Annotated in this window: 47 protein-coding genes, 3 rRNA genes and 1 other RNA gene (1 of these 51 only partly in view); 24 read left to right on the forward strand and 27 right to left on the reverse strand. The window is 62.5% G+C overall.

The features are described 5' to 3' along the window. From RN346_RS16630 to RN346_RS16660, 7 genes are all read left to right on the forward strand, one after another. Window positions 1-472 carry the end of a glyceraldehyde 3-phosphate dehydrogenase NAD-binding domain-containing protein gene (locus RN346_RS16630; protein ID WP_311958968.1) on the forward strand. Its footprint begins 572 nt before the window's first position, so 472 of the gene's 1,044 nt are visible here — the last part of the coding sequence; the start codon falls outside the window, past its left edge; it ends in the stop codon at window positions 470-472. Window positions 473-506: 34 nt separating this feature from the next. Next, window positions 507-1,676 (forward strand): phosphoglycerate kinase, encoded by a 1,170-nt coding sequence (locus tag RN346_RS16635; protein ID WP_311961735.1) that lies wholly within the window; start codon window positions 507-509, stop codon window positions 1,674-1,676. 49 nt (window positions 1,677-1,725) lie between these two features. Further along, complete coding sequence (fba, locus tag RN346_RS16640; RefSeq protein WP_263585734.1) at window positions 1,726-2,790, forward strand: class II fructose-bisphosphate aldolase; 1,065 nt, start codon at window positions 1,726-1,728, stop codon at window positions 2,788-2,790. Between the two features lie 148 nt (window positions 2,791-2,938). Then, entirely contained in the window at window positions 2,939-3,283 is a 345-nt protein-coding gene (locus RN346_RS16645; protein ID WP_263585733.1) for a hypothetical protein, read from the forward strand. A 269-nt stretch (window positions 3,284-3,552) separates the two neighbouring features. Next, window positions 3,553-4,266: an HAD family phosphatase gene (locus tag RN346_RS16650; protein WP_263585732.1), complete on the forward strand. Its 714-nt coding sequence runs from the start codon at window positions 3,553-3,555 to the stop codon at window positions 4,264-4,266. Continuing rightward, entirely contained in the window at window positions 4,250-4,624 is a 375-nt protein-coding gene (locus RN346_RS16655; protein ID WP_263585731.1) for a translation initiation factor Sui1, read from the forward strand. Before RN346_RS16650 ends, RN346_RS16655 begins: the two co-directional genes overlap by 17 nt. A gap of 51 nt (window positions 4,625-4,675) precedes the next feature. Continuing rightward, entirely contained in the window at window positions 4,676-5,584 is a 909-nt protein-coding gene (locus RN346_RS16660; RefSeq protein ID WP_263585730.1) for a nuclease-related domain-containing protein, read from the forward strand. On the opposite strand, the gene RN346_RS16665 is transcribed toward RN346_RS16660, so the two are convergent. The 4 genes from RN346_RS16665 to RN346_RS16680 all read right to left on the reverse strand — a co-directional run bounded on the left by RN346_RS16665 (window position 5,581) and on the right by RN346_RS16680 (window position 12,194). Beyond that, complete coding sequence (locus RN346_RS16665; protein ID WP_263585729.1) at window positions 5,581-6,912, reverse strand: deoxyguanosinetriphosphate triphosphohydrolase; 1,332 nt, start codon at window positions 6,910-6,912, stop codon at window positions 5,581-5,583. The genes RN346_RS16660 and RN346_RS16665 overlap by 4 nt on opposite strands. 329 nt (window positions 6,913-7,241) lie before the next feature. Next, window positions 7,242-7,357: ribosomal RNA gene (gene rrf / locus RN346_RS16670) — 5S ribosomal RNA — on the reverse strand. A 130-nt stretch (window positions 7,358-7,487) separates the two neighbouring features. Then, window positions 7,488-10,377, reverse strand: a 23S ribosomal RNA gene (locus RN346_RS16675). 282 nt (window positions 10,378-10,659) lie between these two features. Then, window positions 10,660-12,194 (reverse strand): 16S ribosomal RNA (locus RN346_RS16680). The 16S, 23S and 5S rRNA genes sit together here, the layout of an rRNA operon. Window positions 12,195-12,739: 545 nt before the next feature. On the opposite strand from RN346_RS16680, the gene pyrB reads away from it, so the two are divergent. Next, window positions 12,740-13,765 (forward strand): aspartate carbamoyltransferase, encoded by a 1,026-nt coding sequence (gene pyrB / locus RN346_RS16685; protein ID WP_311961736.1) that lies wholly within the window; start codon window positions 12,740-12,742, stop codon window positions 13,763-13,765. 37 nt (window positions 13,766-13,802) lie between these two features. Here pyrB and ruvX read toward each other — a convergent pair whose 3' ends face one another. The 4 genes from ruvX to RN346_RS16705 all read right to left on the reverse strand — a co-directional run bounded on the left by ruvX (window position 13,803) and on the right by RN346_RS16705 (window position 16,622). Next, window positions 13,803-14,258 carry a Holliday junction resolvase RuvX gene (gene ruvX / locus RN346_RS16690; protein WP_263585727.1) on the reverse strand — a complete coding sequence of 152 codons (456 nt, stop codon included), beginning with the start codon at window positions 14,256-14,258 and terminating at the stop codon, window positions 13,803-13,805. Then, window positions 14,258-14,815, reverse strand: a complete 558-nt coding sequence (locus tag RN346_RS16695) for a YqgE/AlgH family protein (protein WP_263585726.1) — start codon at window positions 14,813-14,815, stop codon at window positions 14,258-14,260. The genes ruvX and RN346_RS16695 overlap by 1 nt, the downstream gene beginning before the upstream one ends. Before the next feature lie 70 nt (window positions 14,816-14,885). Beyond that, complete coding sequence (gene gshB, locus RN346_RS16700) at window positions 14,886-15,845, reverse strand: glutathione synthase (protein WP_311961737.1); 960 nt, start codon at window positions 15,843-15,845, stop codon at window positions 14,886-14,888. Window positions 15,846-15,929: 84 nt separating this feature from the next. Beyond that, a complete protein-coding gene (locus RN346_RS16705) occupies window positions 15,930-16,622 on the reverse strand; it encodes a S1-like domain-containing RNA-binding protein (RefSeq protein ID WP_311961738.1) in 693 nt (230 codons plus the stop codon). A gap of 189 nt (window positions 16,623-16,811) precedes the next feature. On the opposite strand from RN346_RS16705, the gene RN346_RS16710 reads away from it, so the two are divergent. Then, entirely contained in the window at window positions 16,812-18,440 is a 1,629-nt protein-coding gene (locus RN346_RS16710) for a sodium:solute symporter (RefSeq protein WP_311961739.1), read from the forward strand. Continuing rightward, window positions 18,433-18,966 (forward strand): hypothetical protein, encoded by a 534-nt coding sequence (locus RN346_RS16715; protein WP_311961740.1) that lies wholly within the window; start codon window positions 18,433-18,435, stop codon window positions 18,964-18,966. Before RN346_RS16710 ends, RN346_RS16715 begins: the two co-directional genes overlap by 8 nt. Before the next feature lie 35 nt (window positions 18,967-19,001). Here the strand turns inward: RN346_RS16715 and RN346_RS16720 are convergent, their stop codons facing one another. The 3 genes from RN346_RS16720 to RN346_RS16730 all read right to left on the reverse strand — a co-directional run bounded on the left by RN346_RS16720 (window position 19,002) and on the right by RN346_RS16730 (window position 20,775). Beyond that, entirely contained in the window at window positions 19,002-19,754 is a 753-nt protein-coding gene (locus tag RN346_RS16720) for a 16S rRNA (uracil(1498)-N(3))-methyltransferase (RefSeq protein ID WP_263585721.1), read from the reverse strand. 19 nt (window positions 19,755-19,773) lie between these two features. Next, a complete protein-coding gene (gene secB / locus RN346_RS16725; RefSeq protein WP_263585720.1) occupies window positions 19,774-20,289 on the reverse strand; it encodes a protein-export chaperone SecB in 516 nt (171 codons plus the stop codon). 66 nt (window positions 20,290-20,355) lie between these two features. After that, window positions 20,356-20,775 carry a rhodanese-like domain-containing protein gene (locus RN346_RS16730; protein WP_263585719.1) on the reverse strand — a complete coding sequence of 140 codons (420 nt, stop codon included), beginning with the start codon at window positions 20,773-20,775 and terminating at the stop codon, window positions 20,356-20,358. A gap of 266 nt (window positions 20,776-21,041) precedes the next feature. Here RN346_RS16730 and gpmI point away from each other — a divergent pair, with 266 nt between their 5' ends. The 3 genes from gpmI to RN346_RS16745 all read left to right on the forward strand — a co-directional run bounded on the left by gpmI (window position 21,042) and on the right by RN346_RS16745 (window position 25,134). Then, window positions 21,042-22,607: a 2,3-bisphosphoglycerate-independent phosphoglycerate mutase gene (gene gpmI, locus RN346_RS16735; protein ID WP_311961741.1), complete on the forward strand. Its 1,566-nt coding sequence runs from the start codon at window positions 21,042-21,044 to the stop codon at window positions 22,605-22,607. Continuing rightward, window positions 22,604-23,755, forward strand: coding sequence for a peptidoglycan DD-metalloendopeptidase family protein (locus RN346_RS16740; RefSeq protein WP_311961742.1), 1,152 nt, complete (start codon window positions 22,604-22,606; stop codon window positions 23,753-23,755). The genes gpmI and RN346_RS16740 overlap by 4 nt, the downstream gene beginning before the upstream one ends. Before the next feature lie 80 nt (window positions 23,756-23,835). Further along, window positions 23,836-25,134, forward strand: a complete 1,299-nt coding sequence (locus tag RN346_RS16745; protein WP_263585716.1) for a S41 family peptidase — start codon at window positions 23,836-23,838, stop codon at window positions 25,132-25,134. 10 nt (window positions 25,135-25,144) lie between these two features. On the opposite strand, the gene RN346_RS16750 is transcribed toward RN346_RS16745, so the two are convergent. The 4 genes from RN346_RS16750 to RN346_RS16765 form a co-directional block, all read right to left on the reverse strand. After that, on the reverse strand, window positions 25,145-26,401 hold the full coding sequence (locus tag RN346_RS16750; RefSeq protein WP_311958987.1) for a UbiH/UbiF/VisC/COQ6 family ubiquinone biosynthesis hydroxylase: 1,257 nt from the start codon (window positions 26,399-26,401) through the stop codon (window positions 25,145-25,147). Window positions 26,402-26,462: 61 nt separating this feature from the next. After that, on the reverse strand, window positions 26,463-27,692 hold the full coding sequence (gene ubiH, locus RN346_RS16755) for a 2-octaprenyl-6-methoxyphenyl hydroxylase (RefSeq protein ID WP_311961743.1): 1,230 nt from the start codon (window positions 27,690-27,692) through the stop codon (window positions 26,463-26,465). A 71-nt stretch (window positions 27,693-27,763) separates the two neighbouring features. Then, window positions 27,764-29,104, reverse strand: a complete 1,341-nt coding sequence (gene pepP / locus RN346_RS16760; RefSeq protein WP_311961744.1) for a Xaa-Pro aminopeptidase — start codon at window positions 29,102-29,104, stop codon at window positions 27,764-27,766. Window positions 29,105-29,132: 28 nt separating this feature from the next. Further along, entirely contained in the window at window positions 29,133-29,711 is a 579-nt protein-coding gene (locus RN346_RS16765; protein WP_263585712.1) for a YecA family protein, read from the reverse strand. A gap of 188 nt (window positions 29,712-29,899) precedes the next feature. Between RN346_RS16765 and RN346_RS16770 the strand changes: the two genes are divergently transcribed. From RN346_RS16770 to RN346_RS16780, 3 genes are all read left to right on the forward strand, one after another. After that, window positions 29,900-30,208, forward strand: coding sequence for a cell division protein ZapA (locus RN346_RS16770; RefSeq protein ID WP_263585711.1), 309 nt, complete (start codon window positions 29,900-29,902; stop codon window positions 30,206-30,208). Window positions 30,209-30,269: 61 nt separating this feature from the next. Beyond that, a non-coding RNA gene (gene ssrS, locus RN346_RS16775) (6S RNA) lies at window positions 30,270-30,453 on the forward strand. 1 nt (window position 30,454) lies between these two features. Further along, on the forward strand, window positions 30,455-31,087 hold the full coding sequence (locus RN346_RS16780; RefSeq protein ID WP_311958998.1) for a 5-formyltetrahydrofolate cyclo-ligase: 633 nt from the start codon (window positions 30,455-30,457) through the stop codon (window positions 31,085-31,087). Between the two features lie 413 nt (window positions 31,088-31,500). On the opposite strand, the gene ilvA is transcribed toward RN346_RS16780, so the two are convergent. Further along, window positions 31,501-33,015 (reverse strand): threonine ammonia-lyase, biosynthetic, encoded by a 1,515-nt coding sequence (gene ilvA / locus RN346_RS16785; protein ID WP_263585709.1) that lies wholly within the window; start codon window positions 33,013-33,015, stop codon window positions 31,501-31,503. 155 nt (window positions 33,016-33,170) lie between these two features. On the opposite strand from ilvA, the gene rpiA reads away from it, so the two are divergent. Beyond that, window positions 33,171-33,842: a ribose-5-phosphate isomerase RpiA gene (gene rpiA, locus RN346_RS16790; protein WP_263585708.1), complete on the forward strand. Its 672-nt coding sequence runs from the start codon at window positions 33,171-33,173 to the stop codon at window positions 33,840-33,842. On the opposite strand, the gene waaA is transcribed toward rpiA, so the two are convergent. From waaA to RN346_RS16805, 3 genes are read right to left on the reverse strand one after another with little or no spacing between them, the layout of a single operon-like run. Continuing rightward, complete coding sequence (waaA, locus tag RN346_RS16795) at window positions 33,839-35,173, reverse strand: lipid IV(A) 3-deoxy-D-manno-octulosonic acid transferase (RefSeq protein ID WP_311961745.1); 1,335 nt, start codon at window positions 35,171-35,173, stop codon at window positions 33,839-33,841. The genes rpiA and waaA overlap by 4 nt on opposite strands. Further along, window positions 35,173-36,603 (reverse strand): bifunctional D-glycero-beta-D-manno-heptose-7-phosphate kinase/D-glycero-beta-D-manno-heptose 1-phosphate adenylyltransferase HldE, encoded by a 1,431-nt coding sequence (gene hldE / locus RN346_RS16800; RefSeq protein ID WP_311961746.1) that lies wholly within the window; start codon window positions 36,601-36,603, stop codon window positions 35,173-35,175. The genes waaA and hldE overlap by 1 nt, the downstream gene beginning before the upstream one ends. After that, the gene (locus RN346_RS16805; RefSeq protein WP_311961747.1) at window positions 36,593-37,687 is read right to left on the reverse strand and encodes a glycosyltransferase family 9 protein; all 1,095 of its coding nucleotides are present in this window, start codon (window positions 37,685-37,687) and stop codon (window positions 36,593-36,595) included. The genes hldE and RN346_RS16805 overlap by 11 nt, the downstream gene beginning before the upstream one ends. On the opposite strand from RN346_RS16805, the gene RN346_RS16810 reads away from it, so the two are divergent. Next, window positions 37,686-38,402, forward strand: a complete 717-nt coding sequence (locus RN346_RS16810) for a 3-deoxy-D-manno-octulosonic acid kinase (RefSeq protein ID WP_311961748.1) — start codon at window positions 37,686-37,688, stop codon at window positions 38,400-38,402. The genes RN346_RS16805 and RN346_RS16810 overlap by 2 nt on opposite strands. Here RN346_RS16810 and RN346_RS16815 read toward each other — a convergent pair. After that, a complete protein-coding gene (locus RN346_RS16815; RefSeq protein ID WP_311961749.1) occupies window positions 38,384-39,577 on the reverse strand; it encodes a glycosyltransferase family 4 protein in 1,194 nt (397 codons plus the stop codon). The two genes, RN346_RS16810 and RN346_RS16815, sit on opposite strands and share 19 nt — an antisense overlap. An 81-nt stretch (window positions 39,578-39,658) precedes the next feature. On the opposite strand from RN346_RS16815, the gene RN346_RS16820 reads away from it, so the two are divergent. Next, on the forward strand, window positions 39,659-40,750 hold the full coding sequence (locus RN346_RS16820; RefSeq protein ID WP_311961750.1) for a glycosyltransferase family 9 protein: 1,092 nt from the start codon (window positions 39,659-39,661) through the stop codon (window positions 40,748-40,750). Here RN346_RS16820 and RN346_RS16825 read toward each other — a convergent pair. Beyond that, a complete protein-coding gene (locus RN346_RS16825) occupies window positions 40,661-41,422 on the reverse strand; it encodes a glycosyltransferase family 2 protein (protein ID WP_311961751.1) in 762 nt (253 codons plus the stop codon). The two genes, RN346_RS16820 and RN346_RS16825, sit on opposite strands and share 90 nt — an antisense overlap. 146 nt (window positions 41,423-41,568) lie before the next feature. Between RN346_RS16825 and RN346_RS16830 the strand changes: the two genes are divergently transcribed. Next, window positions 41,569-43,227, forward strand: coding sequence for a sulfatase-like hydrolase/transferase (locus RN346_RS16830; protein WP_311961752.1), 1,659 nt, complete (start codon window positions 41,569-41,571; stop codon window positions 43,225-43,227). On the opposite strand, the gene waaF is transcribed toward RN346_RS16830, so the two are convergent. After that, complete coding sequence (gene waaF / locus RN346_RS16835) at window positions 43,217-44,263, reverse strand: lipopolysaccharide heptosyltransferase II (RefSeq protein WP_311961753.1); 1,047 nt, start codon at window positions 44,261-44,263, stop codon at window positions 43,217-43,219. The genes RN346_RS16830 and waaF overlap by 11 nt on opposite strands. Further along, window positions 44,256-45,212 carry an ADP-glyceromanno-heptose 6-epimerase gene (gene rfaD, locus RN346_RS16840; RefSeq protein WP_311961754.1) on the reverse strand — a complete coding sequence of 319 codons (957 nt, stop codon included), beginning with the start codon at window positions 45,210-45,212 and terminating at the stop codon, window positions 44,256-44,258. The genes waaF and rfaD overlap by 8 nt, the downstream gene beginning before the upstream one ends. Before the next feature lie 107 nt (window positions 45,213-45,319). On the opposite strand from rfaD, the gene glyQ reads away from it, so the two are divergent. From glyQ to gmhB, 4 genes are all read left to right on the forward strand, one after another. Continuing rightward, entirely contained in the window at window positions 45,320-46,279 is a 960-nt protein-coding gene (glyQ, locus tag RN346_RS16845; protein ID WP_263585697.1) for a glycine--tRNA ligase subunit alpha, read from the forward strand. Then, a complete protein-coding gene (gene glyS / locus RN346_RS16850) occupies window positions 46,280-48,343 on the forward strand; it encodes a glycine--tRNA ligase subunit beta (protein WP_311961755.1) in 2,064 nt (687 codons plus the stop codon). A 196-nt stretch (window positions 48,344-48,539) separates the two neighbouring features. Continuing rightward, window positions 48,540-49,334: a hypothetical protein gene (locus RN346_RS16855; RefSeq protein WP_311959026.1), complete on the forward strand. Its 795-nt coding sequence runs from the start codon at window positions 48,540-48,542 to the stop codon at window positions 49,332-49,334. An 11-nt stretch (window positions 49,335-49,345) separates the two neighbouring features. Next, window positions 49,346-49,909, forward strand: a complete 564-nt coding sequence (gene gmhB, locus RN346_RS16860; RefSeq protein ID WP_311961756.1) for a D-glycero-beta-D-manno-heptose 1,7-bisphosphate 7-phosphatase — start codon at window positions 49,346-49,348, stop codon at window positions 49,907-49,909. A gap of 88 nt (window positions 49,910-49,997) precedes the next feature. Here gmhB and gyrB read toward each other — a convergent pair whose 3' ends face one another. The 4 genes from gyrB to dnaA form a co-directional block, all read right to left on the reverse strand. Further along, entirely contained in the window at window positions 49,998-52,418 is a 2,421-nt protein-coding gene (gene gyrB, locus RN346_RS16865) for a DNA topoisomerase (ATP-hydrolyzing) subunit B (protein WP_263585693.1), read from the reverse strand. 39 nt (window positions 52,419-52,457) lie between these two features. Continuing rightward, on the reverse strand, window positions 52,458-53,561 hold the full coding sequence (recF, locus tag RN346_RS16870) for a DNA replication/repair protein RecF (RefSeq protein ID WP_311959030.1): 1,104 nt from the start codon (window positions 53,559-53,561) through the stop codon (window positions 52,458-52,460). 66 nt (window positions 53,562-53,627) lie between these two features. Next, on the reverse strand, window positions 53,628-54,731 hold the full coding sequence (gene dnaN, locus RN346_RS16875; protein ID WP_263585691.1) for a DNA polymerase III subunit beta: 1,104 nt from the start codon (window positions 54,729-54,731) through the stop codon (window positions 53,628-53,630). A 77-nt stretch (window positions 54,732-54,808) separates the two neighbouring features. Then, window positions 54,809-56,269 (reverse strand): chromosomal replication initiator protein DnaA, encoded by a 1,461-nt coding sequence (gene dnaA, locus RN346_RS16880; RefSeq protein WP_311959033.1) that lies wholly within the window; start codon window positions 56,267-56,269, stop codon window positions 54,809-54,811. Window positions 56,270-56,756 lie beyond the last annotated feature (487 nt).

Raw genomic sequence — 56,756 nt, forward strand, 5'->3', positions numbered from 1 at the left:
CCAGCCGGTGATCGATGCCTACCACCAGACCGACCTGCGCCTGACCCGCTCGGCGATGCACTCCATCGTGCCCGTCGATACGGGCCTGGCCGTGGGCATCAGCCGCTTGATGCCGGCACTCAAGGGGCGCTTCGAGTGCTTGCACGTGCGCGTGCCGACCATTAACGTTTCGGCGATGGATGCCGCGCTCACCGTGAAGCGCGATACCGACGCCCGGGAAGTCAACGCGCTGTTGAAGGAAGTGTGCCGCACGCGTCTTCTAGGCGTGCTGGACTACACCGAGGCCCCAATGGCCTCGGTCGACTTCAATCACGACCCGCACTCGGGCATTCTGGACGCCACCCAGACCCGGGTCGCCGGCAAGCGGCTGGTCAAACTGCTCTGCTGGTTCGACAACGAGTGGGGGTTTGCCAACCGAATGCTGGATATCAGCCGACGCCTGGCGTCGCTCGCGCCGCCTCCAAGCCACTGACGTACCAACGCCCAACCACAAGGAAGCCGTCTGGATGAACGTGCAAACGATGTCCGAGCACTCGCTAAAGGGTCAGCGCGTGCTGATCCGCGAGGATCTGAACGTACCGATCAAGCATGGCCGCGTCACCAGCGACGCGCGTCTGCGCGCCGCCCTGCCGACCATTCAGGCGGCCAGGGATGCCGGCGCAAAAGTGCTGCTGATGAGCCACCTGGGCCGTCCCACCGAAGGCGAGCCCGCCGAGGAGTTCTCGCTCGGCCCGGTCGCCGAGCACCTTGGCGAGCTGCTGGGCCAGCCGGTCATGCTTGCCACCGACTACCTCGACCAGGCGCCGGAACTCGACGACGGTGATGTCGTGCTACTCGAAAACGTGCGCTTCAACACCGGCGAGAAAAAGGACGACGAGGCGCTGGCCAAACGCTACGCCGCGCTTTGTGACATTTTCGTGATGGACGCCTTCGGCACCGCCCACCGCGCCCAGGCCTCGACCCACGGCGTGGCGCGCTTTGCCCCCATCGCCTGCGCCGGCCCGCTGCTCGCCGGCGAGCTTGAAGCGCTCGAGAAGGCGCTGGCCACGCCGAAACGGCCCATGACGGCGATCGTCGGCGGCTCGAAGGTCTCGACCAAGCTCGACGTGCTCAATGCGCTCTCCGAGAAGTGCGACCAGCTCATCGTCGGCGGCGGCATCGCCAACACCTTCATCGCCGCGGCGGGTTATAATGTGGGCAAATCGCTTTTTGAAGCGGATCTGGTCGATCAGGCCAAAACGCTGATGGCGACGGTCAACATTCCGCTGCCCACCGACGTGGTCGTGGCCACCGAGTTTTCCGAGTCCGCGAAAGCGACGGTCAAGCCGGTCGATCAGGTGGCGGACGACGAGATGATCCTCGATATCGGCCCGGACACCGCCGGCCGCCTGGCCGGGCTCTTGAAGGACGCCGGCACGATTTTATGGAACGGCCCGGTGGGCGTGTTCGAAATCGACCAGTTCGGCAAGGGCACCGAGGCGCTCTCGAACGCGATCGCCGAAAGCGCGGCGTTCTCGATCGCCGGCGGCGGCGACACCCTGGCCGCGATCGACAAGTACGCCATTGGCGATCGCGTCTCCTATATTTCCACCGGCGGCGGCGCGTTTCTGGAGTACGTCGAGGGCAAGGCGCTTCCCGCCGTGACCGCTCTCGAAGCCGCTGCCCGCGGCGCGTAACCCGTTACCACCATCGACCCTCAAGACCGACAACCAGTAAGGTGACTTCATGGCTTTAATCAGCATGCGCCAGATGCTCGACCACGCCGCCGAACACGGCTACGGCATCCCGGCTTTCAACGTCAACAACCTCGAGCAGATGCGCGCCATCATGGAAGCCGCCGACAAGACCGACTCGCCAGTGATCGTGCAGGCTTCGGCAGGCGCGCGCAAGTACGCCGGCGCGCCGTTTCTGCGCCACCTGATTCTGGCCGCGGTGGAAGAGTTTCCGCATATCCCGGTGGTCATGCACCAGGACCACGGCACCAGCCCTGCGGTGTGCCAGCGCTCGATCCAGCTCGGCTTCTCCTCGGTGATGATGGACGGCTCCCTCGGTGAAGACGGCAAGACGCCGATGGATTACGACTACAACGTCGACGTCACCCGCCGCACGGTGGAAATGGCCCACGCCTGCGGCGTATCCGTCGAAGGCGAGCTTGGCTGCCTGGGAAGCCTGGAAACCGGCATGGCCGGCGAAGAAGACGGCATCGGCGCCGAAGGTAAGCTCGACATGGAGCAGCTTCTGACCGATCCGGAAGAGGCCGCCGAGTTCGTCAAGGCGACCCACGTCGACGCACTGGCCATCGCCATCGGCACCAGCCACGGCGCCTACAAGTTCACTCAGCCCCCCACCGGCGATACGCTTTCGATCCAGCGTATCAAGGAGATCCACGCGCGCATCCCGGACACCCATCTGGTCATGCACGGCTCCTCCTCGGTACCCCAGGAGTGGCTCGAGATCATCAACCAGTACGGCGGCGAGATTCCCGAAACCTACGGCGTGCCGGTCGAAGAGATCGTCGAAGGCATCAAACACGGCGTACGCAAGGTCAATATCGACACCGACCTGCGCCTGGCCTCCACCGGCGCGGTTCGCCGCTTCCTGGCCCAGAACCCGTCCGAGTTCGACCCGCGTAAATTCCTCAAGGAAACCGTGTCGTCCATGCGCGATCTGTGTATCGCTCGTTACGAAGCGTTCGGCACCGCCGGCAATGCCAGCAAGATCAAACCGATCAACCTGGAAGACATGTACGAGCGCTACGCCCGCGGCGAGCTGGACCCGAAGGTGAAGTAAACACCTCGCGTTCATGAATCGAGAAAGGCGGCCCTGGCCGCCTTTTTTATTGCCATCACTTATCAAAAACGCTTGTTGCAGCGCAGCATCGGCGTAGTATGGCGCCATCACCGTATCGACTCTGTTTCATCAACTGAAGGTAATCGCCATGAAGCACTCCGCCACGCCGTTCAGCGCTCCCTTCGTTCCCATGATGGGGATCTATAGCGCCACCATGATGGCGCTGGAGCTTTGGAGCACGTCGCTTTCGACGATCGCTCAGCGCCAACACCTTTGGCAAACCCAGCCGTTTTTCAGCCCGGGCATGATGCTCGAGAATCAGCGCATGGTGACCGAAAAGATGGAAGCGAGCATCGAGGCGGGCATGGCGATGCAAAAGGCCTTTTTCGGCGCCATGAATGGCCACTATGCGCCCTGGTGGGTCACCAGTCAGAAAACGATGTCGCCGTATCATCGCCGCAGCCGCGCCAATTCACGCAGGCTTTCACGCTGAGCACATTTTTTTAATCTGCGTTATCCCTCTTGCCGTTTCGTTAACGCCGTCGGGAAGTGAAGGTTTTAGCTGCTGTTTTTTCGATCATCCGATTTTCAAGCGCGCCCAGAGCGCGCTTTTTCACGTTCAGCAGGCTCAAAAAATTATAAAACAGTGTTCACAAAGTCAAAAAAATCCCGTTCAATAGAACTAAAGTCGGCTATTGAATGCCCGATAACCTTGTACCACGGGTTTATTACACGCAGCCAACGGCGCTGCAAGGATCACCGATGCTTCCACTTTTGTTATTCGATTGTGATGGCACTTTGGTTGACAGCGAACCTCTTCTCGCTGAAGAGATGGCGATCGCGCTCTGCGCGGTGGGTCTGCCTTTTAAACGCCAGGACTACATGGGCGAATTTCGCGGCGCCCGCTTTCGCAATATCGTCGCCGAGCTTCAGGCGCGCTTTGGCGCCGTCGACCCCGACCGGCTCGCCACGGCTGAGCGACTCATGCGCGACAACCTCGCTCACCGCCTGAGTCGCGAGCTCACCACGCTGCCCGGCGTCATGGCGGCGCTCAAAAAGCTTCGCCATTTCCCCAGCGCCGTGGTCTCCAATGGCCCGGAGAGCAAGATCCAGTCCGCGCTCAAGGCCGTCGACCTGACGCTTTACTTCGGCAAGCGTTTTTTCAGCGGCTATACCGCCAACTGCTGGAAGCCGGAACCCTGTCTACATCTGCACGCAGCCAGTATCATGGGCTACAGCGCCAGTGAATGCATCGCCATCGACGATGCGCTGGTGGGCGTTCGCGCCGCGCTGAAAGCGGGCATGACCGTGATTCATTTGAACCGCTTCCCCGAGACCGAAACCACGCCGGAAGGCGCGATTACGATCGAGCGCATGCAGCAGCTGCCGGGGGTCGTGGCACAGCTGGTCGCGGGGCGAAAAAGCGTGGCAATACCCGAGTATTTGTTAGAGAAACAGTATGGCCTCATTACGTGATCAGTTGGGTGGTCTTGTATACTCAACCGAGCAGGGCAGAACCTGCCCCGATTGCCGCGCACCCATCGACGAGTGCCGCTGCGAGGAGCAAAGCGAGCAGGCAAGGCTCGCCTCGCTCGACGGTATCGTGCGCATTCGCCGCGAAACCAGCGGGCGCAAGGGCAAGGGTGTCACCACGCTCAGCGGGATTCCGCTAGCCGGCGAGGAGCTCAAGGCGCTTTCGAAAACGCTCAAAAAGCGCTGCGGTACCGGCGGCGCCGTCAAGGATGGGGTCGTCGAGATTCAGGGCGACCACCGCGAAACGCTTAAAACGGCGCTCGAAGCGCTGGGTTATAAGGTCAAACTGGCGGGCGGCTAAACGGCCCGGCGCGCACCGCAGAGCGATTCTGCACACAGGTAAGGCACTGCAATGGTCTGGCTGGAGTATCTGCTACCGCTGATTTTCTTGTTTCCGATGGCGGCCATGGCCAGCGTCGTACTGGCGCTGCGCAGCCTTCACGACGCGCGCGTCGATTCCCCCTTCAACGCCCCGCTCAGAGAACCCGGCCAGGGTCTTCGCACCCGCCTCGATCGTGCCTACTCCGCGCTCTTTCTCAACGGCGCCCTTGGCCCTATCGTAAGCCTTGCGCCGCTCATTTACGGGATGGGCCGTATGCTGTTCGTGGAGCATCAGGAGTGGGGCGAATGGGCGCTCTATGGGCTTATCAGCACCTTGTTGGTCGTGGCATTTTCGCTGCTGCTGATTCGCGACTATCAGCGTATCCGCCGGCTCAAGCTAGGCCTTGCCTGCGAGCTGGCGGTGGGCCAGGAGCTCGAGCAACTGATTCGCCCGCAAGCGCATCCCTACTGCGTGTTTCACGATGTGCCCACCGATCACTTCACCATCGACCACGTGGTCGTGACGCCGCACGGTGTGTTCGTGGTGGAAACCCGCGCGCGAACGCTGGCACTCGGTCCTGACGGCAAGGAACTCAACGAGGTCGCGGTCGAGCACGAACGGCTGCGCTTTCCTCACTGGCAGGAGCGCCGCCCGCTGCTCAAGACGCGCGAAGGCGTTGCCTGGCTTTCCGACTGGCTGGCGCAGCGCTGCGGCGCGGCGGTCGAGGTAAAAGGCGTGCTGGCGCTACCGGGCTGGACCATCGATACGTCCGAGGCGGCACCGGACATCCTCGTGGTCAGCGGTGAGCAGCTCGCGCGCGAGCTCACCGAGTTCACGTCGACGCGTTTGTCCGACGCGCTTCACGACCAGATCATCCACGCGCTGCTGGAGCGCTCGCGCATGGTCGAGCCGCCCCATCTGCAGAAGGCCTCGGTCTAGTCGCCGCGAAGCCGACCGCCCATCTCCTGAGCCAGGTCCACCGCGTAGTGGTCGGTCATCCCGCCAATGAAATCGAGCATGCGCCGGTAGCTGTCGTACAGCGACCAGGAGGGGAGCGGCGTGTTTTCTCCGATCAGTGCCAATACGCGCTGATGCTTGAACGAGCTTTGGCCCGTGTGGTGAAGCTCATGGGCGGCGCCGATGAACGCCTCCAGCAGAATGCCCAGCGTCGTGTAGGCGCCGATCTCGAGTTTCGCCTTGCGCTCGTTTTGAAAAATCCGCTCCCGGGCGAGCTGCTTGGCCGCCTGCACGCCCCATCCCAGATCCGGGTGACAAAGCTCCAGCAGATCCTCACCCAGCGTGCCGCTCAACAGCGCCTGTTCGTTTTGCACGAACACCGACGCCACTTCGTTGACTGCACGCTCCATGGCCGCCCCGCGTAAAAGCGCGATGCGCCGACGCTGCGAGACGTTGCGACTGAGCATATCGTCGTACTCCGGCGGAAACTCACCGGCGATCTGGCGCAGAATCTCCACGACCTCCTCGTAGCGCAAAATGCCCATCTCGAGGCCGTCTTCCAGGTCGAGCAGTGCGTAGCAGATATCGTCGGCGGCTTCGACCAGCCATGCCAGCGGATGGCGACACCAGCGCTGCTCGCCCTGGGGCAAAAGCCCCACCGCATTGGCCACTTCCGTAAGCAGCGCCTGCTCCGATTGGTAGCAGCCGAACTTGCCCATGCGGCCGCCGTAGCGAACGGTCCAGGGATATTTCAACAGCGTGCCAAGGGTCGCCGCCGAGAGTCGCATACCGCCATTGAACTGGTTGTACTCGATCTGAGTAATGACGCGAAAGCCCTGGGCGTTGCCCTCGAAGGTGAGCAAATCCTCACACTCTGCCTCGGAAAGCCCGTCGAGCAGCCCGCTTCCCTGGGCGCGGCGAAACCAGTCGCGAATGGCGTACTCGCCGGCATGGCCAAAGGGAGGATTGCCGATATCGTGGCCCAGGCAGGCAGTTTGCACGATCACGCCCAGATCCGCCGGGGTAATCCACTCGGGCAGCTGGTCGCTCAAGAGCTCGCCGACGATCATGCCGAGCGAACGGCCCACGCAGCCCACCTCCAGCGAGTGGGTCAGCCGAGTATGGATGTGGTCGTTCTCGGTGAGCGGATGCACCTGAGTCTTGCGACCCAGCCGACGAAACGAGCCGGAAAAGACGATGCGGTCATGATCCTTGTGAAACGGAGTACGCCCCATTTCACGGCCGGTGGTCGAACGCTTGTCGTGCAAACGACGGGGCGAGAGCAGCTGCTCCCAGCGCATGTGTGTCATGGCAATCCTCCTTGAGGCGTGCATTTTGACACAAAACGGGTAGTAGCGGGACGTGAGGTCGAGCGGGGTATAGTAAACGCAGATGTTGGCTAGTGTGCTGATTCTTTTCTGCACGCATAAAAAAATCCCCCGCCTCGGGGAGACGGGGGATTTTCGGGATGGGTGCCTGACGATGACCCGACCGGCGTCCCGGCGACCGGCGCCCCGGCGGCCGGCGCTCCGGCGGCCGGCGACCCGGTACTTTCGCACGGGGGGTACTCATACGCCGCTGCCCTTTTCTCGCGCACACAAAAAACCCGGCCAGGGGCCGGGTTCTCTGCACAATAGGTGCCTGACGATAACCTACTCTCGCATGGGGAGACCCCACACTACCATCGGCGCGTTGCGGTTTCACTTCCGAGTTCGGCAAGGGATCGGGTGGTTCACGCAAGCCATGGTCGTCAGGCGTAACTTTCAATGTATATCGGCTGACGGTTTCGTGATCGTCTCGTTCGACATGAAGCCTTTTGCTTCATGTTCGTGCGTATCCGGTTCCTGCTTCGTTGTCACTGCGGGCCGAACCCCTTGGGTGTTATAGGGTCAAGCCTCACGGGCCATTAGTACACGTTAGCTCAACACCTTGCGGTGCGTCCACACCGTGCCTATCAACCAGCTGGTCTCGCTGGGCCCTTCAGGAGGCTCGAGGCCTCGGGGATGTCTCATCTTGAAGGGGGCTTCCCGCTTAGATGCTTTCAGCGGTTATCCCGTCCGCACATAGCTACCCGGCAATGCCACTGGCGTGACAACCGGAACACCAGAGGTGCGTCCACTCCGGTCCTCTCGTACTAGGAGCAGCCCTTCTCAAACATCCAACGCCCACGGCAGATAGGGACCGAACTGTCTCACGACGTTCTAAACCCAGCTCGCGTACCACTTTAAATGGCGAACAGCCATACCCTTGGGACCGACTTCAGCCCCAGGATGTGATGAGCCGACATCGAGGTGCCAAACACCGCCGTCGATGTGAACTCTTGGGCGGTATCAGCCTGTTATCCCCGGAGTACCTTTTATCCGTTGAGCGATGGCCCTTCCATACAGAACCACCGGATCACTAGAACCTGCTTTCGCACCTGCTCGACGTGTCTGTCTCGCAGTCAAGCACCCTTATGCTCTTGCACTCATTGCACGATGTCCGACCGTGCTGAGGGTACCTTCGTGCTCCTCCGTTACTCTTTGGGAGGAGACCGCCCCAGTCAAACTACCCACCACACACTGTCCTCGACCCGGATGACGGGTCGGAGTGAGAACACCAATGATGCCAGGCCGGTATTTCAAGGGTGGCTCCCTCCGAACTGGCGTCCGGAGTTCCTAGCCTCCCGGCTATCCTACACAGGCAACATCAGTATCCAGTGTGAAGCTATAGTAAAGGTTCACGGGGTCTTTCCGTCTAGCCGCGGGTACACCGCATCTTCACGGCGATTTCAATTTCACTGAGTCTCGGGTGGAGACAGCGTGGCCATCATTACGCCATTCGTGCAGGTCGGAACTTACCCGACAAGGAATTTCGCTACCTTAGGACCGTTATAGTTACGGCCGCCGTTTACCGGGGCTTCGATCAGGAGCTTCGGACGAATCCTAACACCATCACTTAACCTTCCGGCACCGGGCAGGCGTCACACCCTATACGTCCGCTTGCGCGTTGGCAGAGTGCTGTGTTTTTACTAAACAGTTGCAGCCACCTGGTATCTTCGGCCGGTTCAGGCTCGGGGAGCAAGTCCCTCTACCCTACGCCGGCGTGCCTTCTCCCGAAGTTACGGCACCATTTTGCCTAGTTCCTTCACCCGAGTTCTCTCAAGCGCCTTGGGATTCTCACCCTGACCACCTGTGTCGGTTTGGGGTACGGTCGCACATGATCTGAAGCTTAGAGGCTTTTCCTGGAAGCGTGGCATCAGTGACTTCCGGCCCAAAGGCCGTTCGTCTCGCATCTCGGCCTTGAACGCCCGGATTTGCCTGAGCATTCAGCCTACCTGCTTTCACCGGGACAACCAGCGCCCGGCTCACCTAGCCTTCTCCGTCCCCCCATCGCAATCATGTCCGGTACGGGAATATTGACCCGTTTCCCATCGACTACGCCTTTCGGCCTCGCCTTAGGGGCCGACTCACTCTGCTCTGATTAGCATCGAACAGAAACCCTTGGTCTTCCGGCGGGGGAGTTTTTCACTCCCCTTATCGTTACTCATGTCAGCATTCGCACTCGTGATACCTCCAGCAGACCTCTCGATCCACCTTCGTCGGCGTACACGACGCTCCTCTACCGCGCATCCATAAGGATGCACCCGTAGCTTCGGTACCTGGTTTAGCCCCGTTACATCTTCCGCGCAGGCCGACTCGACCAGTGAGCTATTACGCTTTCTTTAAAGGATGGCTGCTTCTAAGCCAACCTCCTGGCTGTCTGAGCCTTCCCACATCGTTTCCCACTTAACCAGGATTTGGGGACCTTAGCTGACGGTCCGGGTTGTTTCCCTTTTCACGACGGACGTTAGCACCCGCCGTGTGTCTCCCACGCTGCACTCACCGGTATTCGGAGTTTGCCTCGGGTTGGTAAGTCGGGATGACCCCCTAGCCGAAACAGTGCTCTACCCCCGGTGGTGATACGTGAGGCGCTACCTAAATAGCTTTCGAGGAGAACCAGCTATCTCCGGGCTTGATTAGCCTTTCACTCCGATCCACAAGTCATCCAAATCTTTTTCAACAGATCCTGGTTCGGGCCTCCAGTTGATGTTACTCAACCTTCACCCTGCTCATGGATAGATCGCCCGGTTTCGGGTCTATATCCAGCGACTGGTCGCCCAGTTAAGACTCGATTTCTCTACGCCTCCCCTATTCGGTTAAGCTCGCCACTGAATATAAGTCGCTGACCCATTATACAAAAGGTACGCAGTCACAGAACGAGTCTGCTCCCACTGCTTGTACGCACACGGTTTCAGGATCTATTTCACTCCCCTCGCCGGGGTTCTTTTCGCCTTTCCCTCACGGTACTGGTTCACTATCGGTCAGCCAGGAGTATTTAGCCTTGGAGGATGGTCCCCCCGTCTTCAATCAGGGTTTCTCGTGCCCCGACCTACTCGATTTCACTGTGCTCGGATTTCGGCTACGGGACTATCACCCGCTATGGTCAGACTTCCCAGACTGTTCGCCTATCGATTGCACAACTTAAGGGCTGGTCCCCGTTCGCTCGCCGCTACTGGGGGAATCTCGGTTGATTTCTTTTCCTCGGGGTACTTAGATGTTTCAGTTCCCCCGGTTCGCCTCGTACCCCTATGTATTCAGGATACGATACCGACCTTGTGGTCGGTGGGTTTCCCCATTCAGAGATGTTCGGGTCACAGGTCGTTTGCCACCTCACCGAACCTTATCGCAGGCTTCCACGTCTTTCATCGCCTCTGGCTGCCTAGGCATCCACCGTGTGCGCTTCATTGCTTGACCCTATAACCCGAAGGAGTCCGGGCCCGCAATGACAACGATTGCCGGATACGCTTGAGACGTATCACAAAACAATTGCGTATCGAGATCACGTCACGATCACAAAAGCCAAAGCTCATGTCACCGTATCGTCATTCGATACTGTCAGCATGATATACATTGTTAAAGAGCGACTGCCATAAGCAGTGACAAGACAACGCGTGGCGTCTGGCTTGTCACTGCTCATCAACAGCATCTGATCAGGCAATTCATTGTGGACGTTTACCGCGAGGATGACGCATCGTTTAAGGAGGTGATCCAGCCGCAGGTTCCCCTACGGCTACCTTGTTACGACTTCACCCCAGTCATGAACCACACCGTGGTGATCGCTTTCCCGAGGGTTAAGCTAACCACTTCTGGTGCAGTCCACTCCCATGGTGTGACGGGCGGTGTGTACAAGGCCCGGGAACGTATTCACCGTGGCATTCTGATCCACGATTACTAGCGATTCCGACTTCACGGAGTCGAGTTGCAGACTCCGATCCGGACTGAGACCGGCTTTTCGGGATTCGCTTGCTCTCGCGAGTTCGCTGCCCTTTGTACCGGCCATTGTAGCACGTGTGTAGCCCTGCTCGTAAGGGCCATGATGACTTGACGTCGTCCCCACCTTCCTCCGGTTTGTCACCGGCAGTCTCCCTAGAGTTCCCGCCATTACGCGCTGGCAAATAGGGACAAGGGTTGCGCTCGTTACGGGACTTAACCCAACATTTCACAACACGAGCTGACGACAGCCATGCAGCACCTGTCTCTGCGTTCCCGAAGGCACCCCGGAATCTCTTCCGGGTTCGCAGGATGTCAAGAGCAGGTAAGGTTCTTCGCGTTGCATCGAATTAAACCACATGCTCCACCGCTTGTGCGGGCCCCCGTCAATTCATTTGAGTTTTAACCTTGCGGCCGTACTCCCCAGGCGGTCGACTTATCGCGTTAACTTCGCCACAAGGTGCACAAGGCACCCAACGGCTGGTCGACATCGTTTACGGCGTGGACTACCAGGGTATCTAATCCTGTTTGCTACCCACGCTTTCGCACCTCAGTGTCAGTGTCAGTCCAGAAGGCCGCCTTCGCCACTGGTATTCCTCCCGATCTCTACGCATTTCACCGCTACACCGGGAATTCCACCTTCCTCTCCTGCACTCTAGCCTGACAGTTCCGGATGCCGTTCCCAGGTTGAGCCCGGGGCTTTCACAACCGGCTTGTCAAGCCACCTACGCGCGCTTTACGCCCAGTAATTCCGATTAACGCTTGCACCCTCCGTATTACCGCGGCTGCTGGCACGGAGTTAGCCGGTGCTTCTTCTGTGGGTGATGTCCTTCCTGACGGGTATTAACCGGCAGGCCTTCTTCCCCACTGAAAGTGCTTTACAACCCGAGGGCCTTCTTCACACACGCGGCATGGCTGGATCAGGCTTGCGCCCATTGTCCAATATTCCCCACTGCTGCCTCCCGTAGGAGTTCGGGCCGTGTCTCAGTCCCGATGTGGCTGATCATCCTCTCAGACCAGCTACGGATCGTCGCCCTGGTGAGCCGTTACCTCACCAGCTAGCTAATCCGACATGGGCTCGTCCGATAGCGGGAGCCGAAGCCCCCTTTCTCCCGTAGGACGTATGCGGTATTAGCCTGGGTTTCCCCAGGTTATCCCCCACTATCGGGTGGATTCCCATGCATTACTCACCCGTCCGCCGCTCGCCACCAGGAAGCAAGCTTCCCGTGCTGCCGCTCGACTTGCATGTGTTAAGCCTGCCGCCAGCGTTCAATCTGAGCCATGATCAAACTCTTCAGTTTAAAATCAGTGTGATTCTTGCCTGCCCATGTACGACGACATGACGCAGAGGCGAATCAATCCTGGCTCAAGGTTCAAACGAATTTACCGTGATACCTCGAAAGGTATCGCTGTGTTCGTCTGCCTTGATATAAGGTGACTTGTCACCCTCATCGGCAAACGCCCACATGAATTGCCTGATCAAATTGTTAAAGAGCTGTTCGACGAACCGTTCGATGACCTGAACCGCTTGCCCGTCGAGGAAGGCGTATTCTACGCATTCCGGTGAATTTGTCAACCGCTGATTTCAGCGAGTGAAGCGAGCCATTCAAACCTGCCGAACAGTGCTCTAACTTCCTGACAAACCGAAGGTTTTCACCTTCATCCACCGCTGGAAACGTTGTCCGTCCCCGGCAGCGGATGCGTACTTTACGGATTTGGCGGGGCGAGTGCAAGCGGTTTTGTAAAAATCTTTCACGGCTAATCGTCTGGCCTTTTCAAAGCATTTCGGCCCCGCCCCGGTTAACGGTTAAACTAGCGCTCTCGCCCACCATCTCCGAGGTCCTTGATGAGCCCCCACCTGCTATCCGTTGATTCATTGAACCGCGAAGGCGTCGATCATCTGCTGCGTGTGGCCGCGCAGATGGAGCCGATCGCCAGCCGCCAACAGGTCACCCGCGTGCTGGAAGGCGCGGTACTGGGCAATCTGTTTTTCGAAGCCAGTACCCGTACGCGCGTGAGCTTCAACGCCGCGTTCTGCCGGTTGGGCGGAAGCGTCTGTGATACCACCGGCTTTACCTTCTCCTCCATGGCGAAGGGCGAATCGCTTTACGATACCAGCCGCGTGATGAGTGGCTACTGCGATGCGATCGTGATGCGTCACCCGGAGCAGGGGTCGGTGGCCGAGTTCGCCGAGGCGACCAACGTGCCGGTGATCAACGGAGGCGACGGCCCGGGCGAGCACCCAAGCCAGGCGCTACTGGATCTCTATACGATCGATAAGGAGTTTCAGCGTCTGGGCAAGCGCCTCGAAGGCGCCCACATTCTACTTACCGGCGACCTGAAGTACGGGCGCACCGTGCATTCGTTGATCAAGCTGCTCTCGCTTTATGACCCGCTACGCATCACGCTGGTGTCGCCGCCGGGCCTCGAAATGCCGGCGCACCTAGTGGACCTGGTGACCTCGCGCGGCCACCGGGTCGAGATGCGCGAGCACCTGGGCACGGACTTCAGTGATCTGGACGTGGTGTACACCACGCGCATTCAAAAGGAGCGCTTCACCGAGGAGATGAACGAAAGCTTCAAGGGCGTCTCGACTGAGTTCGTCGTTAACAAGGGCTTTCTCGATCGCCACTGCACAAGTTCCACGATCGTCATGCACCCGCTGCCCCGCGACAGCCGCCCCGGCGTGAACGATCTCAACGTGGACCTGAACGGTGACCCCCGACTTGCGATCTTCCGCCAGACCGACAACGGCATTCCAATGCGCATGGCGATTTTTGCCACGCTTTTGAAAGTCGACGATTTGATCGCCGAGGATCTGCGCCCGGTCCGCTGGTTCGTCCCCCATCAGACCGGCACGCTGGATCGCTAAGCAATAGAAGTAGAAAGGCTATAAAGAGACGTAGCGGTTAGAGCGAGAGACGCCCGCCGGGGAGCCCTTCCCGGTGGGCAAACCAGCCCTCCAGTATGAGCACGGCAGCGATGCCATCGACGCTCTCTTCACGGTAGTTGCCGCGGTGGCCGGCGTCGCGGGCGATGCTTTTGGCTTCCCTGGTAGAGCCGCGTTCGTCGACCATCTCGACGGGCTTGCCAAAACGCCCGTGAAGCCGATTGCCGAACTTGCGCGCGCGCCGGCTCATCTCCGATTCGCTATCGTCCATATTGAGCGGAAGCCCAACCACCAGCAGATCCGGTTGCCACTCTTTTAGCAGCGTCTCGACGCGCTGCCAGTCGGGGATGCCGTCGCGGGCGGTGAGCGGGTCGAGCTCGCGGGCGCTTTTCAAAAGCTCGTTGCCCACCGCCACGCCAATACGCCGCGTGCCGTAATCGAAGGCGAGCACCAGCCGCTGACCGGGCGTTGCCACTAGGCGTGCCCCGCGTCGCGGGTCATGAGGTTCAAATCCACGCCGAGAATGCCCGCCGCGCTCGCCAGCCGCTCAGCGGGGGGCGTGGCGAAAATCACGCGCTCATCGCCTTCCACGGTCAGCCAGCTGTTCTCCTTGAGTTCGTCCTCGAGCTGCCCGACTTCCCAGCCAGCGCAGCCCAGGCAGACCAGAAACTGCTCTGGGCCTTCGCCGTCGGCGAGCGCCTTGAGGATATCCATCGAGGTGGTAAGCGCGACGTTGTCATCGACCTGAACGCTGGAGTCCCACTCCTGGCTGTCGCCGACATGCAGAATGAAGCCGCGGTCCTTGTGCGTCGGGCCACCGTAATAAACCGGCGCGTTGCGGTGCGGGCTCTCCTCACCGCCGAGCGAGAGCTGCTCGAACAGCGTGTCGAGGGTGATCTCGAGGGTGTGGTTGATGATCACACCCATGCAGCCGTTGTGATCGTGGTCACACAGATAGATCAGACTGCCGGCAAAATTGGCGTCGTCGAGGTGCGGCATTGCCATTAAGAAGTGGTGTTTTAAGCTTTGCATGCGTCTCCTACGGCGCGCCGAACGTCAGCGCGCCTCGCTTGATAGGCAGTGAATGGCGCGTGTGGCGCCTTCAGGCGCCAAGGCGGCGCTCGACGGCGTCCAGCAGGAGCCCGGCGATGTCGGTGCCGCGCTGATCGTCGATTTCGCGCACGCAGGTGGGGCTCGTGACGTTGATTTCGGTGATGTAGTCACCGATCACATCAAGTCCCACGAACATCAGCCCCTTCTCCCTGATGACCGGTTTGACCTGATCGATCAGCCAATGATCGCGGGCGGTGAGCTCGCGGGTGACGCCGCGCCCGCCGGCAGCCAGGTTGCCGCGCGTCTCCCCGGCGGAAGGAATGCGCGCCAGCCCATAAGGCACCGGCTCACCGTCGACCAGCAGAATGCGCGTGTCGCCATCCTTGATCTCGGGCAGGTAACGCTGGGCCATGATCTGGCGCTGCCCACGCAGGGTGAGCTGTTCGATCACGGCGCCGATGTTGCGCCCGCCGGGTTCGATATGAAAGATGCCGGTGCCGCCCATGCCGTCGAGCGGCTTGAAGATGACGTCGCCATGCTCGGCGTGGAAGGCGCGCAGTACGTCATCGCGGCTGGCGACGATGGTCGGCGCGCAGCACTCGGGAAACTGCTGGGCGAAGAGCTTCTCGTTGCACTGCAAGAGCGCCTGGGTCGGGTTAACGATCAGCACCCCTTCGCGCTCGGCAAAGCCCAGCAGGTGCACCGCGTTGATGAACTCGGCATCCACCGGCGGGTCCTTGCGCATCAGCACCGCGTCCAGGCTCGCAAGCGGGCGCGACTCGACCTCGCCCAGATCGAACCAGTGCGTCGGGTCGCGGTGAACGGTCAGCGCGCGCATCCGGGCATGGGCCTTGCCTGCCTCCAGAAAAAGATCACCCTGCTCCATGTAGTACAGGGTATAGCCGCGCTCCTGGGCGGCCCACAGCATGGCCAGCGTCGTGTCCTTTTTGTAGGCAATGGCGCTGATGGGGTCCATTACGACGCCAAGCTGCAGATTCGGTTGACTCATCGGGGCACTATCCCTTCATAAACGGTATGAGAAGCAGTATGACGCACCTCCAGGGCGACGCAAACCTCACGGTCGATGCAAACCTCACTGGGTGAGCGCACCGGGCACCAGGCGGATCGCATCCGGGGCGAGGGTAATCAGCTGCTGCTTGTAAAGTCGGCCGATCGCCTGCTTGTAGGCGCTCTTGCTGACCCCGAGCCGCGCCTTGATGGCGTGGGCGTCGCTCTTGTCGCCCAGCGGCAGATAGCCGCCGCTCTCTCTGAGCGCGGCCAGGATCGTCTCGCCGACCACGTCCAGGCGCGCAGCACCTGGCGGCAGTAGCGAAATATTGACTCGGCCGTCGTCGCGTCGCTGCTTGACGTAGCCGGTCACCGACTGACCGCGACGCAGGGGCTTGGTGATGTCGTCCTGGTAGATCAGCCCCCAGTAGCGATGGTTGACCACGACCTTGAGACCCAGATCGGTGCGGTCGGCGACGATAATGGCGACTTCCTCGCCGTTTTCAAGACTCGATGCATCGTCACTCAAGAAGCGGTCGAGGCGCTGCGAGGCGACCGGGCGACCGCGGTCGTCCTCATACAGCTTAACCAGCACGCGCTTGCCGGGGTCGGGGCGAAAGCGCTGCTCCCCATAAGGCAACAGCACGTCCTTGGGCAGGCCCCAGCGCAGAAACGCGCCGGTGTCGTTGACGGTCACCACCGTCAAATAGGCCACTTCCCCGATGCGGGCGATTGCATCGCTTGTAGGCCCAGAGGTGGGGCGCGCGTCGTCAGCCATGAGCACTTCCTCGATAAATGAATCTTCATTATGAGCCCTGGGCCTGCCGGGGGCAAAGCGGGCGGCAGCGATGCGCCCGGCCTTGCGTTAAATGCGTTTAGGCCGAGCTGCTATGCTCAATGGGTCAATAAGAAATGGATCATTAAAAACGGATCACTCAAAACAGTTCATAAAAAAAGGGGCGGCGGCATGGAAGGATTCACGCTGTTGGATACGGGGGTACTGATTGGCTATATCGCGCTGATCGCCTGGATCGGTTCGCGCTTTGGTAAAAACCAGCACAGCCCGGAAGACTACTTTCTGGGCGGGCGCAGTATTCCCGGCTGGGCGATCGGGCTTTCGGTGATGGCCACCCAAGCCAGCGCCATCACCTTCATCGGCGCGCCGGGCTGGGGGTTCGAAGGCGGCCTCGAGCGGCTGGTGACCTTTCTCAACGTGCCGCTGGCGATGATCGTGCTGATTCTGGTACTGGTGCCGGTGTTTCACCGGGCGGGCATCTACAGCATCTACGAGCTTTTGGAGCGCCGCTTCGGCCCCAACACGCGCACGCTGACGGCGCTATTGTTTTTGATCGCGCGCGGCCTTGCGACCGGCGTGGTGCTCTACGCTCCGGCGCTGGTGCTGGCGGTGGTCACCGGCTGGAGCGTGAATCTGACCATCGTCATCATGGCGGTGCTGGCGATCAGCTACACCGTGCTTGGCGGCATCAGCGCGGTGATCTGGACCGACGTCATCCAGATGTTCGTGCTCTGGCTCGGGGCGCTGTTGAGCGTCATCTTTCTGGTCACGAGCCTGCCCGGCGGCTGGGGCGATGTGTTCGCGTTTGGCGCCGAAAGCGGCCTGTTCAACGCCATCGACCTCTCACTCAACCCGAATGTGACCTACTCGCTGTGGGCCGGGCTTTTCGGCGGCTTTTTTCTTCACGTGGCGTACTTCGGCACCGACCAGAGCCAGATCCAGCGCGTGCTGTCGAGCCCCTCGGTGCCGGACGCCCAGCGCTCGCTTCTGATCGGCGGCTATCTGCTGATTCCCCAGATGCTGCTGTTTTTGTTCGTCGGGATCATCCTGGCCACCTACTACCAGCAAAACGGCCTGAGCGCACCGGAAAACCTCAACGAGTTGCTGCCCCGCTACGTGGTCGAGACCTTTCCCTCCGGCATGGCGGGGCTGGTAATCGCCGGCGTGTTCGCCGCGGCGATGTCGAGTCTGGACTCGGCGCTCAACTCGCTCTCTGCGGTCTCGATACGCGACTTCTACAGTCGCTATATCAAACGAGACGCCAGCGACGCCCATTATCTCAAGGCCTCGCGCTGGGCAACGGTCTTCTGGGGCGGCTACGCGACGCTGTTCGCGTTCTTTGCCGGCAACCTGGGCCCGGTGATCGAGGCGGTCAATCAGGTGGGCTCCTGGTTCTACGGGGCGCTTCTGGGCACCTTTTTAATGGCAATTTTCAGCCACCGCAGCAACGCCCGCGGGGCGATGGCGGGGCTGTGTACCGGTATGCTCGCGGTGTGGGCAACCACCGCCTTTCTGGATATCTCCTGGCTCTACAACAACACCGTGGGCGTGGTGGTCTCGGTCTTGGTCGGGTATCTGGTGAGCCTGAGTGCGCCCGCGCCCAGTGCCGAGGCGCTGAGTGACGTGATCATCGACGAGTCCGCCCCGGACATGCAGGCCATTCTCACCGCCCGCGCCGGCAGCGCCCCGGAGGTTGGTCATGAGGCGCGCCTGACCCGACGGCGCTGCCTGGGGCTGTTGGTCTGGTTCGTCCTGATGCTAATAATGCTCGCGCTGCTCCAGGGCTGGGCCAATGCCTGAGACCATCACGCTGGCCCGGCATATCGATGCCGAGGACGCGCGGGAGCGGCTCGCGCGGCTTGGGGGGTCGAACTTCGAGCCCGCCTGGATATCGCTTTGGGCGTTTAATCTTGGCGCCTTGCACTGTGAGCCCGCCGCGTGGCTGCTGGCAAGCCAGGCGCTCGCCCGCCCGCTACTGCTTCCCCACACGGCGCTGACAGCGCAGGCCGAGAAGCCCTCGGACGAACTCACGCTCGACGGCGGCCAGCCGCCCGAGCGCGCGCCGCTGTCCCGTCAGTGGTTTTGGGAGCGCATGGCCAGCCCCAAACGCTGGCCGCTGACGCTTAAGGAGTCGCCCCCGACCCTACTCTGGCTGCCCTGCTGGCTTGGCTATACCGCCCATCGCCAGCGCCGGCTGTTGGTGCTGAGCGGACTCTCGGGCCAGGCGCTGCCCCAGCTCAAGCCACTGGTACTGAGCGCGCTCAAACGACGGGCGCGCGAAGGGCAACGTCAATCGGAAGGGGTGTTGGAGGAGAGCGGCGGTTAGCCGATATGGAAGGCGCCTGGCAGGTGAGTGAGCGCTTACAAATCGCCGAAATGGTGCTGTAGAAGCGTCAGCGCCACGACCGGCGCGGTTTCGGTACGCAGTACGCGCGGGCCCAGCGTCAGCGGCGTAAAGCCATGAGACTCGGCGGCGGCGATATCCTGCTCGGTCAGCCCACCTTCCGGGCCGATCAGAAGCGCGGCACTCGCCGGGCGCTCGGCGAGATCGAAGCGGTTACCGGTGGCCAGGTGCAGCATCAACTTTAGCGATTCATCGCGCGTGGCAAGCCAGGCATCAAGCGCCATGGGTGGATGCACCACCGGCACCGTCGCCCGCCCGCTCTGCTCGCAAGCGCTTTCGGCCACCGCCTGCCAGTGGGCGTGCTTTTTGGCTTCGCGCTCGTCTTTCAAGCGCACATCACCCCGCTCGGTATAGAGCGGAGTGATGGCGGCCACGCCAAGCTCCACGGCTTTCTGGATGGCGTAGTCCATCCGGTCGCCCTTGGAGATCGCCTGGCCCAGGTGAACCGAAAGCGGCGACTCGCCTTCGCCGGACCACACGCACTCGACCAGCACGACACTACGCTTGCGCCCGGCCTCGACCAGGCGCACACCGGCCTCCTGGCCCTGACCGTCGAACAGCACCAGCGGCGCGCCCTCGCCCATGCGCAGCACGCGTGTGACGTGACGCGCCGGGCCTTCCGGCAGCTCTACCCGAGCGCCGACGCTGAGCGCGGCGGCAACGTACAGGCGGGGCATTTTACCGTTCAAGGCGTACCAGTCGGCTTTCATGACTTATGGGATATCCGGCTTAGTGGGTGTTTTCGGCCGCGCCCTGAGCCTGCTGCGCTTCACGCTTTTTGCGCTGGGCATACATGGCTTCGAAATTGACCGGCGCCAGCATCAGCGGCGGGAAGCCGCCCCGGTTGACCAGGTTGTCGACGCACTCGCGGGCGTAGGGGAAGAGCAGATTCGGGCAGAACGCGCCGAGGGTCTGATCCAGCTGCGCGCCTTCGATGCCGGAGATACGGAAAAGACCCGCCTGCTCCACTTCGGCCAAAAAGGACGTGGTGCCGGATTCGCTGTCGTTGACCTGAGCGGTTACCTTCACCACGACTTCATACTGGTCGTCGTCGATTTTGGTGCTGGTGGTGTTCAAATCCAGATTGACCTTGGGCTTGAACGACTGCTTGAACACCGACGGCGAGTTCGGCGCCTCAAAGGAGATGTCCTTGACATAGATGCGCTGCAGCGAGAATTTCAGCTGCGGCTTTTCGCCTTCTGCCGCACCGGCGCCTTGCTGAGGGGCGTTGTTCTCTTCCGCCATGGGAGTACTCCTGGTCATTGTTACGTTGGATAAATTACTGCGTTGGATAAAGCGGCGCCGCAGCGCTTACTTTTTCACCACCGGCAGGCTGTCCGCCTGCCACTGCGCCATGCCGCCCTTGAGCTTGTTGGCATTGAAACCCGCCTTGGCGAGCTTGGCCTGCACCGCGCCCGCGCTCTGACCATGCTTGCACACCACGATGATGGGCTTGTCTTTCACTTTCTCAAGCTCGTTCATGCGGCTGTCCAGATTGGACTGCGGGATGTTGCGCGCGCCGGCGATGTGACCGGCCTTGAACTCCTTGCTCTCGCGCACGTCCACTATCACCGCGTCTTCCCGGTTGATGAGCTGCGTCGCCTCAGAGGAGCTCACCGCGTGGGTGGACGCGCTGCGGGTTTCATAGACGAGCCACGCCAGCAGCACCAGCAAAAATGCGCCCACCAGCAAAGGGTGGTTCATTACGAATTCGAACAGCTGATCGATCATCGCGAACACAATCTCTTGGTATATGCAAAAAAAGCGGCCAGGCCACCGTCAAACGCGACAAGTATACACGTCACGGGCGCCGACGCGCAGACCATGACGCCTAACGACTGGCTGCGTTATGATGCCCCAAGCGTACGCGGGTCGCGACCCCGACCAAAAGGGGGTATTCGAAAAGGAAACGACCCGCGCTCTTTTCGAACGCCTGGCTTGACTGGCGCGCTTTAAAACGACCACTTTGAACGACCATCCGATACGACGAGGCTTCAATGGCAACACAGACCCCGCGCCCGGTAGCGCTGATCATTCTGGACGGTTACGGCCATAACCCGGATGCCGCACACAATGCCGTGGCCGCCGCCAATACGCCGGTCATGGATGCACTTTGGGCCCAGCGTCCCCACGCTTTCGTACACACCGATGGCGAGCATGTGGGCCTGCCCGACGGCCAGATGGGCAACTCCGAAGTCGGCCACATGAATCTGGGCGCGGGACGCGTGGTGTATCAGGATTTCACCCGCATCACCAAGGCAATCAAGGAAGGCGAGCTTGCGCGCATCGAGGCGCTCACCGCGCCCATCGATGAAGCAATCGCCCAGGGCCGCGCGGTGCACCTGCTGGGGCTTTTATCGCCCGGCGGCGTGCACAGCCACGAAGATCACTTTTTAGCGCTGGCCGAGCTTGCCGCCAGCCGCGGCGCCACGCGTATCTACGTGCACGCTTTTCTGGATGGCCGCGATACCGCGCCGAAAAGTGCGCTTTCGTCGATCGAGCGGGCTAACGCCAAACTGGCTGATCTGGTCGGTGCGGACAACGGCTTCGTCGCCTCGATCATCGGGCGCTTCTACGCCATGGACCGCGACAACCGCTGGGAGCGGGTCGAGAAGGCCTACCGCCTGCTTACCCAGGGCGATGCCGAGCACACCGCCGAAAGCGCCGAGGCGCTTTTGGAAGCCGCCTACGCTCGCGGCGAAACCGACGAGTTCGTCGAAGCCGGCCAGGTACGCAAGGAAGGCCAGGGCGTAGCGATTGCCGATGGCGACGCGGCGCTGTTTCTGAACTTCCGCTCAGATCGTGCCCGCGAGCTGACCCGCGCCTTCACCGACGACGCCTTCGACGGCTTTACCCGCGAGCAGCGCCCCCGGCTAGCCGGCCAGGGCCTGGTGATGATGACCCGCTACGCCGCGGACATCGACGCCCCCGCCGCCTTCCCGCCGACGGATCTGACCGATACCTTGGGTGAAGTGGTCGCCAAGCGCGGGCTTTCGCAGCTGCGTATCGCCGAAACCGAGAAGTATCCCCACGTGACGTTTTTCTTCTCCGGCGGTTTCGAGGCCGAATACGAGGGTGAAGAGCGTATCCTCGTGCCCTCGCCGCGCGACGTGAAGACCTACGACGAAAAGCCCGAGATGAGCGCCTTCGAGATCACCGAGGCGCTGGTCGAGGCGATCGACGCCCACCGCTTCGATCTCATCGTGTGCAACTACGCCAACGGTGACATGGTCGGCCACACCGGCGACTTCGACGCCGCGGTGAAAGCGATCGAAACCGTGGACACCTGCGTGGGCCGCGTGGTCGAGGCGATCGAGCGCGCCGGCGGGGCCTGCCTGATCACTGCCGACCACGGCAACGCCGAGCAGATGATCCACCCGGAGACCGGCGCGCCGCAAACCGCGCACACCACCTTCGTGGTGCCGCTGGTGTATGTCGGTGAGCGCCCGGCGCGCCTCATTGAGGGCCGGCTATGCGACCTGGCGCCCACGCTTTTGACCCTGATGGACCAAAGCGTGCCCGAGGCGATGACCGGCACGCCGCTACTTACCTTCGACGAATGAGGCCACGGCTCGCCAGGCGGGCGGCGCGCTGTGTTGCCCTGCTGAGCGCGCTAGGGCTCGCGGGCGGCGCGCTTGGCCAGGACGAGCGCGCCGCCCGCGAGCAGCTCGACGCCCTGGGCCAGCAGATCGAGTCGCTCAATACCCGGCTTTCAAACACCGGCCAGGCGCGCGACAGCGCCGAGCGCGAGCTTCAGGCGGTGGAAACCGAGCTTGCCCAGACCCACCAACGCCTCGATCGCCTGCAGGCCGAGCGGCGCACGCTCGACGACGAAACCCAAACGCTTCGCCGCCACCGCGACCGTTTGCAGGCCGAGCGCAACGTCCAGGTTACCGCGCTGGCGCAGCAGTTCGCCGCGCTTTACCGCCTGGGGCCGACCCCGCAGCTGAAACTTCTGCTCAACCAGAGCGACCCGGCGGAGCTCGACCGCATGCAGGCGTACCTGAACCGTCTGACGCGCGCGCGCGAGGCCAAGCTCGATGAGCTCGCGCGCCTCGACACCGCGCTTGCCGACACGGAAGCCGAGCTCGACCAGCGCCAGACCCAGCTGGCCACGCTTTCCGAGGAGCTCGAGACGCAGAGCGCGATGCTTGCCGAGACCAGCGCCGAGCGCCAGAGCGTGGTCGCCACGCTCGACGATCGCTACGAAAGCGAAGCCGACCGGCTGGCGGATCTCAATCAGACTCGCGAAGAGGCCGAGGCGCAGCTTCGCCGTATCCAGGCGGAAATGGCGCGGCTGGCCGAGGCCACGCCGACCACCCACATCGGCCGCACCCAGGGCGATCTGCCCTGGCCGGTTCAGGGCGCGATCAGCGCGGGCTTTCGCGGCCAGGACGGCGTCCACTATAACGGCATCGTCATCGAGGCCGGCGCCAACACGCCGGTCACCGCGGTGCATGAAGGCCGGGTGGTGTTCGCCGACTGGATGCGCGGCTTTGGCAATTTGTTGATCATCGACCACGGCGACCAGGTGATGACGCTTTATGCTCACCTGCAGCAGTTCAGCGCCCGGGCGGGCCAGGCCGTCGGCGCCGGCGAAGAGATCGGCCGCGTCGGAAATAGTGGCGGCCAGCGCCGCGCCGCGCTTTACTTCGAGGTACGAAACCGTGGCGAGCCGATTAATCCCGAGCGTTGGATTGCGCGCCGCTGACGGGATAAGCTGGCACGACACGATACGACGACATTTCACTACACGCGCTACCCCGGCGCCTTCTGCCTTGCGGAGTCTGCATGACGCTAACTGTGAACGAAGTACTGGCCCCCGCCAGGCGGCTGATAGCGCCCCTGCTTTCGCTTTCGCTGCTTGGCGCGCCGCTGCCGCTCTGGGCGCAGCCCGCCAACGGCGCGCCAGAGGCGCTGCCCCTCGAGGAGATCCAGACCTTCGCTGAGGTGTTCGAGCGCATCAAGCGCGGCTACGTCGAAGAGGTGGACGACGCAACGCTTTTGCGCAACGCCATGCGCGGGCTTTTGAGCGAGCTCGACCCGCACTCCGCCTACCTGGACGTCAACGAGTTTCAGAGCCTGCGCGAATCGACCGAGGGCGAGTTTGGCGGCATCGGCATCGAGGTGGGTAACGAGGATGGCCAGCTGATGGTCATTACGCCGATCGACGACACGCCCGCCTCCCAGGCCGGGCTGCTCGCCCGCGATCTGATCATTGCCATCGACGGCACGCCGACGGAGAGCCTGTCGCTGCAGGAGGCGGTCACGCTGATGCGCGGCGAGCCCGGAAGCGAGCTCACGCTGAGCATTCTGCGCGCCGGCGAGGACAGCCCGCGCGAAATCACCCTGGCCCGCGAAGTGATTCGCAGCGAAAGCGTCAAGCACGAGCTTTTAGAGCCCGGCTACGGCTACCTGCGTATCAGCCAGTTCCAGTCGCGCACCCCGGAGCAGGCCGCGGATGCGCTCTCACGCATGAGCCGCGAGCAGCCGCTTGCCGGGCTGGTGCTGGACCTTCGCAACAACCCCGGCGGCGTGCTGCAGTCGGCGGTGGGCGTGGCGGATCTGTTTCTCGACAGCGGGCTGATCGTCTACACCGAAGGGCGTCTGGCCAACACCGAGATGTCGTTCTCTGCCAACCCGGCAACACCTGCCCGCGATACGCCGCTGGTGGTGTTGATCAACGGCGGCAGCGCCTCCGCCGCCGAGATCGTGGCCGGTGCCCTGCAGGATCAGCGCCGCGGCATCATCATGGGTACCGAAAGTTTCGGCAAGGGCTCGGTGCAGCAGATCATGCCGCTGGGTAACGGCGAAGGCTTGAAGCTCACCACCGCGCTCTACTACACCCCTAACGGCCGCTCGATCCAGGCCCAAGGCATCGAGCCGGATGTCGAGGTCGTGCGCGGGCGGCTGGAAGTCGCCGAAGGGCGCCGCGAAATTCGCGAAATCGACCTCGACGGCCATCTGAATAACCAGGCCGGCGGCACGCCCGATCGCGGCGAGTTCTCCGAGCGGCTGCGCGACGACTACCAGCTCAGCGAAGCGCTGAATCTGTTGAAAGCGCTCAACGTGGTCGACCGGCGCCGCTAACCCTGCCGGGTTAGCGACATGAGCGCGGCAGGCGGCCGCGCTCGCCGGTGGCCTGACGCATGATCAGCCGCTTGAGCGGTATTGCCTGGCTCATCGCGCTCATGCCGAGGTTGCGCGCCAGCGTCAGGGCCGGCAAGCGGCTGCCAAAGAGCTGCTTGAACCCCTTCATCAAGGCGAGCATGGCGGCGTTGTCGAAGCGCCGCCGGCGCTCGTAACGCGCAAGCGTGGCGCGCTCCCCCCAGGGGGCGCCGCGCCGCCAGGCGTGCACCACCTCTTCGGCCAGCACGGCTGCATCCATCAACCCAAGATTCACGCCCTGGCCCGCCAGCGGATGTAGCGTGTGCGCAGCGTCGCCGACCAGTGCGAAGTGATCCAGCACGTAGCGTTTGGCGTGGCGCTGGATGAGCGCAAAGCGGTAAGCGTCGTCCAGTACCTCGATACGCCCAAGCGAGGGGCCGAACGTCTCCTGTAGTGCTTGGCCCAGCGCGTCGCGGGAAAGCTCCTGGAGCTGCTGCGCGTGCGCCGGTGTCGTCGACCAGACGATCGAGCAGTAGCGCGCGTCGTCGCCGTCGGTCAGCGGCAAAAAGGCCAATGGCCGCCCATCGACGAAGACCTGGCGGGCGGTGCCGCCGTGGGGCTTTTCGCAGCGCACGGTGGTCACCACCGCGTCCTGCTCCATGGACTCTTCTGCCACCTCGATACCGGCCAGCGCGCGAAGCGCCGAGCGGGCGCCGTCGGCGGCGATGACCAGCGGCGTATTGAGCTCGCGCCCATCCTTGAGCACCAGGCTGCGCCCTTTGGCCGTCGTTTGCAGCGCGGCGACCTCGGCGCCAAAAAAGAGGCTCAGCGTCGGAAGCCGCAGCACGTGGCGATTGAGCGCGGCCAGCGTCACGCCGTTTTCGACGATATGCCCAAGCACTGGCGTGCCCGCCTCGTCGGCACTGAAGTGGATGCTGCCGCTGCCCTCGCCGTCCCACACATGCATGTAGCGATACGGCGTTACCCGTGTGGCCGCCATGTCGTCCCAGGCGCCGAGATGTTTCAACAGCCGCTGGGACACCGGCGTTAGCGCGCTCACCCTTGGGGCGAGCGTGCGCGTGTCGAGGGTGCTCAACTCGAGCGGCGCTGCCTGCGACTCGACCAGCGCGGTGCGCATGCCGGCGCCGGCCAGAAGCCCCGCCAGCGCCGTGCCCACCATGCCGGCGCCGACGATGACGGCGTCAAACTGCTCGAAGGTACTGCCGGGTGACGCCTGTTGGGTCTGCATACCGCTTCCTGTCGTGAATCGTGAATCGTGAATCGTGAATCGTGAATGACGAATATAAGCGCTAGCGCTCGAGGCCCATGGCGCGGCGCGCCAGCCCCCGGCGCAGCGGCCCGACCAAATTGAGGCCAATGAGCCCGGCGGCGCGGGCATGAGGCAAGAGCGGAAACGAGGCGCCGAACAGTCGCACCAGGCTATCGCTAAAGCGAATCACGTTGGCGCGATCCTTCGCCCGACGGCTCTCGAACGCGAGCAGCGTCTCCATGTCACCGAAGTCGCGGCCCTGCTCGCGGCCTTCTTCCAACGCCTCGACCAGGTCCATCACCGAGCGCAGCGCCAGGTTGAAGCCCTGGCCCGCCACCGGGTGCAGCGCGTGGGCGGCGTTGCCGAGTACCGCCAACCCCGGACGCACCGATTCACGAGCGGTGACCAGCGAGAGCGGATAGCTAAAGCGCTTGCCGACTTTGGTGAAACGCCCCACCCGGTCACCGAAAGCGCGCTGGAGCTGATCCAGAAACGCGCCGTCACCAAGCGAAAGCCTCGAGCGCTCCTCACCGCCCTGGTGGGTCCAGATCAGTTCCATCGCCTGGTGAGGCAGCGGCAACAGCGCAATCGGCCCTTCACTGGTGAAGCGCTCGAAGGCCACCCCCTTGTGCGGTTGGCTAATGCCGACGTGGGCGATCACTGCGGTCTGCTCGTAGGAGCGGCGCTCGCTCTGGATACCCAGCTGCTCCTTGAGCCCGGAACGGCCGCCATCGGCCAGCACGGTCAGGCGGGCGTCGAGCCGATCCCCGGTGGAAAGCGCCAGGCAGTGGCCACCCTCGACGGCAGTCATGGTGTCGACCGTGGCCGGGCAGTACCAGTCGATGGAAAGCTCTCCAAGGCGCTGATGCAGCACCTGCCCCATCCAGGCATTGGGAATCACGTAGCCAAGCGCCTCGACCCCCACCTCGGCGGCGGACAGGCGAGTGGCGCCCAGGCGACCGCGCTCGCTGATATGAATGCGCGAAATCGGTGAGGCTTCGCGCTGCATCGCCGGCCAGACATCGAGCTCGCGAAAGCGCTGGGCGGAACCCGCGGCGATGGCGCTGGCGCGGGCGTCGAAGCTCGGCTGCCAGGTGAGCTCATCGGCTTTCGGCACCGCCGCGGCCTCCACGATCGCCACCCGCAGGGCAAAGCGTTCGATCAGCGGCGCCAGCGCGCAGCCAAGGCTTGCCCCCACCAGCCCGCCCCCCACGATCACGATATCGTAAGCAGCCGTTTTTAATACATTTTCCGGCACATTCGCGGGCATCGAAAGCCTCCGTGATTAAATGTAATTTCGTAATCCTTTACATAATGGTATTTTTGGCATGTTAAAACTGATTAATTTTTAGCCATCAGCGCTTCGATTTCGTCTATCCGCTTGGGAACGTCACTGGTCAATATTTCACCGCCCTTCTCATTGACGGCCACGTTGTCCTCGATACGAATGCCGATGCCGCGGTAGGCGGCGGGCAGATCGTCCTCACTGGGAATATAGAGGCCGGGCTCGACGGTCACGACCATGCCGGGCTCGAGCGGGCGCGGCGTCTGCTCGTCGAGCCGATAGGTACCGACGTCATGAACGTCGAGGCCAAGCCAGTGGGACGTGGAGTGTAAATAGAAGCGCCGGTAGCTTTCATCGTCGATACGCGCCTGCACTTCACCGTCCAGAAGCCCCAGCTCGATCAGCCCGCGGGTGAGATCTTCGACGACACCCGCGTGGATATCGGCAAGCGTGGCGCCGGGCGCCACGGCAGCGACGGCGCGCTGCTGGGCCCCCAACACCACCTCGTAAAGCGCGCGCTGGGCCTCGCTGAAACGGCCGCTGACCGGGAACGTGCGGGTGATGTCGCCGGCGTAAAGATCGAACTCGGCGCCGGCGTCGATCAGTACCAGCGCGTTCTTCTCGAGTGCGTCGGCGTTTTCAATATAGTGCAGCACGCAGGCGTTCGCGCCGCCGCCCACAATGGTGCTGTAGGCGGGACCGCTGCCGCCGTGCCAGAGAAATTCGTGCTCGAGTTCGGCCTGCAGCTGGTACTCGAAGAGCCCGGGGGCGCAGGTGCGCATCGCGCGACAGTGCGCGCGAGCGGAAATGCGACAGGCGTGGCGTAAAAGCGCAAGCTCCGCCGGGCTTTTGATCAGCCGCAGCTCGTGGATCAGCTCGCGGCTGTCGAGCCAGCCCTTGAGCATCGGCTTGCCGCGGCGCTGGCCTTTTTGGGCCTGGGCAAGTGCCTCTTCGGCAATGGCCTGAGCCTCGGGGTGATCCAGCGGTGCGTAGAGCAGCGTGCGGCTTTCGAGCATTGCCAGCAGGAAGTCGTCGCGCTCGGCGTTTTCAAACGCCTGGTCGATACCGTGCTCGGCCATGACGCCCTCGGCGCCCAGCCGCCGCCCGGTCCAGGCCTCCATCGTTGGGTCGCGATCCTGACAAAACACGACGCTTTGACCCGCTTCACGGCCGGGCAGCAGCAGAAGCAGCGCGTCGGGCTCGTTGATGCCGGTCAGATAAAAAAAATCGCTTTGCTGGCGAAACGGATACTCGCTGTCGTTCGAGCGAGTCGTGAGCGAAGCGCCGGGCACGATCAGCGCTGCGCCGTCGGGTAATTTCGCCATCAGCGCCTCACGGCGGGCGCGGTACTCGTCAAGGGTGATCGCGGCGGGGCGCGAAAGCGTATCGAATGACATTGAAGCTCCTTTGAACGGCCGGAAAAACTCAGTGGACCGGGGCGTCGGTCTGCTCGACCTGGGGTTGGCCCGGGTGCTGCTCGGTGTAGAGCAGCATCGCGGCCATGCGCGCGTGCTCGGAGAGCGCGAACAGGTCGTTCTCGTTTTCCGGGCTGTCGTCGATGTCGGTCTCGATCTGGCCAAAGCTTGCAAGATCGTCGATGGCTTCCTTGAGCGGCTGCGACCAGCGCTTTTTCAGCGCCTCGTCGGCGACCTCCTCGATGACCTCGGTAAAGCCCAGCGCCCACTCCTTGAGTGCCTGAGCCTGCTCGCCGAGCGAGAAGAGCTCGTCGGGCAGCAGCGGGGCGTAGTTCAAGTCGTTGGCGCTGAGCGCGTCCAGGGTTTGCCGGCGCCAGCCGAGCAGGCGCTCGGCGCTCTGTGGATCCCTGGGCTGCTCGACGCCCAGGCTCATACAGACTTCCTCGAGCCAGCTTTCGGCGGTGACGTCACGAAGGGCTAGAAGCGCGCAGAGCCGGCCGTCGAGAAAGGCAGGCGACTGCATGCTGCCGTGAAGAAGAAAGACGTCGGCCACGTCGGAAAAGTCCTGGCGCTGCTCGATGAGGGACATGGGGGCTCTCGCTTTGGGCAGTGAACGAAGGGGTATCGAAAAAGCGAAGGAGGATCGATGGGCGGCGCCTCGGCGGGAAAGCGCGTTGACCCCGCGCAAGCCGCTCTCTTATAGTGAACGCCGCCCCTCCTTTCTATACCGTGATGTTAACGCATTCGGGCCCTGACGTGCCCGTGCCGGAGTCTTCGATGAGTAACGCCAAGCGGCCAACCAAAGAAATTACCCTGCTGGGTCGCGGCTACATGATCGCCTGCGATACCGGCGAGCAGGCCAAGCTTGAACGCGCCGCTCGCTATCTGGACCGCGCCATGCAGGGCATTCATGCGCAAAGCAGCGTGCTGGGCAGCGAGCGCATCGCCATCATGGCGGCGTTGAACATCACCCACGAGCTTTTAGAGGCGCTCGACGAGCACCGCGCCGGCGAGGCGAGCCTTAATCGGCTGCACGACCGGCTGGAAAAAGCGCTGCAAAAAGCCCGCCCCGTCGAAAAATCCTGACGCCTTCGCACAAACCGGGCCCAAACCTATGGCATCGGCGCTCGCTCTGTTAAGATAAAGCGGTTCTCTGGAGTGTGCGCCAGTCGTTATAGTCCCTCGAGCCTATGCGCAGTACCCAGGGGGCCAAATGCTAGCCAGACCCGTGTGCATGTCCGTGCGTCGGAAAGCCTGACGGTTTGGCTGCGGCCACCCACTCTGAACCAGTAGGTTCAGGGCCAGAACGACAGCGGCACTCTGGGGAACACCATGCTCGATCCTTCCGTTACCGATACCGACCACCTCGACAAACGCGCCCTGCGCCGCGAGCTTCGCCGAAGGCGCCGTGCCTTGAGCGATGCCGAGCAGCAAACGGCGGCGACCTCGCTTTGTCAGCGTCTCAACACCCTTCCCGAGATTCAGCGCGCCAGGCGCGTAAGCCTTTATCTGCCGGTCGGCGGCGAAATCGACCCGACTCCGCTCCTTGGCTGGTTGCAACAGCGCCGGGTAACGGTTTATCTGCCGGTACTGCGCCCCTTGAGCCACAACGCGCTCTGGTTCGTGCGCTTTGACGACGACACCCCCATGGTCGAAAACCGCTTCGGCATTTCTGAGCCCTGCACGCGCTTTGGCGCGCGGCGACAAAACCGGATTCCCGCCTGGGCGCTGGATACGCTGATCGTGCCGCTGGTCGGCTTCGATGGAGAGGCCAACCGGATGGGCATGGGTGGCGGCTTTTATGATCGCACGCTCGCTTTCATGCGCCGCCCGGGCCCCAAACCCGCGCTGATCGGCGTGGCCCACGCCTGCCAGCAGGTGAATAAACTCGAACTCGAGCCCTGGGATATTCCGCTGGATGCGGTGGTGAGCGATCAGGGGATCGTTCGCCGCGGTAATGGCTGAACGCCTAATGAGCGCCACAAAAAAAGGGCCGATAGCGATCGGCCCTTTTTTTATATCGAGGTCAGCGCTGAAAGCGCCGCCCTTGCAACGATCAACTTCCTGCCAGCGCCTGTGCGTATCCGGTGACCAGTACCCCCAACAAAAAGACGACCGTCAACGCCATTACTACGTCAGGCTTCCTACGCCGCATGCCTTGTCTCCAACGTTTTTATGATGACCGATGCCCTAAAGCCAGTCATCAATAGGTGGTTTCAAGGATGGCTGGCTTGACTAATTTTCGAAGTCGACTATAGGGCCAATGGCGGGGCGTTGACAATAGCCTACGTCCCACTTTTTTGATCACCCCCCAGCATTTTCATGCACCAGAATAACGCGAACGGCGTGGAGCAGAAGGTTAGTGAGTGCTAACAAACTCAGGCCATGAAGAGCTTGTAGGCCGGGTTGTCGCTCTCCTGCCAGTAGCGGTAGCCGATGGCGTCGAGATACTCGGCCACGTGGGTGCGGTCATCGGCGGGCACCTGCATACCGACCAGCACACGCCCATAGGCGGCGCCGTGGTTGCGATAGTGAAACAGCGAAATATTCCAGTCGTGAGGCAGCTGGGTGAGAAAATTCATCAAAGCGCCCGGGCGCTCGGGAAATTCGAAACGGTAGAGCTCTTCCTCAAAGCGCTCGCTGGGGCGTCCGCCGCTCAGGTGGCGAATGTGCAGCTTGGCGAGCTCGTTATCGGTCAGGTCCTCCACCGGGTAGCCGCCTTCAACCAGCCGGTCGATGACGGCGCGGCGGTCCTCGCCGCCGGGTTTGATCTGTACGCCAACGAAGATGTGGGCATCGCTGTCGTCGGCGTAGCGGTAGCTGAACTCGGTGACCATGCGCCGGCCAAGCGTCTGACAGAATTTCTTGAAGCTGCCGGGCTTCTCGGGAATGGTCACGGCGAGAATCGCTTCACGCTGCTCGCCAAGCTGGGTGCGCTCGGCAATATGCTGCAGCCGGTCGAAATTGGTGTTGGCGCCGGAGTTGATGCACAAAAGCGTCTGCCCTTCGGCGCCGGTTTGCTGAATGTACTTTTTCAAGCCGGCCAGCGACAGCGCTCCGGAGGTTTCCGATACCGCCCGGGTATCCTCGAAGATATCCTTCACCGCCGCGCAGATCTCGTCGGAGTTGACCGTGATGACGTCGTCGATCAGCGTTTTGGCCAGATTGAAGGGCACCTCACCGATCTGCGACACCGCCACGCCCTCGGCGAAGGTGCCGACCTGGTCGAGCACCACGCGCTCGCCGGCGGCCAGCGCCGCCTTGAGGCAGGCGCTGTCTTCGGCCTCGACGCCGATCACCTTGATATCCGGGCGCAGGTACTTAACATAAGCGGCCACGCCCGCAATCAGCCCGCCGCCGCCGACAGGCACGAAGATCGCATCGAGGCGGCCGCTATGCTGGCGCAGAATCTCCACACCAATGGTGCCCTGGCCCGCCACCACGTCGATATCATCGAAGGGCGGAATGTAGGTGTAGCCGTGCTCGGCGATCAATTCCTGGGCGTGGGCGGCGGCGTCAGAAAAGGCGTCGCCCTTGAGCACCACGCGCGCCCCGCGCGAGCGCACGCCCTGCACCTTGATCTCCGGGGTACTACGCGGCATCACGATGGTCGCCTTCACCCCCATCAGCTTCGCCGCCATGGCCAGCCCCTGAGCGTGGTTGCCGGCAGAGGCGGCGATCACGCCTTTTGCTTTCTGCTCCTCGGAAAGCTGAGCCATTTTGTTGTAGGCGCCGCGAATCTTGAACGAGTAAACCGGCTGCAGGTCCTCGCGCTTGATCAGAATCTGGTTGTGAAAGCGACGCGACAAAAAGGGGGCGGGTGAAATGGGGGTCTCGCAGGCCGCTTCATACACGCGGGCCTGGAGGATCTTTTTGACGGTAGCTTCGAGCATGCGGATATCCAGACGGTAAAAAGGCCCAGGGGCCGAGAGAAAAGCCTTTATTGGTAGCAGATCGCACCTGGTCGCGTCCAGCGTTATAGGCGCGCATCAACAGATCGCGCCAGAAACGCTATACTGGCGCCGCCTATCACTGCCCGGAGCCTTTCATGACCCAGGACGAACTCAAAGCCGCCGTCGCCGATGCCGCCATCGACGAAATCACCCCGCACCTCGAAGCCAACACCGTGCTGGGGATCGGTACCGGCTCGACGGCGAATCTTTTCATCGACCGCTTGAAACCGCTGCGTGATCGCTTCAAGGGGGCGGTGGCAAGCTCGGACGCCTCGAAAGCGCGCCTCGAGGCGCTCGGTATCGAGGTATTCGAACTCAACGAAGTGGGATCGGTGCCCTTTTATATCGACGGCGCCGACGAAGTGAACGCTCACTTTCACATGATCAAGGGCGGCGGTGCGGCGCTGACGCGTGAAAAGATCGTGGCCGCCTGCGCCGAGCGCTTCATTTGCATCGCCGACGGCTCCAAACGCGTCGAGACGCTGGGGCGCTTTCCGCTCCCCATCGAGGTGATCCCCATGGCGCGCTCGTACGTCGCTCGGGAACTCGTCAAACTGGGCTTCGACCCGGTGTATCGTCAGGGCGTGGTGACCGATAACGGCAACCAGATCATCGATGGCTATGATCTGGCGATCGACGACCCGGTCGCGATGGAAGCGCGCCTGAACGCCATCGTCGGCGTGGTTACCAACGGCTTGTTCGCCGCTCGCGGCGCCGACGTGCTGCTGCTGGGCACCGACAAGGGCGTCGAGCGAAGCGAGCGCTAACTCACCGGGCCTTCACCATCCTGGGAAAGCAGCGCGTCGAGCCCCTTTAACGTGCGCGACAGCGCCCCCTGATGGTTGCGAATGACCTCAACGCCGGCCTGGCCCCGCGCGTTGGCCAGCGCGGGATCGTTTAGCAGCGCCGCGACCGCCGATGCCAACGCCGCCGGCGTCTCGACCTGCTCGAGCGCCCCCGCCTGCAAAAGCGGCTCGGCCACGTCGATGAAGTTCTCGAGCGACGGCCCGCAGAGCACGGGCCGGCCCAGGGCGGCGGGTTCGAGTACGTTGTGCCCGCCAAGCTTTACCAGCGAGCCGCCCACGAACGCCACGTCCCCCGCCGCGTAAAGGGTGGCGAGCTCGCCCAACGTATCGCCCAGATAGACCGCGACGTCATCAGCAACAGCGGCGTTCTCGCTTCGCCGCGCCGTCATCCAGCCTTCTCGCTCGCAAAGCGCGCCGACCTCATCAAAGCGCTGAGGGTGGCGCGGCACAAGAATCAAAAGCGCCTGTGGAAAGCGCTGGCGCAGCGCCCGGTGGGCGCTCAGGATGAGCGCCTCCTCGCCGTCCCGGGTCGAGCCCGCCACCCATACCGGGCGGTCGCTCTTGCCAAGTAGTGAGCGCTTACTCTCTTCAAGACGGCTATCGCTGACGGCCACGTCGAACTTGAGCGAGCCGATCACGCTGACGCGCCTGGGTGCGCCCAGGGCCTGGAAGCGGTGGGCATCGGCGACGGACTTCGCCGCCAGCCAGTCGACGTTAGCAAGGGCAGCGGTCATCAGCGGGCGAATGCGGCGATAGCGCGAAAACGCTCGCTCGGAGAGGCGCCCGTTGACCACCGCCACCGGCACGCCGCGCCGGGCGCAGGCGTGCAGCAGGTTCGGCCAGAGCTCGGTTTCGAACATCAGCGCCATCGCCGGCTTCACGCGGGCGACAAAGCGCCGCGCCGCGCCGGGAAAATCCAGCGGCAGGAAGCGGTGCGCCAGGCGCGGCCGCATTGTCTCGGTTTGAGCATCGATCAGCGCCTGTACCTGGCCGGCGCCGGTCGCAGTCATGGTGGTGATCAAAAGGCTGTGGCGCGGGTAGCGCGCCAGCAGCGCCTCGATCAAGGCTTTTGCGGCGCGCACCTCGCCAACGGAGGCGCAGTGCAGCCAGATCCTGGGGGCGGGCGGGAGCACGCCCAGGCCAAAGCCCAGGCGCTGGCGGCGCGGGTGAGTGGGCACTTGCTCACGCCAGATACGCCGAAAAATCAGCGGAGAGAGCGCGTAGAGCGCCGCCGAATACAGCCCCCGCGCCAGCCGCTGACGGGCGCCGGACTCGGTCGGCGGCGCGTGCATCAGCGCTCGCGCTCGAGGATGGTGTCGATCATGGCGGAGGTGGAGACGCCGTCCTCGAAGCCGAGCACTTTCACTTCGCCGTCGTTGGCCAGCACCGCCTGATGGCCGGCGATCTCGTCCACGCGGTAGTCGCCGCCCTTGACCAGAATGTCCGGCAGCACCTCCTCGATCAGCGCCTGCGGGGTGTCCTCGCTAAAGGGCACTACCCAGTCCACCGCGCCGAGCCCGGCCAGCACCTGCATGCGCCGCTCGAGCGGATTGATCGGGCGCTTCTCGCCTTTCAAACGGCGAATGGAGGCGTCGTCGTTGACCGCAACGATCAGCCGGTCACCCAGCCGCTTGGCCTGTTCCAGGTAGCTGACGTGGCCGGCGTGCAGAATATCGAAGCAGCCGTTGGTCATCACCACTCGCTCGCCGCGGCCGTGGGCGGCGCGTACGGCCTCGCAAAGCGCCGTCTTGTCGGTCACACCGAACTCGGCGGGCCGGTCGCCGTAGTGGGCGCGCGAAAGCTCCTCGACGCTGAGCGTGGCGGTGCCGGGCTTGGCGACGACGAGCCCCGCGCCCAGGTTGGCCAGCATCATCGCGTCCGGAAGTGTACTGCCCGCCGCCAGCGCCAGCCCTAAAAGCGCGATCACGGTGTCGCCGGCGCCGGTCACATCGAACACCTCCTGCGCCCGGGTGGGCAGGTGCAGAGGCGCTTGGTCGCGGCGAATCAGCGTCATGCCCTTTTCACTGCGGGTGATCAGCAGCGCCTCGAGTTCGAGCTCGGCGCGCAGCGCTTCGCCCCGGCGCTCCAGCGCTTCATCCGAATCGCACACCCCGGCCACCGCCTCAAACTCGCCCAGGTTGGGCGTGATCAGACTCGCCCCGCGGTATTTGGTGAAATCGACCCCCTTGGGGTCGATCAGCACCGTCTTGCCCAACCGGTTGGCCATCTGGATCAGCCGCTCGACTTGGTTGAGCGTACCCTTGCCGTAGTCCGAGAGGATCATCACGTCGACATCCGCCAGCGCCGCCTCCACCCGCCCAAGCAGCTCGTCGGTGTCGGTACCGGCCAGCGTTTGTTCGAAATCGAGGCGAATGAGCTGCTGGTTGCGGCTCATGACGCGCAGCTTGGTGATGGTGGGAAGCGCCTCGCTTACCTGGAAGTGAGTGCTCACACCAGCGTCAGACAACGCATTGCGGAGCAAAATGGCGTGCTCGTCGCGGCCCACGACGCCGGCAAGCGACACCTGGGCGCCGAGCGAGGCGACGTTGAGCGCGACGTTGGCCGCCCCGCCCGGGCGGTCGTCGGCGCCGTCCACGCGGACCACCGGCACCGGCGCCTCCGGCGAGATACGCGAGGTGCTGCCGTGCCAGTAGCGGTCGAGCATGACGTCGCCCACGACCAGCACGCGGGCGCGGGCAAGCGCGTTGAGATCAACTTTCATTGGTAGGCCCCGTGGTGGTGGGTCGGGTGTGCTCGAGCAGCGCGTCGAGCTTTTCGATAACCTCGTCGGTTCTGATCAGGTCCATGGCGTCGGCGTGACGCACGCGCTGACCCCAGCTCACCTCTCCCACCGATTTATTCAGATAGGTACGCACCGCCTGGGGGTAGGCGTTGACGGCGAAATCGCGCCACAAATAGGGCGCGGCGCGCTGCGGATTGGTCGTGGCGTAGAGCCCGAGGGTCGGCGTGCCCAAGGCGTTACCCATGTGCGCCGGGCCCGTGTCCGGGGCGATCACCGCGCGCGCCTCATCGATCAGCGCCAGCACCCCTTTCAAGGAGGTGCCGCCGATCGCGTTGACGACGCTGCCGGGCTGGCAGAGCGCCTCGATCGCATCCCCCATTTCACGCTCGGCGGCGCTGCCGCCGCCAGTCAGCACGCTTTTCAAGCCGTGGTGGGTAAAGGCGTGCTCGATGACGCTGGCATACCCTTTCACCGACCAGTTGCGAAAATTGCGCAGCCGCGGGTTGCTGCACGGGTTGATGACGATATAGGGCGCCTCGCCCGCCAGCGCCCGCGCCTCCTGGTAGGCGGTGTCGGGGATGGCCAGATCCCACGTCAGGCGGTCGTCACTGACGCCGAGCAGGCGGGCGAAATCCATGAAGGATTCGAGCACGTGAGGGTTGTTGCGAGGTGTGATCTGGCGCTGGGTGAACCAGTGCTGGAAATCCTTGGCGCGGGCCTTGTCAAAGCCCACGCGGACCTTCGCCTTGAGCCCGAGCGACAACACGCTTGCGCGAATCGCCTGCTGCATGTGCAAAAGCACATCGAAACGCGTATCGGCGAGCTCGCGCCAGATCCGGCGCATGCCGGCCAGGCCCGTGGCCTTGTCGAAGACGACGAACTCGACCCCGGACAGGCCCGCCAGTAGACTGTGCTCGCCTTTACCGATGATCCAGGTAATGCGCGCCTTTGGCCATTGGCGCTGCAGCGCGCGCACCGTGGGCACGAGATTGCACACGTCGCCCAGCGCGGAAAGGCGCAGGATGGCAATATGACGAGGATCCTTGGGCAGAGAGGGCTTCATGCGCTTAGCGGCACTCCGGCAAAAAAATTGGCTGATTCTACACGATGTGGACAGTTTAAGTGACGATGCGGCGCCACACCAACCCGGGCCCGCGCTCTTCGACGGGCAAGCGTGGCGCCGGGCGGGGCTGGTCACCGGCGAGGCGCCGGGGCGCGGCGAAAGCCTGTTCATCGACCGCGGCAACGAGCAGTGGGTGCTGCGCCCTTACCGGCGCGGCGGGCTCGTCGCCCATCTGTGCCAAAAGCGCTACCTGTGGCTCGGCGTCGAGCGCACCCGCGCCTTTCGTGAACTGCGCCTGACCGCCGCGCTTTATGATCAGGGCCTACCGGTGCCCCGCCCGGTGGCCGCCGGGGTGAAGCGCGAAGGTCTCGTCTACCAGGCCGCGCTGATCACCGTGCGCATCGAAGGCGCCCGGGCGCTGGCGTCGCGCCTGTCCGAGGAAAGCGTCGATGAAGCCCTGCTCGAACGGGTGGGTGAGATGATCGCGCGCTTTCACAAGAGCGGGCTCGACCACGTCGACCTCAACGCTCGTAACATCCTGATCGACGACGAGAATACGCCCTGGCTGATCGACTTCGACCGCTGCCGGTTTCGCCAGCCGGGCAGGTGGCAGACGGACAATCTCGAACGGCTGGCGCGCTCGGTGGCCAAATTCAGCGCAGCGACCGACGCCGTTCTGGCGGCGATTTCGGCGGGCTACGCCAGCGCGTCGTAGTAGCCCATCAAGCGTTTGACGTGCTGCCTGTTGCTGAAGTGGCGCTCGACCCGTGTACGCGCCGCCGCCCCCATCGCCCGGCGGCGCGCATCGTCTTCAATGAGCGCGGCCATGGCGCGTTGCCAGGCGTCGACATCGAAAGGCCCCACCAGCACGCCCGAATCCTTGTCGACGAGTTCGGGCAGCGAGCCGGTATTGGAGCCGATGATCGGCATGGCGCACGCCATGGACTCGATGATCGTCAGGCCAAACGCCTCGTTTTCCGAGGGAATGCACACCAGATCGAGCACCGGCAGGATCTCGGTGAGATCCGAGCGGTGGCCTAAAAAGCGGATTTTGTCGGCAAGCGGTGTGCCGTCGATCAGCTCCACGAGCGTTTGATAGAACTCCTCGGTGCCGCCGGAGGCGTAGTCGGTCCCGCCAATCGAGACCGCGAAGAAGTCGAGCTCCTGGGGTAGCGCCAAAAGCGCCTTCACCCACACGTCCTGCCCCTTGCCTGGCGTCACCCGCCCGGGCAGCCCGATCGCCACCGCTGATTCGGGAATGCCGAGTTCGGCGCGTTTGGCGGCGATGCTCGCCCTATCCGTTACCGGGTGATAGGTATCGATATTGACGCCGTGGGGCAGGCAGATCACGCGCTCGCGCGGCACCGGCAGGTTGTTGACGTTGCGTGCGTAGGTTGCCTGACTGATGGAGAGCACGTAGTCGACGTTTCGATAGGCGAAGCGGTGATAGGGGCTTTTCTTGGCGCGCTGGCCGCCCACGTGGTCGGTATAGAGCACGCGAAGGTTCGGCAGCAGCAGCTTCAAAAGCGCGGTCAGGCGCAAGTCGCTCGACTTGTGACAGTGGACGATGCGTACGTTTTCATCGATCAGCCAGCGGCGGATACGCCAGACACTTTTCAGCGCATCCAGGTTGCTCGAAAACGCCTTGAAGGCCACGCCGTGTCGCTGGAAGTAGGTTTCGATACGGGTCTGGAGCAGGCAGATGCCGATGACCTCGACCCCTTCTGCGTGCAGATCCTCGATGACCCGGTCGACGTAGAGCTCCATGCCGCCCTTACCATCCGACATGCAAAGCTGTAGCACCTTCGCCGCTTTTCCACCCGCCGGGTGGTCGCCCTCTGTGTTTGCACCGCCAGCTTCTACACCGTCAGTTTCTAAACCCTTGGCCATTACGCCCCGCCTTCTCTGCGCCGTTCAACAAGTTCTCGGTTGTCTTGTAGTATACAGGCTGCAATTAACGGGGTATTCACCATGGCGCAGAAAGTGCTGGTCGTGCGTAACGACAAAATCGGGGATTTCATGCTGGCCTGGCCGGCGCTTGCCTGCCTGAAAAGCGCCTCGCCGACACCACACGTCAGCGTGCTGGTACCGGCCTACACCGAGGCGTTGGCCCGCGCCTGCCCCTGGGTGGACGAGGTGATCGTCGACCCGGGCAAGCGTGGTGGCAAGCGCGCGCAAAAGGCGCTGCTCGATACGGTCAAGGCCGCCCGCTTCGATGCCCTGCTGACGCTTTTCTCGACGCCGCGTGTTGGCCTTCTTGGCTGGCGGGCGGGCATACCGCTACGTTTGGCGCCCGCGACCAAGTGGGCCCAGATGTTCTACAACGCGCGGGTGACCCAGCGCCGCTCGCGCTCAGAAAAGCCCGAGTATCAGTACAACGTGGATCTCGCCTGTCGCCTTCTCGCGCGGCTCTCGCTCAAGCTCACCCACCTGCCCGCACCGCCTTTCTGGCCGCTGGAGCGCGAGGTGGTCGCACGCCAGCGCCAGGCACTGATGACGGGCGAGTCCTCCTGTGCGGTGGTGGTGCACCCGGGCAGCGGCGGCTCAGCGGTGAATCTCTCGCTCGAGCAGTACGCCGCGCTGATCGTGAAGGTGAACGCGCAAACGCAAGCGGCGCCCGCCTGGTGGGTCAGTGCGGGGCCGGGGGAAGAGGCACAGGCTGACGCCCTGATCCAGGCGCTGGGCGCGCAGGGTATCGCGGTCAGCCGTCTGGCGCCGAGCGCGGGCGTCGAGGCGTTCGCCTATCAGCTTGCCGGAGCGGATCTCTTGATCGCCGGCTCTACCGGGCCGCTGCACATTGCCGGGTGTCTGAACATCGCCACCGCCGGCTTCTATCCGGCCAGGCGCTCGGCCACGCCGCTTCGCTGGCAAACCTGCAACGACGCCGACAAGCGCTTGGCGTTCAGTCCGCCGTCGAGCGCCGGCGAGCAGGAGATGACGGCCATCGAACTCGACGCCGCCGCCGGCGAGATATCAGCGCTTCTCGACACCCTGCTTGCTGCGCACCCAGAGCGCGGCGTACTTGTTGAAGGTGGAGTGGGCGGAGAGAATGGCGAGCAGTAGCCCCTGTGCGCCGTCGCGAAAGCCCGCCTTGAGCAGATACATCTTGAGAAAACAGCCCAGCCCATGCATCAACCCCTGGCCGAGGGAGGCGCTCTTGCCCCGGGCGGCGCGCTGTTCGGCCCAGGCATCGGCGTAGTGGGCGGACTTTTCCAGGTAGTGGCGCACGTCGCGGTAGGTGTAGTGCAAAAGATCACCGCCCAAGGGAAGTATCTTGAGCGAATCCGGCACGACGAGCTTTTCGTGCACCAGCGCGGCGTTATAGGAAGCTTCCCCCTTGGGATAAAGGCGCAGCACCCGATCCGGGTACCAGCCGGAGTGGCGGATGAAGCGGCCAAAGCACCAGGAGAGCCTGGGCAGACTATATACCGCGGGCCCGTTTTCGACCGCTTTCAGGATGCTCTCTCTGAGCTCGTCGGTAACGCGCTCGTCGGCATCGATCATCAAAATCCAGTCACCGCGGGCCAGGGCCTCGGCGCGCTGGCGCTGAACGCCAAAACCCTGCCAGTCGGCCTCAACGCTGACGTTGTCGGTGAACTCCCGGGCGATGGCGAGCGTTTCGTCCTGGCTTCCGGCGTCGAGCACGGCGATGTCGTCGACGAAGGTGAGGGTTTCCAGGCAGGCGCGCAGGTGGTGCGCTTCGTTTTTGACGATCAGTACGGCGGAAATGGCCACAAATTACCCTTGTGCGTTCGAAGGCCGCGACCCGGCCGCCTTCGTTGGACTCATTCATCATTACCCGGACGGGAATCTGCCACCCGCGCACGACACATTTGGTAAGCTAGCATACTCATTTGGTTAAGGATGGAAAGGGATATGGCATGGCGTTGATAAGGAGCTATCGACTCACCCCTTGGCTGCCGCTTTTGATCGTTGGCGCAAGCCTTGGCTACGCCGTGACGGTGGTCACCCGCCTGCCCTGGTGGACACTTTTCCCCATCGCAGCGCTTTGGCTCACCCTGGGGCTCAAGCTTCGCTGGGGCGCACCCCAACGCGAGCGCTACAAACCGGTATGGCCCTGGTCGCTCGTGCCCTTGAGTCTTCTGGGTATCTACGTGTATCTCGCCGACAGCTTCGGCAATGTGGATCTCGGCGCGGTGTTTTTCCATCTGCAGGCGGGCATGACCGACCACGGCGGTGGGGGCAAGATGGTCATCGCCGCGCTCTACGTGCTGACCATGCTCGCGCTGTTAATTTCGATCACGTGGATGGCCCGTCGAGACCCGCGCTGGCGGCTGACGGAGCGCTTTTTCGCGCTGGCGCTGTTGGCCATCAACCCGCTGCTTTATGGCCTCGGTCAGCGCAGCGCAGCAATCGTCACCGACGACGGTGAGTGGCTCGACCGGCGCTACGTGGCCCCGCCCACCGCAATGCGCTCCGACGACCCGCCCAATTTGCTACTGATGTACCTGGAGAGCCTGGAGCGTACCTACTCAAGCGACATCTTCGGCGACGCCTACGCCGACCTGGAGGCGCTGGGCGAGCGCGGCTGGGTGTTCGAAGGCGTGCGCCAGATGGACAACACCGGCTGGACCATGGCCGGCATGATCGCAAGCCAGTGCGGCGTGCCGCTGATGCCGGCGGGGCTTTTACACGACACCCAGTTCGAGCCGCTCACGCAGGTGGTGCCCGGGGTGAACTGCCTGGGCGACGTGCTGGCAGGCCAGGGCTACCGGCTGAGCTACCTGGGCGGGGCCAGCTCGCAGTTTGCCGGCAAGGGGCTTTTCTACAACGGCCACCAGTTCCAAACGGTCAAGGGCAAGGAGGACTGGCTCGCCAAGCTCGACGACCAGCAGTACGTCAACAGCTGGGGCGTTTATGACGACACCCTCTACAGCGAAACCGAGCGCGAGATTCGACGGCTCGAAAATGAGGACGACGGCCCCTGGGCGGTGGTCAACCTGAGCCTGGCTGGCCACTCCCCCCACGGATTTCCGTCGCAAACCTGCATCGACCGCCAGGGCGACTTCGACGGCCAGGACATTCTCTTCTCGGTGAAGTGCTCCGCCTGGCAGGCGCGGGATTTGATCGAGCGCCTCGAAGCCGAGGGCCTTTTGGACAATACGCTCGTCGTGCTCCAGAGCGATCATTTGACCATGCGCGTGCCGGTGTGGGACCAGCTCACCGCGCTCGACCGCGACAATACCCTGATCATGCTCGGTGACGGGCTAGAGCCCCGGCGTATCCGGCGAAACGCCACCATGCTCGACGTTTTCCCGACGCTTCTGGAGGCGATGGGTATGACGCTGGATGAGCACCGCGCGGGGCTTGGAGTATCGCTTCTTGGCGACCGCTCGACGCTTACCGAGACGCACGGGCTCGACGTGCTCAACGAGCGGCTGCGCGAGGAAACCGCGCTGCAGCACCGGCTGTGGGAGGGCCTTGCCCCGCAGCGCCAGAACGCGACGCCCTCCCCCGCCGAGCAGGTCGTCGAAACGCCGTCCGACGCCCCGCTGGAAGTGGAGAATGTCAGCCGCTGACGATCACGCCGGGCGTGCCGGACTGCACCGCGCCCACGGCCTCGAAAACGCTCGCCTCGGTCAGCTGGTTCAAACAGTTGGTATGCCCCAGCGGGCAGACCCGCTTGAAACAGGGCGAGCACGAAAGGCCCAGGTAGTGCACCGTGGCGCTGTCGGTCAGCGGCGGGGTATAGCGCGGCGACGACGAGCCATAGATCGCGTGGATCGACACCCCCACCGCCGCGGCCACGTGCATAAGCCCCGAGTCGTTGGTGACCACCTGGCGGCAGTCAGCGAGCAAATCCACCGCATCGGCGAGCGCGGTCTGCCCGCACAGGTTGTGAACGTGGCCAAGCCCTGCGCTGATTACCTCCCCCACCGCGTGATCCTTCGGCCCGCCGAAAATACGCACCTCGAACCCCTCCTCCACCAGCCGTTTGGCCAGCCCATGAAAGTACTCAGGCGGCCACTGCTTGGCCGGGCCATACTCCGCGCCGGGCATCATGCCGATCGCCGGGCGCGACGACAGCGCAAGCTTCAGGCGCAGATTCACCAGGTTGTCGTGATCCACCGAAAGGCGGGGCGGGGTGATGGGAAAATCGCCGCGCCGCGCTTCATCCCTGGAGACACCCAGCGAGACGAAGCGCTTCACGGTCTGGTCGAGCACGCGCTTGTCGAGCTTTCGCGCCTCGGTCAACAGCCCGTAGCGGTACTCGCCGAGAAAACCGACCCGCGTTGGAATGCGCGCCAGAAACGGCACCAGCGCCGCCTTCCAGGAGCGCGGCAGCACGATGGCCATATCGAACCGGCCTTTCAAGCGCGCGGCCAGCTCGCGGCGGCTTTTGAGGCCAAACTCGCCGTGACCCACGCCCAGAGGCAGCACCTCGTCGACCTGGGGCATGCGCGCCAGAATCGGCTGCGACCACCCGGGAGCGACCACGCTCAAGGTCGCCCCTGGATGGCGCGCCTTGAGCTCGATGAACAGGCTCTGGGCCATCACCATGTCCCCCACCCAGGAGGGCCCCACGACCAGAAGCCGCTTGGCGGTGTCAGCCATTGAGCCACTCCAGGTACGCCTTCACGCCCTGAGCCACGGTCTTGAATTCGACGTCGCAGCCGGCGTCGCGAAGCCGCGATATATCCGCGCGGGTGTAGCTCTGGTAGCGCCCCTTGAGCTCGTCGGGAAAATCGATGTAGTCGATCTGGCCCTGGCCGTAGTAGTCGATGACCGCCTCGCCGATCGCCTTGAACGGCTCGGCGCGCCCGGTGCCCAGATTAAAAATGCCGGAAACGCCGGGGTGATCGAGAAACCACAGGTTAACGTCCACCACGTCGCCCACGAAAACGAAGTCGCGGCTCTGCATGCCCGCCTCATACCCGTCGAATGCGCCGAAGAGCTTCAGCGTCTGGCCATTTTTGACCTGGCCGTGGTTGTGAAACGCCACGCTCGCCATCTTGCCCTTATGCTGCTCACGCGGGCCATAGACGTTGAAGTAGCGAAACCCGACGACCTGAGTGGTGAGCGTCGGCATGCGTGCGCGCACGTGCTGGTCGAACAAGAGCTTCGAGTAGCCGTAAACGTTGAGCGGCTTTTCGAACTCGGGCGACTCCTTGAATACTTCGCTACCGCCGTAGGTGGCCGCCGAGGAGGCGTACAAAAAGGCGATGCCGTGCTGCTCGCAGTACTCGAGCAGTACCTTCGAGTACTCGAAGTTGTTCTCCATCATGTACTGGCCGTCCCACTCGGTGGTATCCGAGCAGGCGCCTTCGTGAAAGATCGCCTCGATCGCAGGCAGATCACACGGCTCACCGCGCAAGGATGCCTGCACTTCCATCAGGAAGGCGTCCTTGTCGCGATAGTCATACAGCGTGCAGTCGACCAGGTTGACGAACTTGGTGCCGTCAGACAGATCGTCCACCACGATGATGTCGGTGCGCCCGCGTGCGTTGAGCGCCTTGACGATATTGGCGCCGATAAAGCCGGCCCCACCGGTCACTACGATCATAAGAACTCCTTGAAAAGCGCTCTGGTTGGCTTTGGTGCCTATAACCCATCTGCCTGGGATTGTATACTTGACGGCTTCTGAATTCATGGCCAATGGTGCTTTTTGCGATGAGTGTCTCGACGAACCAATCGACGCCGGATGTGTCGACCTTTCAAGGCTTGATCCTTGCCCTGCAGCAGTACTGGGCGGAACAGGGCTGCGTGATTCTTCAGCCGCTGGACATGGAAGTGGGTGCGGGCACGTTCCACCCGGCCACCTTCCTGCGCTCGATTGGTCCGGAAACCTGGAACGCCGCGTACGTACAGCCGTCCAGGCGCCCCACCGACGGGCGCTACGGCGAAAACCCGAACCGCCTGCAGCACTACTACCAGTTCCAGGTCGTGATGAAGCCCTCGCCGAAAAACTTCCAGGATCTGTACCTGGGCTCGCTCAAGCGCCTGGGACTCGACCCGCTGGTGCACGACGTGCGCTTCGTCGAGGACAACTGGGAGTCGCCGACGCTCGGCGCCTGGGGGCTTGGCTGGGAGATGTGGCTCAACGGCATGGAAGTGACCCAGTTCACCTATTTCCAGCAGGCCGGCGGCATCGAGTGCTACCCGGTAACCGGCGAGCTCACCTACGGGCTCGAGCGCATCGCCATGTACCTGCAGGACGTGGACAGCGTCTATGACCTGGTCTGGGCGATCGCCCCGGATGGAAGCAAGGTCAGTTACGGCGACGTTTATTTGCAAAACGAGCGCGAGCAGTCGACCTACAACTTCGAGCACGCCGACGTCGACCAGCTCTTCGCCAACTTCGACCACCAGGAGAAGGAGTGCGCAAAGCTTCTGGAAGCGAAGCTGCCGCTGCCCGCCTACGAGCAAGTGCTCAAGGCCTCGCACACCTTCAACCTGCTGGATGCCCGCCACGCGATCTCGGTGACCGAACGTCAGCGTTTTATTCTGCGCGTGCGCACCATGGCCCGCGACGTGGCCCACGCTTATTTTGAGTCGCGCAAGGCCGAAGGCTTTCCGATGGCAAGCGAGGCGCTTCGCCGTGAACTACTAGACGACCAGGGAGACGCCTGAATGGCCGCTGATACGCTGTTACTCGAACTCGGTGCCGAGGAGCTTCCGCCGACTGCGCTGGACGCGCTCTCGGACGCCTTCGCCGACGGTATCGAAAAAGGCCTGCGTGAGGCCGAGATCGCCTTCGATAACGTGATCGCCTACGCCACGCCGCGCCGGCTCGCCGTGCGTGTCGAGGGGCTCGCCGACAAGCAGCCCGACCGCGAAGTCGAAAAGCGCGGCCCGGCGCTGGCGGCCGCCTTCAAGGACGGCGCCCCCACCAAGGCCGCCGAAGGCTTCGCTCGCTCCTGCGGGGTCAGCGTCGACGAGCTGATTCATCTGGAAACCGACAAGGGCACCTGGCTTGGCTATCGCGAGCATCAGGCCGGTGAAAGCGTTCAGGATCTGCTGCCGGCGCTGTTGCGCAAGACGCTGGGGGCGCTGCCGGTGCCCAAGAACATGCGCTGGGGCAGCTCGCGCATCGAATTTTCTCGCCCGGTTCACTGGCTGCTCGCGCTTTACGGTAGTGACGTGATCGCCGCCGAGGCGCTGGGTCTCGAGGCGAGCCGCACGACCTACGGCCACCGCTTCCACGCCCCGGACGCGATTCAGCTTACGCACGCCGACGACTACCTCGAGACGTTGGAGAACGCCTACGTGCTGGCGGATCGCACCCGGCGCCGCGAGCGTATTCGCGAGCAAGTGCTGGCGGAAGCCGAAGTGCACGACGCTACCGCGGTGATCGACGAGGATCTTCTGGTCGAAGTGAGCGGTCTGGTCGAGTGGCCGGTGGCGCTGACCGGCACCTTCGACGAGCGCTTTTTGAAAGTGCCCGGCGAGTGCCTGATTTCGTCGATGAAGGCGAACCAGAAGTACTTCCACCTGCTGGATGACGATGGCGCGCTCAAGCCGCTGTTCATTACCATCTCCAACATCGAGAGCCAGGATCCGCAGCAGGTCATCTCGGGTAACGAGAAGGTGATTCGCCCGCGCCTGGCGGATGCGGTGTTCTTTTATGACACCGATCGCAAGCAGAGCCTCGCATCGCGCATTCCCCAGCTCGAAAGCGTCGTCTTCCAGCAGCAGCTCGGCACGCTGGCCGACAAGGTGCGCCGTAGCACCGCGATCGCCACTTACATCGCCCAAAAAATCGGCGGTGACACCGGCCACGCCCAGCGCGCGGTAGCGCTGGCCAAGTGCGATCTGGTGACCGAAATGGTGCTCGAATTCCCCGAGCTTCAGGGCATCATGGGCCGCTACTACGCCGAGCAGGACGGTGAGCCCGCCGAGGTCGCGCAAGCGCTCGAAGAGCAGTATCTGCCCCGCTTCGCCGCGGACGATATTCCGCAAAGCCAGGCCGGCCAGGCGCTGGCGCTGGCGGACCGCCTCGATACGCTGGTAGGCATCTTCGCCATCGGCCAGCGCCCGACCGGCGCCAAGGACCCGTTCGCCCTGCGTCGCGCCTCCATCGGCGCGCTGAACATTCTGGTCAAGGGCGAGCTCGACCTGGATTTGCGCGAGCTTCTGAGCGTGGCCGCCGAGCAGCATCGCGAGCTTGCCAAGGACGGTCTGGTCGACGACGTATTGACCTATATGCTAGATCGCTTCCGCGCCTGGGGTCAGGACGAGGGCATCAGTGCCGAGATGTATCTGGCCGTTCGCGCCCGCCCGGTGACCAGGCCGCTGGACTTCGCCCGCCGCCTGCGCGCGGTCAAGGCATTCACTCAGCGCGAGGAAGCATCGGCGCTGACCGCAGCTAACAAGCGCGTCTCCAACATCCTCGCCAAGCAGGAGCACGACGGCAGCACTCGGGTCGATGAAGCGCTGCTGCAGGAAGACGCCGAGCGCGCGCTGTATGAGGCGGTCACCCAGAGCCAGACACGGGTCGCCCCGCTGTTTGCCGAAGGCCACTACCAGCAGGCGCTGGACGCGCTCGCGGAGCTTAGAGCCCCGGTCGACCGGTTCTTCGACGAGGTAATGGTCATGGCAGAAGATTCAGGCGTGCGCCAGAACCGTTTGGCGCTGCTGGCGAGCCTTCAAGCACTCTTTTTGGAAGTGGCGGATATTTCACTACTGCCGCAGTAGCTTCCTTAAAACGCGATGTCGAGAGGGGCGCCTTGCGCCCCTTTTTTTATGATTGCCCATATCTCTTGAGCCCATTTTTCAAGCGCCGTGTTTCACGTGAAACACTTATAAACCGCGTGCTAAACTCACCGGCATTAGCGCTACGCTGCGACGTTTTCATTGTGGTAAAGGTGATCGCGGCCTACCGAGAACATATATGTATGACGAGTTTTTAAAGCAAGCCTACCCCCACCAACACGCCTCGATGGCTTACCATCAATTGGGTGAAGAGCGGGTTTGGCTCAAGCGAGCCGTAAAACGCAACGGACGCTTTGCCTATACGCCGCTTAATCTGTTTGCTCGCGTGCTCAAGGTCGAAGCGCTCAAGCCCGTACCGAATCCAGGCGGTGAAAAAAGCATCCAAACGGAAGTAGCCCGCCTTGAAGCGCTCGACGCCGCCGGCATTCCTGTACCACGGCTGCTGGCGTTTAATTCTCAGGCGCTGCTGCTGGCGGACGCGGGTACGCCGGAAGCCCCCGCCTCGACGCTGCTGCATTGTTTGAAGCGAGCCGAGTCGCCGGAAGATGTCGACCGTCTTCTGCGGCTGGGCATCGAGGCGCTCAACGATGTCCATCGTCGCGGCTTTTACCTGAGCGAGGCCTTTACGCGCAACATCCTGGTCGTGAACGGGCGCCACATCGTCTTCATCGATTTCGAGACCGACCCGGGTGACATACACACGCCGCTCGATTGTATGGTACGCGACTGGTACTGCTTTATTTTCTCGCTCTACGGCAAGCTGCACACTTCACCGCTTCAACGTGAACGCCTGACCCCGGCATTGATCGAAGGGCTCAATCGTACCCGCAGTGACGTCTCCACCGCTTTCAAGGCGGCCCTGACGCCGCTTCTTCGCCTGCAGCGTATTCCGTTCAAGCGCTTCGGAAGCGACGGTAGAAAAATTCATTCAACCCTGCAATCGCTCGCCATTTTGCAGCGACGTATTGCGTGAGACGTATTCACATGCCTTTTACTGCCAAAAAACTGGTGATCCTCGATCGTGACGGCGTGATCAACCAGGATTCCGATCATTACATCAAAACCCTCGACGAGTGGGTGCCCTACCCCGCTTCGATCGCCGCCGTCGGCGAGCTGACCCGCGCGGGCTATACCGTGGCGCTGGCCACCAACCAGTCCGGCCTCGCTCGAGGCTACTTCGATGAAGCGACCCTCACTGCCATGCACGAAAAGCTCGAACGGCTGGTTGAAAACGTAGGGGGAAAGATCGCGCATATCGCTTTTTGCCCCCACGGGCCTTCCGACGACTGTAGCTGCCGTAAGCCGCTACCGGGGCTGCTCCTCGAAATACAAAGCGCGCTCGACCTGGATTCGCTCGACGGCAGCTGGATGGTGGGCGATAGCCTGCGCGATTTACAGGCCGGTGAGGCAGCGGGGAGCCAGCCGGTACTGGTCAAAACCGGGAAGGGGCAAAGAACACTGGAGAAGAACGAAGGGCTCGATAACGCGCGCGTTTTTGACGATCTCGCTGCGTTTACCCGCTGGCTGCTGAAAGAGTACGCTCACTGATATACCGTGGCTTCATCCCCCCATATAAAAACGCCGCGATCTTTCGCGGCGTTTTTAGTTTGCACTGTTTCACGTGAAACACGTGGTATCAGATGTCCAGGTTGGCGACCAGCGCGTTGGTTTCGATAAAGTCGCGGCGCGGCTCGACTTCGTCGCCCATCAGAGTGTTGAACATGATGTCCGCCGCGACGGCGTCCTCGATGGTCACGCGCAGCATACGACGGCTGTCTGGATCCATGGTGGTTTCCCAAAGCTGATCCGGGTTCATCTCGCCCAGCCCCTTGTAGCGCTGCACGGAGAGACCACGCTGACCTTCGTGCATCAGCCACGCCAGCACCTCGGAGAAGTCCTGAACCGGCTTCTGGCGCTCGCCACGGGCGATGAAGGCGCCCTCTTCCAGCAGGTTATTGAGCGTTTCACCCAATGCCGTCATGGCGCGGTAATCCGTGCTTTCGAAGAAATCGAGCCCCCACACGTACTCGGTGGTCACGCCGTGAGCGATCAGCGACACCGTGGGCAGCATCAGGCCGCGCTCGCTATCCTCTTTCAGGTAGAAGTGGTAGCGCGGGCCGCCTTCGTAGGCCACACGTTCGTCCATGGTGGTTTGCAGCTCGGCAATCCAGTTCTCCATGGTGACGCGATCCTTGAGGCTCGCCTCGCCCTGCAGCGCGCTTGCGTAAACCGCCTGGCGCAGTACTTCGATGGGAAACACGCGACCGAGCCGGTCGATACGCTTCATGACGTTACGGTACTGATTCACCAGCGACTCGAGCTGCGAGCCGGTGATCGCCGGTGCGTCGGCGTTGACGTGTAATCCGGCGCCGTCGAGCGCGGTGGTGGTCAGGTAGTCGACCATCGCCTGCTCATCCTTCAGGTAGAGCTCCTGCTTACCGCGCTTGATCTTGTAAAGCGGTGGCTGGGCAATGAAGACGTGACCGCGCTCGATCAGCTCCGGCATCTGGCGGAAGAAGAACGTCAACAGCAGCGTACGGATGTGCGAGCCGTCGACGTCGGCATCGGTCATGATGATGATCGAGTGATAGCGCAGCTTGTCCGGGTTGAACTCCTCGCGGCCGATCCCGCAGCCCAGCGCAGTAATCAACGTGCCGACCTCGGCAGAGGAGAGCATCTTGTCAAAGCGGGCCTTTTCGACGTTCAGGATCTTGCCCTTCAGCGGCAGGATGGCCTGAGTGCGGCGGTCGCGCCCCTGTTTGGCGCTACCGCCGGCAGAGTCGCCCTCCACCAGGTAAAGCTCGGACTGGCTCGGGTCCTTCTCCTGGCAATCCGCCAGCTTACCCGGCAGGCCGGCAATATCCAGCGCACCCTTGCGACGCGTCATGTCGCGCGCCTTACGCGCCGCTTCCCGAGCGCGGGCGGCGTCGAGCATCTTGTTGACGATCGCTTTCGCTTCGTTGGGCTTCTCGACCAGGTACTCGGCCAGAAGCCGACCCATCTCCTGCTCGACGGCCGTCTTGACCTCGCTCGAGACCAACTTGTCCTTGGTCTGGGACGAGAACTTGGGATCCGGCACCTTTACGGAAATGATCGCCGTGAGGCCTTCGCGGGCGTCATCACCGGAGGTGGCGACCTTGGCTTTCTTCAAAAGCCCTTCCGCTTCGATGTAGTGGTTCAGCGTGCGCGTCAATGCTGCACGAAAGCCGGCCAGGTGCGTACCGCCATCGCGCTGAGGAATGTTATTGGTGTAGCAATAGATGCTTTCGGTAAAAGCGTCGCTCCACTGCATCGCCACTTCCACCTCGACGCCATCGTCGCGCACCGCGTTGAAATGAAACACCGGGTTAAGCGTCGACTTGTTCTTGTTGAGGTGATTCACGAACGCCTTCAAGCCGCCTTCGTAGTGAAACAGCTCTTCACGGCCATCGCGCTCGTCCATCAAACGAATCGCCACGCCGGAGTTCAAAAACGATAGCTCGCGCAGACGCTTGGCCAGAATGTCGTAGTGGAACTCGATATTGGCGAAGGTGTCTGGCGACGGGCGAAAGTGCACCTTGGTGCCACTTTTCTCCGTTTTACCGACCACGCCCAGCGGCGCCTGAGGCACGCCGTGCTGGTAGTGCTGCTCGAACACGTCGCCTTGCCGCCAAATGGTGAGTTTTAGCTCGGAGGAGAGCGCGTTGACCACCGACACGCCAACGCCGTGAAGCCCGCCGGAGACTTTATAGGAGTTGTCATCGAACTTACCGCCGGCGTGCAGGACGGTCATGATGACCTCGGCGGCGGAAACGCCCTCCTCCTTGTGCAGCTCGGTCGGGATACCGCGACCGTTGTCGCTCACCGTGATGGACTCGTCCGGGTGGATCACCACGCGAATTTCACTGCAGTGGCCCGCCAGTGCTTCATCGATGGAGTTATCCACCAGCTCGAAAACCATATGGTGCAGCCCGGTGCCATCGTCTGTATCGCCGATGTACATCCCCGGACGCTTGCGTACCGCATCGAGCCCCTTGAGCACCTTGATGCTTGATGAATCGTAAGCCTGCTCGCTCATTGACCACTCCGTCGTGAAGTCTGTCTCGTTCCGTGTCATCTATCCGGTTGGGGCTAGCCGACCGAGACCCTGCTCGTCGTGTTTCACGTGAAACATTCGAATTTGAGTCGCTGGCTGCCACACGTCGCTGAGTACGTCCGGATCGACGCTGGTGATGAATACCTGACACTGCATCTCTTCGAGCAGCGCGCAAAATAGCTTGCGGTGTTCGAAATCGAGCTCGGCCGGTAGATCGTCTATCAGATAAATGCATTGCCGTTTGGCGCTGCTTTCCAGAAGCCGCCCCTGGGCAAGCTTCAATGCGCTAACCACCAGCTTCTGCTGGCCTCTGGAAAGCACTTCGATTGCCGGCTGTTTGCCTAGCCGTATTCGCAGGTCCGCCCGTTGTGGCCCCTGCTGGGTAAAGCCCATCTGCTGGTCCGATGCGCGGCTGGCTTTCAGTACGTCTGCAAGCGAGCGTTTGACGTCCCAGCCCCGGGCATAGCGCAGGGTAAGCCCTTCGATGGGCAACAGACGCTCAAGCGTTTGTTCGAACACGGGTAAAAAGGCACTAAACCATGTATGACGCAGCGCATCCATTCGCTCGCCGGACTCGCAAAGCTCTTGCTCCCACACCGCGATTTCCGCATCGGTTATTCTACCACGCCTTAGCAGCGCATTCCGATGTTTCACCGCGCGGCGAGCGCGTTTCCACGCGTGTAAAAAATCATGTTTCACGTGAAACACGCCCCAATCCATAAACTCGCGCCGACCGGCGGGTGACCCCTCCAGCAAGCGAAAGGCATCCGGATTGATGAGCTGAAGCGGCATGGCATCGACCAGCTCTGCCAGACGCACGCCTTTTTGCCCCTTCAAACGCAGCTCCAGCTCACGCTCGGCACGAAGACGGCGTACCCCCAGGGCAACCTCCGGATCACCGGCCAGACGGCCGTAGAGCGTCATGGCGGGGGCTTCAAACTGGATGGCGTGCTTGAGCTGGCGAGTACGAAACGAGCGCCCCATACCGAGGATGTGGATGCCTTCCAGCAGGGTAGTCTTGCCGCTGCCGTTCGCACCGTGAATCAGGTTGATGTGGGGCGACGGCGCAAGCTCTACCGCAGCCAGGTTTCGAATGCCTTGAAAGTTGAGCTGGGTCAGGCTCATTTCGGGATCACCCTGTCAATGCGTGAAAAAAACGGCGCCTGTGAGGCGCCGCCTTGCGGGGTGATATCAAAGCCGCATGGGCATGACCACGTAGAGGGCATCGCCGCCGCCGGGCTCTTCCAGCAGCGCGCTGCTGTTCGGGTCGGCCAGCGTCATCTGCACACGGTCCTCGTTGAGCACCGCCAGCACATCGACCAGATAGCCAACGTTAAAACCGACTTCCATGGCGGGACCGGTGTATTCGATCGCCACGTTCTCTTCGGCTTCTTCCTGCTCCGGGTTGTTGGCCATCACCTTGAGGTTGCCTTCTTCCAGATACAGGCGCACGCCACGGTACTTCTCGTTGGAAAGAATCGCGGTACGCGACAGCACCTGACGCAGCTCGGCGCGCTCGGCGATCAACACCTTGTCACCGTTTTTGGGCACCACGCGCTCGTAGTCGGGGAACTTGCCGTCGATCAGCTTCGAGGTGAAAGTGAAGTCGCCGGTGTGAGCGCGCAGGTGGGTCGCCCCCAACGTCAGGCTCACCGGCTCATCGCTGTCGTCCAGAAGGCGCGAAAGCTCGAGGATGCCTTTACGGGGCACGATCATTTTCTGGCCCTGTTCGATGCTGACATCGACGTCTCGTGAGCACATCGCCAGCCGGTGGCCGTCGGTGGCGACGGCGCGCAGCAGCTGATTCTGGATATCGAGCAGCATACCGTTGAGGTAGTAGCGTACATCCTGCTGCGCCATGGCAAAGGAGGTCGCCTCGATCAGATGCTTGAGCGTGCCGCGCGGGATGCTCAGCTCCTGACTACCTTCGCCATCCTCGATGTTGGGGAACTCCGCAACCGGTAGGGTCGATAGCGTGAACCGCGAGCGGCCGCTGCGAAGTACCGCTCGCCCCTCTTCGAGGGCTAGCTGGATCTCGGACTGATCCGGCAGCGATTTACAGATGTCCATCAACTTGCGCGCGGGAACGGTCGCGCCGCCCTCCTGCTCCACCTGGCTTGCCACCGTACGGCCGACCAGCTCGACCTCGAGGTCGGTGCCGGTCAGCGCGACCTGATCGCCCTCGACCTGAATCAGCACGTTGGAGAGCACCGGCAGCGTTTGACGGCGCTCGACCACGCCGGCTACCAGCGTGAGGGGACGTAGCAGCGCCTCTCGGGAAATTGAAAACTTCATCACTACTCCGGGTTAAAGGATCAATGGCCGCATCGGCTCGTCGAACATCTATGTATGAACAGGCGCATTGAGAAGGCTCAACTGGTGAGCAGGCGCATGAGGTTTTTGTAATCCTCGCGAATGTCGGCGCTCTCTTCCTGCAGCGCTTTGACCTTGCGACAGGCGTGCAGCACCGTCGTATGGTCGCGCCCGCCAAAGGCATCGCCGATTTCCGGCAGGCTGTGATTGGTCAGCTCCTTGGCCAGCGCCATCGCCACCTGGCGAGGCCTCGCTACCGAGCGCGAACGGCGCTTGGAGAGCAGATCCGCCACCTTGATCTTGTAGTACTCCGCCACCGTGCGCTGGATGTTGTCCACGCCCACCTGCTTGTCCTGGAGCGCGAGCAGATCCTTCAGCGATTCGCGGATGAAATCCTGGGTAATCGGCTTGCCCATGAAGTGAGAGTCGGCGATGACTTTCTTGAGCGCGCCTTCGAGCTCGCGCACGTTGGAGCGAATCTTTTGGGCGATGAAGAACGCCGCATCATGCGGCAAATCGACGCTTGCCTGGTCGGCCTTTTTCATCAGGATCGCCACGCGGGTTTCAAGCTCTGGCGGCTCGATGGCCACCGTCAACCCCCAGCCAAAGCGCGATTTCAAGCGCTCTTCAACGCCGTTGATCTCTTTGGGATAGCGATCCGAGGTCAGAATCATCTGCTGACCGCCTTCCAACAGCGCGTTGAAGGTGTGGAAAAACTCCTCCTGCGAGCGCTCCTTGCCGGCAAAAAACTGAATATCATCAATGAGTAGCGCGTCGACGCTACGGTAAAAACGTTTGAAATCGTTGATTGCGTTGAGCTGCAGCGCCTTGACCATATCGGCGACGAAGCGCTCGGAGTGCAGATAGACCACGCGGGCGTTTTCACGCTTGCCCGCCAGGGCATTGCCCACCGCGTGCATCAAGTGGGTTTTACCCAGGCCCACTCCGCCATAGAGAAACAGCGGATTGTAGGCGCCGCCCGGGTTTTCCGACACCTGCCGGGAGGCCGCGCGGGCGAGCTGGTTCGACTTACCCTCGACAAACTTGTCGAAAGTGAAGTTGGGATTGAGGCCGCTTGCGTGCTTGAGGCTGCCCTCGACCTGTACTTGACGCTCGCCGGTACGCTTGTTTGCAGACTCCTCGCGCTCGGCATCGATTTCGCGCTCGTCGGCGATATCGCCACGCGGTGGGGTATGAACCGCCGGCGCAGCAGGGCGTTGGGGTGCGGCCGACACCGGGTTACCCAGCTCTCGCGGTTGGGGGGCGGCCGCACGGCGACTACCAACGGTCAGACTCACCTTGGGCGGCTTTGCCGGTGATAGCTCGCGGATCAGCTCACTGATGCGCTTGGCGTATTTATCGCTCACCCAGTCGCGCACGAAACGGTTCGGCGCCAGCAAGCAGAGCTCGTTGGCGCCTCCCTCTTCGGCCTGCAAGGGGCGAATCCATGTATTGAACTGCTGGGAGCTTAGTTCGTCCTGCAGATAATCCAGGCACTGCTGCCAAAGCGCGAGTGACACTCATCTCACCATCAGTTGAAAACGGCCGACTATTGTAGCGCTCAGCCTTCCTGTTATCCACACGTGCAAGGGCTCCTTTTTGGCCTGTGGACAACTTGGCGCGAGCTATCGGGAAAAGTTCGGTGGGATATGGGGACAGTTCGCTCAACGGTGTTTTTCTCCGGCAGTATCCACACCCCTTTCACATCTTTCAAGCCGCTTTTCGACCGCTTATGCACACATTTTTTATAGTTTTAACCACCTGTTAATAAAATATAAAAAACACTTATCCACAAATAGTATCCCCACCATTAATAACAGCAGGTTTAAAATAATTTCATTAGTAATAGTAGTGTCTCGATGCGCGCGCTTTAAGGACACGTTGCGAGGCGTTAGGAGGTTTTTAGCGCTTTTTGTACGCAGAAAAATTGCACCGGAGGCGCGAAGTCTCTACAATTTCCGGTCTTGAATTGGATCTCCCCGGCTAGTTGCTCACTGGACCGGGTCG

Origin of the sequence: Halomonas sp. PAMB 3232 (assembly GCF_031954225.1) — a bacterium.
Taxonomy (GTDB): Bacteria; Pseudomonadota; Gammaproteobacteria; order Pseudomonadales; family Halomonadaceae; genus Vreelandella.

Bases quoted from the DNA above. Each gene is read 5' to 3' on its own strand.
- RN346_RS16635 (WP_311961735.1), top strand. From the start codon at position 507: ATGAACGTGCAAACGATGTCCGAGCACTCGCTAAAGGGTCAGCGCGTG.
- fba (WP_263585734.1), top strand. From the start codon at position 1,726: ATGGCTTTAATCAGCATGCGCCAGATGCTCGACCACGCCGCCGAACAC.
- RN346_RS16645 (WP_263585733.1), top strand. From the start codon at position 2,939: ATGAAGCACTCCGCCACGCCGTTCAGCGCTCCCTTCGTTCCCATGATG.
- RN346_RS16650 (WP_263585732.1), top strand. From the start codon at position 3,553: ATGCTTCCACTTTTGTTATTCGATTGTGATGGCACTTTGGTTGACAGC.
- RN346_RS16655 (WP_263585731.1), top strand. From the start codon at position 4,250: ATGGCCTCATTACGTGATCAGTTGGGTGGTCTTGTATACTCAACCGAG.
- RN346_RS16660 (WP_263585730.1), top strand. From the start codon at position 4,676: ATGGTCTGGCTGGAGTATCTGCTACCGCTGATTTTCTTGTTTCCGATG.
- RN346_RS16665 (WP_263585729.1), bottom strand. From the start codon at position 6,912: ATGACACACATGCGCTGGGAGCAGCTGCTCTCGCCCCGTCGTTTGCAC.
- pyrB (WP_311961736.1), top strand. From the start codon at position 12,740: ATGAGCCCCCACCTGCTATCCGTTGATTCATTGAACCGCGAAGGCGTC.
- RN346_RS16695 (WP_263585726.1), bottom strand. From the start codon at position 14,815: ATGCAAAGCTTAAAACACCACTTCTTAATGGCAATGCCGCACCTCGAC.
- gshB (WP_311961737.1), bottom strand. From the start codon at position 15,845: ATGAGTCAACCGAATCTGCAGCTTGGCGTCGTAATGGACCCCATCAGC.
- RN346_RS16705 (WP_311961738.1), bottom strand. From the start codon at position 16,622: ATGGCTGACGACGCGCGCCCCACCTCTGGGCCTACAAGCGATGCAATC.
- RN346_RS16710 (WP_311961739.1), top strand. From the start codon at position 16,812: ATGGAAGGATTCACGCTGTTGGATACGGGGGTACTGATTGGCTATATC.
- RN346_RS16715 (WP_311961740.1), top strand. From the start codon at position 18,433: ATGCCTGAGACCATCACGCTGGCCCGGCATATCGATGCCGAGGACGCG.
- RN346_RS16720 (WP_263585721.1), bottom strand. From the start codon at position 19,754: ATGAAAGCCGACTGGTACGCCTTGAACGGTAAAATGCCCCGCCTGTAC.
- secB (WP_263585720.1), bottom strand. From the start codon at position 20,289: ATGGCGGAAGAGAACAACGCCCCTCAGCAAGGCGCCGGTGCGGCAGAA.
- RN346_RS16730 (WP_263585719.1), bottom strand. From the start codon at position 20,775: ATGATCGATCAGCTGTTCGAATTCGTAATGAACCACCCTTTGCTGGTG.
- gpmI (WP_311961741.1), top strand. From the start codon at position 21,042: ATGGCAACACAGACCCCGCGCCCGGTAGCGCTGATCATTCTGGACGGT.
- RN346_RS16740 (WP_311961742.1), top strand. From the start codon at position 22,604: ATGAGGCCACGGCTCGCCAGGCGGGCGGCGCGCTGTGTTGCCCTGCTG.
- RN346_RS16745 (WP_263585716.1), top strand. From the start codon at position 23,836: ATGACGCTAACTGTGAACGAAGTACTGGCCCCCGCCAGGCGGCTGATA.
- RN346_RS16750 (WP_311958987.1), bottom strand. From the start codon at position 26,401: ATGCAGACCCAACAGGCGTCACCCGGCAGTACCTTCGAGCAGTTTGAC.
- ubiH (WP_311961743.1), bottom strand. From the start codon at position 27,692: ATGCCCGCGAATGTGCCGGAAAATGTATTAAAAACGGCTGCTTACGAT.
- pepP (WP_311961744.1), bottom strand. From the start codon at position 29,104: ATGTCATTCGATACGCTTTCGCGCCCCGCCGCGATCACCCTTGACGAG.
- RN346_RS16765 (WP_263585712.1), bottom strand. From the start codon at position 29,711: ATGTCCCTCATCGAGCAGCGCCAGGACTTTTCCGACGTGGCCGACGTC.
- RN346_RS16770 (WP_263585711.1), top strand. From the start codon at position 29,900: ATGAGTAACGCCAAGCGGCCAACCAAAGAAATTACCCTGCTGGGTCGC.
- RN346_RS16780 (WP_311958998.1), top strand. From the start codon at position 30,455: ATGCTCGATCCTTCCGTTACCGATACCGACCACCTCGACAAACGCGCC.
- ilvA (WP_263585709.1), bottom strand. From the start codon at position 33,015: ATGCTCGAAGCTACCGTCAAAAAGATCCTCCAGGCCCGCGTGTATGAA.
- rpiA (WP_263585708.1), top strand. From the start codon at position 33,171: ATGACCCAGGACGAACTCAAAGCCGCCGTCGCCGATGCCGCCATCGAC.
- waaA (WP_311961745.1), bottom strand. From the start codon at position 35,173: ATGCACGCGCCGCCGACCGAGTCCGGCGCCCGTCAGCGGCTGGCGCGG.
- hldE (WP_311961746.1), bottom strand. From the start codon at position 36,603: ATGAAAGTTGATCTCAACGCGCTTGCCCGCGCCCGCGTGCTGGTCGTG.
- RN346_RS16810 (WP_311961748.1), top strand. From the start codon at position 37,686: ATGCGCTTAGCGGCACTCCGGCAAAAAAATTGGCTGATTCTACACGAT.
- RN346_RS16805 (WP_311961747.1), bottom strand. From the start codon at position 37,687: ATGAAGCCCTCTCTGCCCAAGGATCCTCGTCATATTGCCATCCTGCGC.
- RN346_RS16815 (WP_311961749.1), bottom strand. From the start codon at position 39,577: ATGGCCAAGGGTTTAGAAACTGACGGTGTAGAAGCTGGCGGTGCAAAC.
- RN346_RS16820 (WP_311961750.1), top strand. From the start codon at position 39,659: ATGGCGCAGAAAGTGCTGGTCGTGCGTAACGACAAAATCGGGGATTTC.
- RN346_RS16830 (WP_311961752.1), top strand. From the start codon at position 41,569: ATGGCGTTGATAAGGAGCTATCGACTCACCCCTTGGCTGCCGCTTTTG.
- waaF (WP_311961753.1), bottom strand. From the start codon at position 44,263: ATGGCTGACACCGCCAAGCGGCTTCTGGTCGTGGGGCCCTCCTGGGTG.
- rfaD (WP_311961754.1), bottom strand. From the start codon at position 45,212: ATGATCGTAGTGACCGGTGGGGCCGGCTTTATCGGCGCCAATATCGTC.
- glyQ (WP_263585697.1), top strand. From the start codon at position 45,320: ATGAGTGTCTCGACGAACCAATCGACGCCGGATGTGTCGACCTTTCAA.
- glyS (WP_311961755.1), top strand. From the start codon at position 46,280: ATGGCCGCTGATACGCTGTTACTCGAACTCGGTGCCGAGGAGCTTCCG.
- RN346_RS16855 (WP_311959026.1), top strand. From the start codon at position 48,540: ATGTATGACGAGTTTTTAAAGCAAGCCTACCCCCACCAACACGCCTCG.
- gmhB (WP_311961756.1), top strand. From the start codon at position 49,346: ATGCCTTTTACTGCCAAAAAACTGGTGATCCTCGATCGTGACGGCGTG.
- gyrB (WP_263585693.1), bottom strand. From the start codon at position 52,418: ATGAGCGAGCAGGCTTACGATTCATCAAGCATCAAGGTGCTCAAGGGG.
- recF (WP_311959030.1), bottom strand. From the start codon at position 53,561: ATGAGCCTGACCCAGCTCAACTTTCAAGGCATTCGAAACCTGGCTGCG.
- dnaN (WP_263585691.1), bottom strand. From the start codon at position 54,731: ATGAAGTTTTCAATTTCCCGAGAGGCGCTGCTACGTCCCCTCACGCTG.